At 38.3% G+C, this 57,671-nt stretch carries 51 protein-coding genes, 1 pseudogene, 1 riboswitch and 2 other annotated features (1 of these 55 running past the window's edge); of the genes and pseudogenes, 16 read left to right on the top strand and 36 right to left on the bottom strand.

Going from position 1 to position 57,671, the window contains the following annotated elements; genetic code table 11:
- Positions 1-108: 108 nt before the first annotated feature.
- Positions 109-297: a hypothetical protein gene (locus LIZ98_RS01470; RefSeq protein WP_227202912.1), complete on the top strand. Its 189-nt coding sequence runs from the start codon at positions 109-111 to the stop codon at positions 295-297.
- A 187-nt stretch (positions 298-484) separates the two neighbouring features.
- On the opposite strand, the gene cydC is transcribed toward LIZ98_RS01470, so the two are convergent.
- The 5 genes from cydC to LIZ98_RS01495 all read right to left on the bottom strand — a co-directional run bounded on the left by cydC (position 485) and on the right by LIZ98_RS01495 (position 7,796).
- Positions 485-2,212 (bottom strand): thiol reductant ABC exporter subunit CydC, encoded by a 1,728-nt coding sequence (cydC, locus tag LIZ98_RS01475; RefSeq protein WP_227138822.1) that lies wholly within the window; start codon positions 2,210-2,212, stop codon positions 485-487.
- A complete protein-coding gene (gene cydD, locus LIZ98_RS01480) occupies positions 2,213-3,934 on the bottom strand; it encodes a thiol reductant ABC exporter subunit CydD (RefSeq protein ID WP_227138823.1) in 1,722 nt (573 codons plus the stop codon).
- Entirely contained in the window at positions 3,934-4,950 is a 1,017-nt protein-coding gene (gene cydB / locus LIZ98_RS01485; protein WP_108897685.1) for a cytochrome d ubiquinol oxidase subunit II, read from the bottom strand. Before cydB ends, cydD begins: the two co-directional genes overlap by 1 nt.
- A complete protein-coding gene (locus tag LIZ98_RS01490; protein WP_227138824.1) occupies positions 4,941-6,347 on the bottom strand; it encodes a cytochrome ubiquinol oxidase subunit I in 1,407 nt (468 codons plus the stop codon). Before LIZ98_RS01490 ends, cydB begins: the two co-directional genes overlap by 10 nt.
- Before the next feature lie 513 nt (positions 6,348-6,860).
- A complete protein-coding gene (locus LIZ98_RS01495; RefSeq protein WP_227138825.1) occupies positions 6,861-7,796 on the bottom strand; it encodes an MBL fold metallo-hydrolase in 936 nt (311 codons plus the stop codon).
- Positions 7,797-8,096: 300 nt separating this feature from the next.
- Between LIZ98_RS01495 and LIZ98_RS01500 the strand changes: the two genes are divergently transcribed.
- The 4 genes from LIZ98_RS01500 (at position 8,097) to LIZ98_RS01510 (ending at position 11,436) form a co-directional block, all read left to right on the top strand.
- Positions 8,097-9,446 carry a cytochrome ubiquinol oxidase subunit I gene (locus LIZ98_RS01500; protein ID WP_227138826.1) on the top strand — a complete coding sequence of 450 codons (1,350 nt, stop codon included), beginning with the start codon at positions 8,097-8,099 and terminating at the stop codon, positions 9,444-9,446.
- Entirely contained in the window at positions 9,443-10,453 is a 1,011-nt protein-coding gene (locus tag LIZ98_RS01505; protein WP_041845799.1) for a cytochrome d ubiquinol oxidase subunit II, read from the top strand. Before LIZ98_RS01500 ends, LIZ98_RS01505 begins: the two co-directional genes overlap by 4 nt.
- 18 nt (positions 10,454-10,471) lie before the next feature.
- Positions 10,472-10,585, top strand: a complete 114-nt coding sequence (gene cydS / locus LIZ98_RS18160) for a cytochrome bd oxidase small subunit CydS family protein (protein WP_375293555.1) — start codon at positions 10,472-10,474, stop codon at positions 10,583-10,585.
- An 83-nt stretch (positions 10,586-10,668) separates the two neighbouring features.
- The gene (locus LIZ98_RS01510) at positions 10,669-11,436 is read left to right on the top strand and encodes a MerR family transcriptional regulator (RefSeq protein ID WP_227138827.1); all 768 of its coding nucleotides are present in this window, start codon (positions 10,669-10,671) and stop codon (positions 11,434-11,436) included.
- A gap of 169 nt (positions 11,437-11,605) precedes the next feature.
- On the opposite strand, the gene ftsH is transcribed toward LIZ98_RS01510, so the two are convergent.
- Positions 11,606-13,438: an ATP-dependent zinc metalloprotease FtsH gene (ftsH, locus tag LIZ98_RS01515; RefSeq protein ID WP_369009895.1), complete on the bottom strand. Its 1,833-nt coding sequence runs from the start codon at positions 13,436-13,438 to the stop codon at positions 11,606-11,608.
- 27 nt (positions 13,439-13,465) lie between these two features.
- Positions 13,466-13,909, bottom strand: coding sequence for a MarR family winged helix-turn-helix transcriptional regulator (locus tag LIZ98_RS01520; protein WP_227138859.1), 444 nt, complete (start codon positions 13,907-13,909; stop codon positions 13,466-13,468).
- Between the two features lie 317 nt (positions 13,910-14,226).
- On the opposite strand from LIZ98_RS01520, the gene LIZ98_RS01525 reads away from it, so the two are divergent.
- The 4 genes and pseudogenes from LIZ98_RS01525 (at position 14,227) to LIZ98_RS18165 (ending at position 17,068) form a co-directional block, all read left to right on the top strand.
- The gene (locus LIZ98_RS01525; RefSeq protein WP_227138829.1) at positions 14,227-15,159 is read left to right on the top strand and encodes an aldo/keto reductase; all 933 of its coding nucleotides are present in this window, start codon (positions 14,227-14,229) and stop codon (positions 15,157-15,159) included.
- Between the two features lie 221 nt (positions 15,160-15,380).
- A complete protein-coding gene (locus LIZ98_RS01530) occupies positions 15,381-15,935 on the top strand; it encodes a hypothetical protein (RefSeq protein ID WP_227138830.1) in 555 nt (184 codons plus the stop codon).
- 382 nt (positions 15,936-16,317) lie between these two features.
- Positions 16,318-16,563, top strand: a pseudogene (locus tag LIZ98_RS01535) (aldo/keto reductase); the annotation flags it as partial.
- A gap of 418 nt (positions 16,564-16,981) precedes the next feature.
- Positions 16,982-17,068: a hypothetical protein gene (locus LIZ98_RS18165; protein ID WP_375293557.1), complete on the top strand. Its 87-nt coding sequence runs from the start codon at positions 16,982-16,984 to the stop codon at positions 17,066-17,068.
- A gap of 78 nt (positions 17,069-17,146) precedes the next feature.
- On the opposite strand, the gene LIZ98_RS01545 is transcribed toward LIZ98_RS18165, so the two are convergent.
- Both LIZ98_RS01545 and LIZ98_RS01550 read right to left on the bottom strand, forming a co-directional pair.
- Positions 17,147-18,724 (bottom strand): ABC transporter permease/substrate-binding protein, encoded by a 1,578-nt coding sequence (locus LIZ98_RS01545; RefSeq protein WP_227138832.1) that lies wholly within the window; start codon positions 18,722-18,724, stop codon positions 17,147-17,149.
- Complete coding sequence (locus LIZ98_RS01550; RefSeq protein WP_227138833.1) at positions 18,724-19,848, bottom strand: ABC transporter ATP-binding protein; 1,125 nt, start codon at positions 19,846-19,848, stop codon at positions 18,724-18,726. The genes LIZ98_RS01545 and LIZ98_RS01550 overlap by 1 nt, the downstream gene beginning before the upstream one ends.
- Positions 19,849-20,131: 283 nt before the next feature.
- On the opposite strand from LIZ98_RS01550, the gene LIZ98_RS01555 reads away from it, so the two are divergent.
- Positions 20,132-20,752, top strand: coding sequence for a GntR family transcriptional regulator (locus LIZ98_RS01555; protein WP_034768620.1), 621 nt, complete (start codon positions 20,132-20,134; stop codon positions 20,750-20,752).
- Positions 20,753-20,893: 141 nt separating this feature from the next.
- Here LIZ98_RS01555 and LIZ98_RS01560 read toward each other — a convergent pair whose 3' ends face one another.
- A complete protein-coding gene (locus LIZ98_RS01560) occupies positions 20,894-22,402 on the bottom strand; it encodes a DHA2 family efflux MFS transporter permease subunit (protein ID WP_227138834.1) in 1,509 nt (502 codons plus the stop codon).
- 181 nt (positions 22,403-22,583) lie between these two features.
- Here LIZ98_RS01560 and LIZ98_RS01565 point away from each other — a divergent pair, with 181 nt between their 5' ends.
- Entirely contained in the window at positions 22,584-23,474 is an 891-nt protein-coding gene (locus tag LIZ98_RS01565) for a TetR/AcrR family transcriptional regulator (protein ID WP_041845792.1), read from the top strand.
- 43 nt (positions 23,475-23,517) lie between these two features.
- Here the strand turns inward: LIZ98_RS01565 and cyoE are convergent, their stop codons facing one another.
- The 7 genes from cyoE to LIZ98_RS01600 all read right to left on the bottom strand — a co-directional run bounded on the left by cyoE (position 23,518) and on the right by LIZ98_RS01600 (position 32,663).
- A complete protein-coding gene (cyoE, locus tag LIZ98_RS01570) occupies positions 23,518-24,426 on the bottom strand; it encodes a heme o synthase (protein WP_227138835.1) in 909 nt (302 codons plus the stop codon).
- 326 nt (positions 24,427-24,752) lie between these two features.
- Entirely contained in the window at positions 24,753-25,721 is a 969-nt protein-coding gene (locus LIZ98_RS01575) for a cation diffusion facilitator family transporter (protein WP_227138836.1), read from the bottom strand.
- A gap of 102 nt (positions 25,722-25,823) precedes the next feature.
- Entirely contained in the window at positions 25,824-26,741 is a 918-nt protein-coding gene (locus LIZ98_RS01580; protein ID WP_309240439.1) for a DMT family transporter, read from the bottom strand.
- A 124-nt stretch (positions 26,742-26,865) separates the two neighbouring features.
- A complete protein-coding gene (locus LIZ98_RS01585) occupies positions 26,866-28,872 on the bottom strand; it encodes an AlwI family type II restriction endonuclease (protein ID WP_227138837.1) in 2,007 nt (668 codons plus the stop codon).
- Between the two features lie 38 nt (positions 28,873-28,910).
- Positions 28,911-29,831, bottom strand: coding sequence for a Dam family site-specific DNA-(adenine-N6)-methyltransferase (locus tag LIZ98_RS01590; RefSeq protein WP_041845788.1), 921 nt, complete (start codon positions 29,829-29,831; stop codon positions 28,911-28,913).
- 5 nt (positions 29,832-29,836) lie between these two features.
- Positions 29,837-31,051: a DNA adenine methylase gene (locus LIZ98_RS01595; RefSeq protein ID WP_227138838.1), complete on the bottom strand. Its 1,215-nt coding sequence runs from the start codon at positions 31,049-31,051 to the stop codon at positions 29,837-29,839.
- Between the two features lie 367 nt (positions 31,052-31,418).
- Positions 31,419-32,663, bottom strand: coding sequence for an MDR family MFS transporter (locus tag LIZ98_RS01600; protein ID WP_227138860.1), 1,245 nt, complete (start codon positions 32,661-32,663; stop codon positions 31,419-31,421).
- Between the two features lie 347 nt (positions 32,664-33,010).
- Between LIZ98_RS01600 and LIZ98_RS01605 the strand changes: the two genes are divergently transcribed.
- Complete coding sequence (locus tag LIZ98_RS01605) at positions 33,011-34,156, top strand: DEAD/DEAH box helicase (protein WP_108897676.1); 1,146 nt, start codon at positions 33,011-33,013, stop codon at positions 34,154-34,156.
- A 22-nt stretch (positions 34,157-34,178) separates the two neighbouring features.
- Here LIZ98_RS01605 and LIZ98_RS01610 read toward each other — a convergent pair whose 3' ends face one another.
- On the bottom strand, positions 34,179-34,421 hold the full coding sequence (locus tag LIZ98_RS01610) for a DUF1292 domain-containing protein (protein WP_082041227.1): 243 nt from the start codon (positions 34,419-34,421) through the stop codon (positions 34,179-34,181).
- A 71-nt stretch (positions 34,422-34,492) separates the two neighbouring features.
- The gene (locus tag LIZ98_RS01615) at positions 34,493-34,663 is read right to left on the bottom strand and encodes a hypothetical protein (RefSeq protein ID WP_375293556.1); all 171 of its coding nucleotides are present in this window, start codon (positions 34,661-34,663) and stop codon (positions 34,493-34,495) included.
- A 228-nt stretch (positions 34,664-34,891) separates the two neighbouring features.
- Between LIZ98_RS01615 and LIZ98_RS01620 the strand changes: the two genes are divergently transcribed.
- Complete coding sequence (locus LIZ98_RS01620; RefSeq protein WP_108897675.1) at positions 34,892-35,458, top strand: nitroreductase family protein; 567 nt, start codon at positions 34,892-34,894, stop codon at positions 35,456-35,458.
- 151 nt (positions 35,459-35,609) lie between these two features.
- Here the strand turns inward: LIZ98_RS01620 and pdxR are convergent, their stop codons facing one another.
- Entirely contained in the window at positions 35,610-37,007 is a 1,398-nt protein-coding gene (pdxR, locus tag LIZ98_RS01625; RefSeq protein WP_227138839.1) for a MocR-like pyridoxine biosynthesis transcription factor PdxR, read from the bottom strand.
- Positions 37,008-37,253: 246 nt separating this feature from the next.
- On the opposite strand from pdxR, the gene pdxS reads away from it, so the two are divergent.
- Both pdxS and pdxT read left to right on the top strand, forming a co-directional pair.
- Positions 37,254-38,141 carry a pyridoxal 5'-phosphate synthase lyase subunit PdxS gene (gene pdxS, locus LIZ98_RS01630; RefSeq protein WP_034768599.1) on the top strand — a complete coding sequence of 296 codons (888 nt, stop codon included), beginning with the start codon at positions 37,254-37,256 and terminating at the stop codon, positions 38,139-38,141.
- Between the two features lie 117 nt (positions 38,142-38,258).
- Entirely contained in the window at positions 38,259-38,861 is a 603-nt protein-coding gene (gene pdxT / locus LIZ98_RS01635) for a pyridoxal 5'-phosphate synthase glutaminase subunit PdxT (RefSeq protein ID WP_227138840.1), read from the top strand.
- A 248-nt stretch (positions 38,862-39,109) separates the two neighbouring features.
- Here the strand turns inward: pdxT and trpA are convergent, their stop codons facing one another.
- The 16 genes from trpA to LIZ98_RS01715 all read right to left on the bottom strand — a co-directional run bounded on the left by trpA (position 39,110) and on the right by LIZ98_RS01715 (position 56,697).
- Entirely contained in the window at positions 39,110-39,901 is a 792-nt protein-coding gene (gene trpA / locus LIZ98_RS01640) for a tryptophan synthase subunit alpha (protein ID WP_227138841.1), read from the bottom strand.
- A complete protein-coding gene (trpB, locus tag LIZ98_RS01645; RefSeq protein ID WP_227138842.1) occupies positions 39,902-41,098 on the bottom strand; it encodes a tryptophan synthase subunit beta in 1,197 nt (398 codons plus the stop codon). It abuts the gene before it with no gap.
- Complete coding sequence (locus LIZ98_RS01650; protein ID WP_041845781.1) at positions 41,073-41,714, bottom strand: phosphoribosylanthranilate isomerase; 642 nt, start codon at positions 41,712-41,714, stop codon at positions 41,073-41,075. The genes trpB and LIZ98_RS01650 overlap by 26 nt, the downstream gene beginning before the upstream one ends.
- A gap of 87 nt (positions 41,715-41,801) precedes the next feature.
- Positions 41,802-42,584 carry an indole-3-glycerol phosphate synthase TrpC gene (gene trpC / locus LIZ98_RS01655; protein ID WP_227138843.1) on the bottom strand — a complete coding sequence of 261 codons (783 nt, stop codon included), beginning with the start codon at positions 42,582-42,584 and terminating at the stop codon, positions 41,802-41,804.
- A gap of 1 nt (position 42,585) precedes the next feature.
- On the bottom strand, positions 42,586-43,608 hold the full coding sequence (trpD, locus tag LIZ98_RS01660; protein ID WP_034768587.1) for an anthranilate phosphoribosyltransferase: 1,023 nt from the start codon (positions 43,606-43,608) through the stop codon (positions 42,586-42,588).
- Positions 43,605-44,192 (bottom strand): anthranilate synthase component II, encoded by a 588-nt coding sequence (locus LIZ98_RS01665; protein ID WP_041847637.1) that lies wholly within the window; start codon positions 44,190-44,192, stop codon positions 43,605-43,607. The genes trpD and LIZ98_RS01665 overlap by 4 nt, the downstream gene beginning before the upstream one ends.
- Positions 44,176-45,573 (bottom strand): anthranilate synthase component I, encoded by a 1,398-nt coding sequence (gene trpE / locus LIZ98_RS01670; RefSeq protein ID WP_227138861.1) that lies wholly within the window; start codon positions 45,571-45,573, stop codon positions 44,176-44,178. Before trpE ends, LIZ98_RS01665 begins: the two co-directional genes overlap by 17 nt.
- A 63-nt stretch (positions 45,574-45,636) precedes the next feature.
- Positions 45,637-45,949, bottom strand: a binding site (T-box leader).
- A 45-nt stretch (positions 45,950-45,994) separates the two neighbouring features.
- Positions 45,995-46,236, bottom strand: a binding site (T-box leader).
- Between the two features lie 128 nt (positions 46,237-46,364).
- On the bottom strand, positions 46,365-46,976 hold the full coding sequence (cysC, locus tag LIZ98_RS01675; protein ID WP_034768585.1) for an adenylyl-sulfate kinase: 612 nt from the start codon (positions 46,974-46,976) through the stop codon (positions 46,365-46,367).
- A 185-nt stretch (positions 46,977-47,161) separates the two neighbouring features.
- Positions 47,162-48,340 (bottom strand): sulfate adenylyltransferase, encoded by a 1,179-nt coding sequence (sat, locus tag LIZ98_RS01680; RefSeq protein ID WP_052514533.1) that lies wholly within the window; start codon positions 48,338-48,340, stop codon positions 47,162-47,164.
- Between the two features lie 79 nt (positions 48,341-48,419).
- A complete protein-coding gene (locus LIZ98_RS01685; RefSeq protein WP_227138844.1) occupies positions 48,420-49,172 on the bottom strand; it encodes a sirohydrochlorin chelatase in 753 nt (250 codons plus the stop codon).
- A gap of 14 nt (positions 49,173-49,186) precedes the next feature.
- Positions 49,187-49,963: a uroporphyrinogen-III C-methyltransferase gene (gene cobA / locus LIZ98_RS01690; protein ID WP_227138845.1), complete on the bottom strand. Its 777-nt coding sequence runs from the start codon at positions 49,961-49,963 to the stop codon at positions 49,187-49,189.
- A 156-nt stretch (positions 49,964-50,119) separates the two neighbouring features.
- Positions 50,120-51,841 (bottom strand): assimilatory sulfite reductase (NADPH) hemoprotein subunit, encoded by a 1,722-nt coding sequence (gene cysI / locus LIZ98_RS01695; RefSeq protein ID WP_227138846.1) that lies wholly within the window; start codon positions 51,839-51,841, stop codon positions 50,120-50,122.
- A 20-nt stretch (positions 51,842-51,861) separates the two neighbouring features.
- Entirely contained in the window at positions 51,862-53,700 is a 1,839-nt protein-coding gene (locus LIZ98_RS01700) for an assimilatory sulfite reductase (NADPH) flavoprotein subunit (protein WP_227138847.1), read from the bottom strand.
- Between the two features lie 269 nt (positions 53,701-53,969).
- Complete coding sequence (locus tag LIZ98_RS01705; protein ID WP_227138848.1) at positions 53,970-54,695, bottom strand: phosphoadenylyl-sulfate reductase; 726 nt, start codon at positions 54,693-54,695, stop codon at positions 53,970-53,972.
- A gap of 68 nt (positions 54,696-54,763) precedes the next feature.
- Positions 54,764-54,864, bottom strand: a riboswitch (SAM riboswitch).
- Between the two features lie 83 nt (positions 54,865-54,947).
- Positions 54,948-55,808, bottom strand: coding sequence for an ATP-grasp domain-containing protein (locus LIZ98_RS01710; protein ID WP_227138849.1), 861 nt, complete (start codon positions 55,806-55,808; stop codon positions 54,948-54,950).
- Complete coding sequence (locus LIZ98_RS01715) at positions 55,801-56,697, bottom strand: ATP-grasp domain-containing protein (RefSeq protein ID WP_227091695.1); 897 nt, start codon at positions 56,695-56,697, stop codon at positions 55,801-55,803. Before LIZ98_RS01715 ends, LIZ98_RS01710 begins: the two co-directional genes overlap by 8 nt.
- Before the next feature lie 226 nt (positions 56,698-56,923).
- On the opposite strand from LIZ98_RS01715, the gene hisC reads away from it, so the two are divergent.
- Positions 56,924-57,671, top strand: partial view of a histidinol-phosphate transaminase gene (gene hisC / locus LIZ98_RS01720; RefSeq protein WP_227091696.1) — the 5' portion only. Its footprint extends 326 nt past the window's final position; the window shows 748 of its 1,074 coding nt (coding positions 1-748); it begins with the start codon at positions 56,924-56,926; its stop codon lies beyond the right edge, outside the window.

The raw sequence follows: 57,671 nt of genomic DNA on the forward strand, positions 1-57,671 counted from the left end.
GAGAACGAGGCTCGTCGCCAAAAATTGGTGTTTTCCGCCTTAAAACGGTGACGAGAACAAGTCTCGTCGCCAAAAAATAGTGTTTCTCGCCCCAAAATGGTGACGAGTTTGATTCTCGTCGTCAAAATAGAGCATTTTTCACTTCAAAACGGCGACGAGAACGAGGCTCGTCGCCAAAAATTGGTGTTTTCCGCCTTAAAACGGCGACGAGAACGAGGCTCGTCGTCAAAAATTAGTCTTTTCCGCCTCAAAACGGTGACGAGAACGAGGCTCGTCGCCATCAAAAATAGTAATTAGAGAAAGTGATCGAGTTAAAAAAGCCATCTGCACATACCAGATAGCTTTTGGGGCGTCCAATATTTCATAATTATTAATCCGGGATATCGTTTATTTTTTCTACCCAGAAACAGTTCATCGTCCTATATTCTCCTAAATTGCCAATCAGGAACAACGTTTATTTTCTACCCAAACACAATTCATCATCCTATATTTCTCCTAAGTCCAAACGATATAATTTCCGGTAGCGTTTGTTTTCCTCAAGCAGAGACCGGTGATTCCCTTGCATTGAAATCGACCCATTGTCCAAAAATACAATTTGGTCCATTTTTTCCATCCCCATTAGATGATGGGTAATGAGAATTACCGTTTTTCCGGCCAAAGTTTTATAAATGGTGTCCAGTAAATCCCGCTCTGTTAATGGATCAAGACCGACAGTCGGTTCATCCAACACAACAATTGGCGTATTCTTCAATAAAATTCTTGCCAGTGCGATACGTTGTCTCTCCCCACCGGAAAAACGTTGCCCGGATTCTTCCATTTGGGTATCCAGTCCTTTTGGCAAAGAATGAATATATTGATCCAATTTCACTTGCCGGATGACGTCCTCAACCTCTTCCCTCGTTGCCTCCTGATTCCCCAAACGAATATTGTTTTCCACCGTCGTTGCAAATAAATAAGGTTTTTGGTTCAATACACTGATAACTTCATAAATCTGTTCACCATATCTGCTTGCCGACAAGTCACCAATCTTAACCGTACCATTATCCGGTTTCATTGCCCCGATTAACAGCTGTAATAAAGTAGATTTACCGGCACCGCTCTTACCTAGCAAAGCTACCTTCTCTCCGGGGCGAATTGTCAGATTGATATTTTTTAAGGCCGGTTCTTTATTCGACCCATACGTATAATCAACATGTTCAAAATAAATGACAGGATTCGTTAAAATTTCAAACGATCCAACCATATCTTGAGTTCCATTATATTGATCGATATTTTCCAGCCGCTCTAATGACTCTTGATAAGCAGGAATTTTTTCAATCGCATTCGAAACCGGAATTAAACCTTCTAAAATCGGCAAAGTCACCAGCGTGAAAGAAGCAATGTACGCCGGCAGTATTTCTCCCTCAAGCGCTTCAAAACCTGCCCAAATACCGACAAATATCAAAATAAGTCCGGATATCACTTGCAATTGAAATGTGCGGGCATGATTCCAATCCGCTAACTTTTTCTCAATCTTATTCGTCTCTCTGCTTTCCTTCATAAATTGGCCGATAAATCGATCCTTGTTTCCGCTAATCATCCAATCGCTAATGCCAAGTACTGCGTCGGTAAACATTTGGTACAGTCGATTCCGATTTTCTTTCACTTGAATTTGTCGCTTTTTCAAAAAATACAAGGATAAAAGTGGATAAACGACGATGATTACGGCAAGACATACGGCAATCCAAAGAGCAAAAAACGGATCAAATACCGCTAAGCTTGTAACCGAAAAAACAAATAAGAATAACGCAACAATAGTTGGGAAAATCGTTCGAATATACGCATCCTGCAAATGTTCAATATCATCGGCCAGCGTTCCGACCAAGTCCCCTGTTTGGAATCGCGAACGAATAAACAAAGCTTGCGGCTCCAGTGCATCGTACAACCGCACACGCATATCCGCTAAAATTTTCAATACCGTATTGTGCCCAACCAATCTTTCCATATAACGGACGACCGGACGAGCAATACCAAACGCCCGCACAAGAACAATCGGCACATATAACATTAAAATATTGTAAGGCGCCTCAGCTGCTCGTGTGATTAAAAACCCTGAGGTGAAGGTAAGCATCGAAGCAGTTAAAAAGGTTAAAAACCCGAGAAAAACGGTTGCCAGCATGAACCATTTATACTGTTTTATAAATGGGCGAATATATTTATTAAAGTTGCTCATCTAACTTACCTCCCCTCGATGGACTTTGATTAACTGTGTAAATACGCCATTCTTTCTAAGAAGTTCATCCGGAGTTCCGCTTTCTGCAAGTCGGCCGCCATCCATAACGAGAATATAGTCCATTTCATTCATCCAGTGCAGCCTATGCGTCGCAAAAAATACTAACTTATTATCAAACAATGGAAGCATGATTTCTTTTATATCATGTTCCGTTTCAATATCGAGATGGGCGGTCGGTTCGTCAAAAAACATGATCGGACGATTCGTCAACAGTGCCCGGGCGAGAGCAATCCGCTGTTCCTCGCCGCCGCTTAACGCTCTTCCACCTTGTCCAATTTTTTCATCAAGGCCATTCGGGAATTGGCTGATTAATTCTGAAAGACCGGTTCGTTCCGCTGCCTCTGTTATTTCTTTATCTGTCGCATCCGGTGCATACCACATAATATTTTCCTTGACTGTACCTGAAAAAATATATGGATGTTGCGGAATGTACGTTACTTGATCTTGCCATGCTGCCACTGAAAAATCCGGAATTTCAATCCCATCAACAAAAAATGACCCGCTTGTCGGCTTTGTAAACCCTGATAAAAGATCAATCAATGTAGATTTTCCGGCTCCGGATAATCCGATAATTCCTATTTTTTTAAAACCGCGAATGGTAAAATGAATATCCGCTAATACCGTACGATTTTCCTCTGTAAATGTTTTTGTTAAACCACGAACAACTAATTCTGACTCTTTGTTCCAATCGGGTAAATTGACAGTCATAACCTGCTTCTCACCGTCATCCAAATTAAGTAATCCTTGAATTTTTTCCCCTGATTCCTTTCCGTCCATCGTTGCGTGATAATCATTTCCCAGTTCACGAACAGGCAGGAAATACTCCGGTGCCAAAATTAATATCGTCAACGCTGCCAAAAAATCTATTTGTCCATTAATTAATCGTAATCCAAGTTCAACTGCAACCACCGCAACAGACAAACTGGAAAAGAAATCTAAGGAAAAAGATGAGAGAAACGCTACCCGCAATGTACGTACCGTTGAAATCCGGTATTTATTGCTCACCGAATAAATGGCCTCGCGATGCCCTTTACTCCGCCCTAAAAATTTCAATGTCACCAAACCCCGTAAGGAATCAACAAAATGTCGAGACAATAATTGATAATTTTCCCATTTATTATCTTTCTGCTTTTGGGCAACAAGGCCTAATAGAATCAAGAAGATGATAAGAATTGGCATCACAACAATTAATACAACAGCTGAGGTTACATCCATCGTAAAAACATAAATAACGATACTTGCCGGTATAAGTAAACATGATAAAAATCTTGGGATAAATAATTCAAGATATGTTTTATAGCTTGGAATGCCTTCTAAACATAAAGCAATAATATGACCGGAACCTTGCCTGCTGATTGTTTTCGGACCGATCATAAAAACTTTTTCTACTAAATCATTTTGAAGTTGAGAGGATGTTTGGTCTGCAAAGCGATACGCGATACGTGATTTCAACCATTGGAGAAAATGTCTGAATACATGGGCAAGGAAAAACATAGCAAAAAAGGGAAGGGCACTAAACCCCGCCCCTTCATATACAGTTATAATGGCCTTAGCAAGGAACCCTGCCTGCGCGATAATTGCTAAACTTTGCAATACGGTCAGGATTCCAATCAGCACAAATGTTTTTTTACTATCTTTATAAAGAAACAGATTTTTATCCATCAGTATTCCAAATGCTCCTTATGTGACACACGTTTTCTAAAAATATAGTAGCTCCAAATCGTATATGCCAGTACAATCGGTACCATTGTTAAAGCAACGATCGTCATTACTTTAAGTGAATAGGCTCCCGAAGCTGCTTCATAGATCGTAATATTATTTGCCACATCCGTCGTGCTAATCATGACATTCGGGAATAATGCAATGAAAAACGATGCGGTCACAAGGACTAAGATGAGCCCGGTCAAAGTAAAGCTAAATCCTTCTTTCTTATCTTTAACTGTTTTATATAAAGCCAGATAAAGAAGTACTGCTACAGCATACATCGGAATAATGATTGCTCCACGGTTGGCGTAAGCATCCGTGAATATCCCTGTTAACACAACGAACAAAACAATGACTGCACCGGTTACCCAATAAATTTTTAACGCTTGTTCGCGGGCACGGGCACGCAATTGGCCGTTTGTCTTCATCGTAATAAACATTAAACCGTGCAAATAGGACAATAGAACAAAAGCAATTCCACCAACTAATGTAAATAGATTTACCATATCTCCGAAGAAAGTGGCGTGCATATTCATATTTTCATCAATCGGAAGTCCTTTAATCAATCCTGAAAAGAGTACGCCGACCAAAAACGGCGGGATTAAACTGCCAAGAAAAATCGACCAATCCCATGTAGTTTTCCATTTGGCCGTGTGATGTTTTCCCCGGAATTCAAATGCCACCCCTCTGGCAATCAGCGCAAGCAAAAGCAGCACGAATGGCAAATAATAGCCGCTAAAAAGCGTTGCATACCAATGTGGGAAAGCAGCAAACATCGCACCGCCGGCTGTCAGTAACCAAACTTCATTCGCATCCCAGTGCGGTCCTATCGTATTGATTAATACCCGTTTTTCCGTTTCATTTTTTGCTAAAAATTTCGTACTCATACCAACGCCAAAGTCAAAACCTTCCAAAAAAATAAACCCGACCCATAAAACGCCAATCAATAAAAACCACAATTCACTTAATTCCATTTAACAGCACCCCCTGCATTTGCATCAAAAGGATCTGTTGCGGTTGTGTCGTCTTTCAATTTTTCATGTGGTCCTTGTTTAATCGTTTTGATAAACAAATAAACCATCGCAACAGCGAGCAATGTATAAATTAATGAAAATGCAATTAACGAGAAGAGAATTTGTCCGGAAGAAACACTCGGTGAAACACCGCTTTCCGTTAACATCAATCCGTTTACTACCCAAGGCTGACGACCAATTTCCGACATTATCCAACCGGCAGAGTTAGCAATATACGGTAAGAATAAAGCTCCGACTAACCATTTCAAAAAACGTGTACTCGTTTCAAGTTTTTTCCTCCGTAGTAAAATCAAACCTATTAAGCTAAATAAAATCATTAAACCGCCGGCAGCCACCATAATCCGGAAGCTCCAGAATGTTGTTTTTACAGGTGGAATGTAGTTCCCTTCTCCGTACAAGTCTTCATATTGAGCTTGCAGTGCTTTCATTCCTGGAAGATCGCCGGAAAATTCACCATAAGATAAGAAACTTAATAAATATGGAACTTCCACTGACCAATTATTTTTTTGATTTTCCGTATCAATACCGGCAACGACTGTCCATGGAGCCGGGTCTGCTGTATTTTCCCAAATTCCTTCAGCAGCAGCCATCTTCATCGGTTGAGCCTCTACTAAATATTGAGATTGTGCATGCCCGGAAAAAGCAATCCCCAATGTTGATACTAACCCAACAATTAATGAAATGTTCATTGATTTTTTGAAAAACTCAATGTCACGTTTTTTAATCATATTCCAAGCTGAAATACCAATGAGTAAAAATGCTGCCGTACAAAGACTTGCGAAAATTGTATGCGGATACGCTACCAATAATTTTGGATTTGTTAACAAGCCTAAGAAATCATTCATTTCCGCACGACCATTGGCAATTTCATATCCAACCGGATTTTGCATGAATGAGTTAGCAGCCAGTATCCATAGAGCAGATAAGGCCGTCCCAATGGAAACTAACCAAATGCTGGCCAAATGTAGTTTTTTCGGTAACCGTTCCCAACCAAAAATCCATAATCCGATAAAGGTCGATTCCATAAAGAATGCAAGCAGTGCCTCGATTGCAAGCGGTGCCCCGAATACATCCCCAACAAAACGCGAATAATCAGACCAGTTCATTCCAAATTGGAATTCTTGAATAATCCCGGTCACAACACCGACGGCAAAATTAATTAAGAAAAACTTGCCCCAAAACTTGGACATTTTTTTGTACATTTCGTCCTTCTTCACCACATAAAGTGTTTCCATTACAGCAATGATGAACGCCAAACCGATTGACAGTGGAACAAAAATGAAGTGGAACAGAGTTGTTGAAGCAAACTGTATCCGTGCCAGTAACACTTCTTCCATTTCCGCTTTCCCCCCTTGAAATTTTCAGTTCATTTTTACCTAATCTTATTTAAGAATTATAATAACTTACATATTAATCATATAGGTTTTTCCTATCGCAATGGTGGAATTATTGTGGAGTTATTTTGGAAATCCTGTTACAAATTAGACATACCATTTCGTCCAATTTGTGACATTTTTTACAATTCGCGGCAAATAGTTACCTTTTTGTGATTTTTATCATAGAAAAGGTAAATTTCATTAATATAATTGAATGGCAATAATAAGAAAACTCGGCGATGGCAGAGCCGTAGTCAGCGAAAATACATTTTCGCTTGCGAGGTAATGCTACCGAAGCTTCTCTAGTTCACCGAAAAAATATAAATTTTTTCGGCTGCGATGTAATCCCACGAAGCTTTCCTTGTGCACTTATGCGTTAGGAAAGTAGAAATTGAAAAATTTATACTTTCCTGGCTCAAAAAACCCGAACCGGTAAACGGAAACCGATTCGGATCATTAAGCATATAACCTAATTCATTTTTTAACAGCTTTAAATTTAAATACGTTATTTTCCTCTATTCTCTCAATCTCTTTGTTCTTTTCCAAATAAATCAACCGTGTTAAGGAGGCCATAAACGGACTGACCATTTTTTCAAGACTTAATAAACCGTAAACATCCAAACATACTTCCAATGCCGTTTTTGCGTTCGTTTCAACCGATTGATAAACTTGTTGCAATCTTTTTTGATGGCTGTTCTGAATCTCTTCAACTCGACCTTGTAAATCGTAAATCATCTCGCCATGGCCGGGCAGTGCAATATTCGTTGGATAGGCATCCAGTTTTTTTAATGAATCAAAATAATATTTTAATAAATCCATCTCTTCTCCGACCCACAGACCTATCACCGGTGAAACTTGTTTTAATACATGATCACCGAGAATCATAATTTTTTTCTCACGGTTGTAAAAACAATAATGGTCGTATGCGTGACCGGGTGTCCAAATCACTTCATACATATCCATACCTAACTGAATGTGATCCCCTTCATCAAAAAATGCATCTGGTTCAAATTCATAGATAAAACGTGTATCCGGCAGTCGGTCCGGAACAAACGGAACACCGTGGCTCATCACCAGTTTTTTAAACCGTTCATTAAAATTAGGACGACGATATTTTTTTATTTCACCATAACTTAAATTGGCTACAACAATAGGAACCCCTTTTTCCTGCTGAAACCATTTGGCAAGTCCAATATGGTCTTGATGAACATGAGTGAGCACCACTTTTTCAATTTTATAACCGATCTCCAAAATTTCTTCCCATAAACGGATTGCTTGCTTTGAATACATGCCGGTATCAATTACCGTATACCCGTCTTCTCCTTTCAGTAAATAACAATTTGTCGCACCCATTCCGCCTGAATAAGTTACGACAGCAAGTTCAATATTTTCAGTTACTTTTTTTAGCATGGAATCCCCTTCTTAACTAAATCTGATTTTAAAAATTGATTATATTTTATCGAGAATTGCTGGTTTTTGCAAAAAGAGCAACCTGAAAAGCGATTCATTGAAATATTCTGCTTAAAAATGGAGATTTTTGGAATACTATAAGTGAGGTGAAGGGGATGTATAAAAGTCACGAACGAAAGCTGTTTTGGCTTACGTTTACGGTTGCTTTTCTATTACTATTGTCCATTTTAGGTCGTATTTTTGGCGGATAAAATGATATTCTTCCCATAAATTCGCCATAATAGGAGGTTGTGTTACCAATTGATTATCGAGGAATCTGTTTTTTATAGTCGTGTATTAACGGAAACGACCCTAACTTTTCATATTATTTATGCCACCCTTGGCGTAGGCGTTCCACTAATGATTATGATCGCCCAATGGGTAGGCATTAAAAAAAATGATGAACATTATATTTTGCTTGCCCGGCGCTGGACACGCGGCTTTGTTATTACGGTTGCTGTCGGTGTTGTGACGGGGACGGCAATTGGATTACAGCTTTCCCTATTGTGGCCAAATTTTATGGAACTGGCCGGTCATATTATTGCTCTACCGCTTTTTATGGAAACTTTTGCTTTCTTTTTTGAAGCGATTTTTTTAGGAATTTATTTGTACACATGGGATCGCTTTGAAAATCAAAAGAAACATTTATTGTTGCTTGTACCCGTTGCCATCGGGGGCTCTTTCTCGGCTGTCTTTATTACAATTGTGAATTCTTTCATGAACAGCCCGCAAGGCTTTGATTTAGTCGATGGGAAACTGACAAATGTTAACCCGCTCCTTGCGATGTTTAACCCGGCTATGCCGACCAAAGTAACTCATGTCGTGGTAACAGCTTATATGACAGCAGCGTTTGTTCTTGCTTCCATTGCTGCTTTCCGAATGCTATCCGGTTCCAAACATGTTTACCATAAAAAGGCATTGTTTTTCACGATGAAACTGGGACTTATATTTTCCATAGCAACAGCAGTAATCGGTGACTTTTCCGGAAAATTTCTTGCCGAATATCAGCCGGAAAAATTGGCAGCAGCCGAATGGCATTTTGAAACACATGGCGAGGCTCCGTTAATTATGTGGGGCATGCTCGATGAAAATAACGATATTAAATATGCAATTCAAATTCCTTTTGCCTTAAGTATTCTTGCCCATTGGCTCCCCGGGGCAGTCGTTACCGGCTTGGATCAATTCCCAGAAGATGAAATCCCACCGCTTTATATTCATTATTTGTTCGATACAATGGTAACGATTGGTATGGGATTAGTCGTCCTTTCCCTCATCTATTGGATCGGTGTGAAACGGGGCTGGGCTTTTATTCACTCCAAACTTTTCTTAGGATTGAGTGTACTGAGCGGACCGCTTTCGATGCTTGCCATTGAAGCGGGTTGGTGGCTGGCGGAAGTGGGCAGACAACCTTGGATTTTGCGCGGGATTATGCGGACATCTGAGGCGGCAACAACGAATAACCAAGTTGATTTGATGCTTATGCTTTTTTGTGGCTTATATATTATCTTGGGCATTGGCACAATTGTTGTTATGTCTCGCATGTTTAAAAGAAATCCGGTGGAACAAGAATTGAAAGATCGTGAAATGGAAAAAGGCGGTGTACAAAAATGAACCTAGAAATAATCGGAATCTCCGTCTTATGGACATTTTTATTCGGATATATCATGATCGGCTCGATTGATTTTGGCGCCAGTTTTTTCAATGCATACAGCTTAATTGTTGAAAAACAACATATTTTAACAAATATTATTCAACGATATTTATCCCCGGTGTGGGAAGTCACCAATGTTTTTCTTGTCTTCTTTTTTGTTGGCATCATCGGCTTTTTTCCGAAAACAGCTTTTTATTATGGAACAACCTTGCTTGTACCGATAAGTATCGGTGTTATTTTACTTGCCGTCCGCGGGTCATACTATGCCTTTGAAACTTACGGGGCAAGAGGCCATAAAGGGTATGCATTGCTTTACGGTTTATCCGGGCTCCTGCTTCCGGCATCCCTATCCATTGTATTAACGATTTCAGAAGGCGGTTTTATTACAATGGAAAATGGAGCACCGGTTTTAAATTATTGGACATTGTTTACAGAACCGTTAACATGGGCTGTCGTTTTATTAAGTGTAACTGCGGTATTGTATATTTCCGCAACTTTTTTAACATGGTACGCTAATCAAGCCGGTGACACGGAAGCAACGAGATTAATGAGAAAATACGCCTTGCTATGGGCATTCCCACTGATTTTTACAGCCGCCGGGATTATCGTCGAATTACGCGGGCACAACCCGGACCATTACGAAAAATTAATGAGTTTATGGTGGATGTTCGCCCTGTCGTTTATACTCTTTTTGCTTACGGTTTGGTTTCTTTGGAAAAAAAGAAATTACGGAAGTGCATTTATTTTACTTGTCATTCAATTTGCCCTCGCCTTTTTTGGCTATGGCATCAGTCATTATCCCTATTTGCTTTATCCTCATTTAACGTTATATGACAGTTTTACGAATAATGCAATGGCGATTAGTTTAATTGTCGCCTTTATTCTCGGTTTTTGCTTGCTGGTCCCGTCCCTTTATTTACTGCTTAAGTTGTTCTTATTTAATAAACAATATGTTTCGGGAAAATAAGAAAGGTGGTTTTTGTAAATGAAGGAATTTCTTATATTTGTTGCCCCGTTTCTCGTTTTATTTGCAACGATTTTTTTCGCCTTTTGGGCTGCATTACAAGATGGATATAAAAATAAAGGTACGCCCCGCTGAAAAATATTCGCGGGGTTTAATTTTTTCTATTGACCTTTACGTTACGTTAAGGTGTATGGTTATTTTAAAGAGAGGTGTAACAAATGGAATACACGATTCAAAAATTGGCTCAGTTGGCGGGCATTAGTACTCGAACACTGCGATATTATGATGAAATTGATTTATTGAAGCCTGCACGAATAAATTCATCCGGCTATCGAATATATGGACAAAAAGAAGTAGACCGGCTGCAACAAATTATGTTTTACCGGGAATTAGGATTTCCATTGGAGACGATTAAAGAGATAATGGCAAATCCACTGTTTGATGAAAGAAAAGCTTTACAAGATCACCTGGAACATCTTCTTGAAAAAAGAAAGCAAATTGAACTTTTGATAAAAAATGTACACCATACAATAGAAAATTTAGAGGGGAGAAGAAACATGACTGACCAAGAAAAGTTTAGTGGTTTCAAGAAACAATTAATCGAAGAAAATGAAAAGAAATATGGGAAAGAAATTCGAGAAAAATACGGTGATACGACGGTTGACGCATCTAATGCGAAACTGATGAATTTGTCGGAAAAAGAGTATGCCGAAGTTACTGAATTAGCGGAGTCAATAAATAAGCTACTTGCTGAAGCGATGAAAACCCAAGACCCAGCCGGAGAACTTGCCCAAAAGGTAGCCGACATGCACAAACAATGGCTAACCTACTATTGGAATGACTACAGTAAAGAAGCACATCAAGGACTTGCCCAAATGTATGTCGATGATGAACGGTTTAAAGCTAACTATGATAAAATTGCCCCGGGTGCAGCTGAGTTTTTACGGGATGCGATTTTTGTTTATACAGGAAATGGAAAAAGTTGATTGCATGCTTTCTTAATTTTAAAAGGATACCAAATTTAGAAGTGTTGATTTTATAATCGGAAATGTCTGCTGATAAGCAAAGCAAGCTTTCACTGAACAATTTGCCATGAACCTTCATACAAGCAAAGGGGACTTTTTTCCAAAACGGTAGAAGTCCCCTGATTTCTTTTTATGCGGTTGTTTTTCCCGTCAAAATATCCATAAACTCTTCACCGGTAATGGTTTCTTTTTCAAATAAATATTTCGTAATTTCATGGAGCTTATCTTTATTATCTTCTAAAATTTGAATGGCTTTTTCATGACATGATTTAATAATCGACAATACTTCTTCATCGATTTTTGCCGCTGTTTCCGAGGAGACCAGTAACGTGGTATCTCCTCCTAAATACGGATTGTTCACCGTTTCAAGAGCCATCATATCAAATTTTTCACTCATACCGAAGCGAGTAACCATCGCCCGGGCAATTTTAGTCGCTTGTTCAATATCATTGGATGCACCGGATGTGATCGAACTGAAAATAATTTCTTCAGCAGCCCGGCCACCCATGAAGGTTGTTATTTTATCCAGAGCCTGCTCTTTACTCATTAATACTTGCTCATCTTGTTCCACTTGCATTGTATAGCCAAGGGCACCGGACGTCCGGGGGATTATCGTAATCTTATGCACCGGAGCCGTATGTGTTTGTTTGGCTGCAACTAGGGCATGTCCAACTTCATGGTACGCAATTCGTAATTTATCTTTCGTTGACAATACTGCATTTTTCCGTTGATAACCGGCAATAACGACCTCAACCGATTCTTCCAAATCTTCCTGGGCAACGATGTTTCTGCCGAATTTTACCGCACGCAATGCCGCTTCATTAATAATATTGGCCAAATCGGCACCTGATGCCCCGGGTGTCGCACGAGCAATTGCATTCAAGTCGACGTCACCGGCCATTTTTACTTTTTTCGCATGAACTCTTAAAATTGCTTCCCGACCGCGTAAATCCGGTAATTCAACCGGGACTCGCCGGTCAAATCGGCCCGGTCTGAGTAACGCTTTATCTAAAGTTTCCGGTCTGTTTGTTGCCGCCAATATAACGACACCTTTATCCGGATCAAAACCATCCATCTCGGTCAACAATTGGTTTAGCGTCTGCTCCCGTTCATCATTACCACCGTAACCACCGGCATTCCGGCTTTTCCCGATCGTATCAATTTCGTCAATAAACACAATACATGGCGCTTTCTCGGTTGCTTGTTTAAACAAGTCACGAACACGAGCTGCACCCATACCGACAAACATTTCAACAAACTCAGAACCGGAAATAGCAAAGAACGGAACTTTCGATTCACCTGCCACCGCTTTTGCCAGTAACGTCTTCCCTGTTCCCGGCGGTCCGACAAGCAGTGCCCCTTTAGGAATTTTTGCGCCGATATCTTTGTATTTGGACGGATTATGCAAAAAGTCAACAATTTCTTGTAAGGCTTCTTTTGCCTCATCTTGCCCGGCGACATCAGCAAAGGTAATTCCTGTCTGAGCTTCTACATAAATTTTTGCGTTACTTTTCCCGAATGTCATCGGACTCGCTCCACCTGCACCTAATCGGTCACCTAATTTTTTTGAAAGATAACGTCCGATTAAAATAAAAATCAATAAAGGTAAAATCCAAGAAATTAAAAATGTCATTAACGGAGAAAGCTCCCGCGGAACGATTTTTGTAAATTTCACATTTGCATCATGCAGGCGATCGACTAAATCGGGGTCTTCAATTACCCCGGTACGATACATTTTTTTATCATTTGCATCTTTCGGTACAAAGTTAATATAGTTGTTTTCAATTTCCACTTCAGCCACTTGATTATTTTCAACCATATCTAAAAAGGTGCTGTAATCAACATCTTTGACATATCGACCGGATATCGTTGGAAATACAAAGGCATTTAATAAAATAATGACTAATAAAATTATACCGTAATAGTATAAATAAGATTTTTTCGGCGGTTTTACTTCTTTCACTTTCATTCCTCCAAGTTGTTGTTCAATTTATTTATTCCCTATTTCTATCTTTTCAAATAAAATATCTAATAATTTTAGGCCTTTAACAATTGCTTCCAAAGTTTCCTGTTTTTCCCCGGCTAAGATGGATTGAATTTTTTCTTCAAAGATCTGATCGATTTCGCTCATAACGGATAATCCTTTGTCAGTTAAAGATATATTAACGATTCTTTCATCACGTTTATCTCTACTTCTTGTCAAAAATCCTTTTTGCTCTAATTTCTTACACATTGATGAAATATTTGCTCCTGCTACACGAGTATGTTCTGCCAAATTTCCAATCGTTGTCGCCCCATCCTTAAATAATTTCAACAATAACATCACTTGCATCCCGGTTAAACCAAACTCGAGTCCGGTTTTATTTAATGAAGCGGTAAGATGGTCATTTATTTTTCTCGAATAATTTAAAATAGAAAATTTAAATTCATCCACATTCAAACCATTCACCCCTCAATTATTTATACATTATATATATTATATTCTATAATTACAATATAGTAAAACTTCCATCAGTGGGGGGTTCTCCATCCCCACTGATGGTTAGTTGAACCAATCGGGCACTTATCTTCCTCCTTTACATCATTGATTTCCCTTACCCAGAGGAGGAAGATTTAGTGACCGTTTGTGCGGGATAAAGTGAAATCATTATAAATAAAAAGGGATAACCCACAATTTTCCAAAATTAATCTCATTGTGTTATCATAAACGTAATAACAGGGCAGTTTTTTAAAGAAAGGAGAAATGTGGCAATGTCTATTCATGTTAAATTGGGGAAATCTGATTTATATGTTAATCCGATTGGTCTTGGGACGAATGCAGTCGGCGGTCATAATCTGTATCCAAATTTAGATGAAGAAGTTGGAAAAGAAGTTGTTCGAACTGCATTAACGCACGGGATGAATTTTCTGGATACTGCTTTTATTTATGGACCGAAACGTTCCGAAGAATTAATCGGTGAAGTTATTCAAGAAATGGGGAACCGTCAAGAAGCAGTCATAGCAACAAAAGCTGCTCATAAATTTGTCGATAATAAAGTTGTTTTTGATAATTCACCAACGTTTTTAAAACAATCGGTAGAGGATAGTTTGTTGAGACTTAAAACTGATTACATAGACTTATTTTATATTCATTATCCGGATGAACATACACCGAAATATGAAGCAGTCGGTGCTTTAAAAGAATTGAAGGATGAAGGAAAAATTCGTGCCATCGGTGTTTCTAATTTTTCGTTGGAGCAATTAAAAGAAGCAAATAAAGATGGCTATGTTGATGTTTTTCAAGGTGAATATAATTTGCTAAATCGCAGTGCTGAAAAAGAAATATTCCCTTATACAATTGAAAACCAAATTTCCTTTATCCCATATTTTCCTCTCGCATCCGGTTTACTTGCGGGAAAGTATACAAAGGATATGGTATTCCATGATTTACGTGCCAAAAAACCGCATTTCCAAGGTGAAGCATTTATTCGCAATTTGGAGAAAGTTGAACAATTGCGGCCAATTGCCGAAGCAAAAAATGCTGAAGTCGCCCACGTTGTCCTTGCTTGGTACCTAGCCCAAGCCGGAATTGATGCAATCATCCCGGGCGCCAAAAAACCGGAACAAGTCCTATCCAACCTCAAAACATTGGATGTACAATTAACGGAAGATGAAATTGTACGGATTGGTGAGATTTTTCAATGAGCTCTTTACAAAGAGACCGTGGTCAGCTTGACCACGGTCTCTTTGTATGAAGCTTTTTTTCCCCGAAAATTTCGGTTTTGATTTAACCAATGGATCCGCACAAGTAAAGACACACTACTATCTAATTTTGCCGAAAAATTATTACTTTATTCCTATGTTTCAAAATATTTATATGTGTTAATATTAATTTAAATATATGAATAATAGAGGGGGAATATGATATGTTGAGAAAAGTAACCTGTCTCGTTATATCTATTACACTTCTATTTGGCATATTAGGAAGTTCAGTATCAGCGCAAACGATACCCACACGAAATAAAGGTCTAACTCAAGAACAAACGAAGATAGCTGAAATAATAATGCGTCATCTGGAAAATTATACTGATGAAAATGGAAATAAACAACTTAAAATAACAAATAAAAATGAATTAAAACAACAGATAAATAATAGTGGTATAAATCTTATCACTTTCGAACAATTAGAAACAGCTGTATCTAATTTTAATTATTATATGGCCGCCGGTGAAAACGCTGTTACCGAAGCAGCCGATGACATTTCTTCTCAATTAGCCACCCTAAAAAACACCACAAAAACAGAAGTGGGGACAATGAAATTAACCTGTAGCGATATCGTTAGTATAATAGGATTAATACACGCAGGTAATTATGGTCTTGCTGCATTATTATTAGGTGTTACTGGACCAGCAGCTTTCATTGTTCCATTCCTTATTAGTGCAGCATATACAGCCGGATCTGTTCTTGGGTGTAAATTGTAGTATTCACAAATAAGGGGTGATTAAAATTGGCTGTCAGCTCTAAAAATTTTCGATGGTCATACATTTTCTTAGGTAGCAGCATCATACTTTTTTCATTCAGTTTTGTAGATTATACACATCCACTATTGACAACGATTTTATTTTTGTTACTTGTTAATATTACAAGTTTCTCCAATGAATATCTTGTCATTAAGTATTATCAAAAACATAAAGACAAAAACCCAAATAAAGGGTATATACTACTTGTCACAACACAGATGCTTTATACGGTCGGCATATTTATTTTATTTAAATTTCTCTTTGTTTAACTTAAAACATATTTATTCGAAGGATAATCCCCATGCATGAAGGATTGTCCTTTTTTATGAAAACAAGACACCGACTTTTATTATTTCAGGGGGATAAATTCATTCGGGATTTGGAGAAAGTTGAACAATTGCGGCCAATTGCCGAAGCGAAAAATGCTGAAGTCGCCCACGTCGTCCTTGCTTGGTACCTGGCCCAAGCCGGAATTGATGCAATCATCCCGGGCGCCAAAAAACCGGAACAAGTCCTATCCAACCTCAAAACATTGGATGTACAATTAACGGAAGATGAAATTGTACGGATTGGTGAGATTTTTCAATGAGTTATTCAAAATAAAAGACCTTGATCAGGCTATGACCAAGGTCTTTTTGTACCACTTTATTTTTAATGAAAAACTTAACTCATCACCCACCTATCCTTCAAAAACAAAATTCGGATCAGTACCGGTTTGTTCCAATCTGTTTGAGACAATCATTTTTTCATACGAAGAAAAAGCATTCGTTACTAATGTCATCAAAGTAGAAGAATTTTGACTAAATGAGTTTCCAATCAGAGTAATCGTAGCCTTATCCCCGCTTTCAATGCTTGCGGAAAAAGCCGCTATTTCCCCTTACAAGAATACAATTAAAAGGTGAATATTTTGCAAAACATTTGTTACTGGGCACTTAGTTGTTTGTTACATATGGAAACACAACAAAGGTGCCGGACATGAAGGACTTGGGACAAAACTTATCCAAGACATTGTAAAAAAACATGATGGCTTCCTCGATTTTATCCATAAAGATGAAACATTTACAGTAAAAATAAAAATCCCGGCAATCCAATAATTATATAATAAAATGAAAAAGGCATTTCTATCGGAACATCCATGCCTATGTTCTCGATAGAAATACCTGTTTTCCAAATTATTTATTATCAATCAAACCCGCTTCGATTAAAAAGTCTTTGGCTACTTTTTCAGGTGATTCATTTAAACTATCTACCTTATAATTCAGTTCCCGCATTTTTTCATCCGTTAATTTCCCGCTAAGGAGATTAAGAACTTCCTCCAATTCAGGATGCTCTTTTAATGTTTCCTCTTTAATAACTGGAACTGCGTAATATGGCGGGAAAAAGTGTTGGTCATCTTCCAATACAGTTAGCTTGAATTCCTCTAAAAGTCCATCCGTTGAAAATGCATCGATCACATCTGCTCGATTATTATTGATTGCTGTATAGCGCATACCGCCATCGACCGCTTCAACACTTTTAAAGTCCATATTATATTTTTCACTGAGACCTTTTAAACCATCCACACGGTTTGTAAATTCAATCGTTCCGCCCAATACCAACCGGTCACTAACCTTGGCGAGATCAGAAAACGTTTTTAATCCGTATTGTTCCGCCGTTTCCGGTTTTACCGCCAATGTATAAGTGTTATTGAAACCGAGCGGCTGTAAAATTTTCAAATCATATTTCTCGTTAAAATTCTTTTGAACAATTTTGTACACCTCATCAGGATCATTCACCAGTTCCTTTTTCAAAAGATTAATCAATCCTGTCCCAGTGTATTCAACATACATATCAATTTCCCCGCTATTAATCGCATTAAAGACAACTTGGGTTCCACCGAGATTTAATTTTCTTTCCACGTCCAAATCCGTTTTTTCCTCAATTAAATCGGCCAACATATTACCTAAAATCATTTGCTCACTAAAATTTTTCGAACCGATGACAATCGAATCTTTTTTATTCATCATGGAATAACCAACGCCGGCACTTAATAAAAGGACAAAAACAATCGCAGTTACTATTAAGCCTTTCTTTTTAGATTTCTTTTCTGTCCTCTTTGCGGCAGTTTTGTTGTTTCCAATATTATTTGTATAAGATATCCCATTTTCAATTTTTCCGATTAGATAATCAATAATTAAAGCTAAAATACAGGCAGGGATTGCACCGGCCAAAATCATATTATTGTCAACTGATGAGACACCGGAAAAAACGAGATAACCTAAACCACCGGCACCAACGAAAGCTGCAATCGTCATTAATCCGACCGCCGTCACAGCCGAAATACGGATACCGGCCATAATTACCGGCATTGCTAATGGTAACTGAATTTTTGTCATTGTTTGCCTGCTTGTTAGCCCGATTCCTTTCGCTGCTTCCAGTATATCCTTATCAATATTGGCCAGACCTGTATAAGTGTTTTTTATGATGGGAAGTAATGAGTATAAGACAACCATCACAATTGCCGGCGTACTTCCAATACCGATAAACGGAATAAGAAAACCAAGTAAAGCAAGACTTGGTATCGCCTGCATCACATTAGCAAACCCAATAATTGGTTTTGCTAAATTTTTATTTTTAGAGATAAATATACCCAAAGGTACACCAATTACCGTTGCAACAAATACGGAAAAGATTGTTAAATAGATATGCTCCCATAATAAACTTAAAACTTGACCGCTATTATTTCCTACATATTGGAAAAACTCACTCATTAAAATGCCACCTCCAAATCAAGCAATTGACCGCTTAATACGGACAAGATCGAGCTTCTTGTAATTAATCCCGTTAGCTTGTTTTTTTCACTGACCACTGGCAGGTAGCCGATTTTATTTTCATTCATAATTTGTAATACAGTAATCAAATTTTCATCTTCCGTTACGGATAAAATATTTTTCTCCATTATTTCTCCAACCGTTGTTGCACGGCTTTGTAATTGGATTGATTTTAACGTAACCAAGCCAATTAAAGATTGTTGTTTATCTGTCACCAACAAACTGTCCACTTTATTTTCTTTCATGATCTCAATGGCTTGAAAGACGTTCCTTCGCGGTGAAACTTTAACCGGGTCTGAAATCATAATGTCTTTTGCCTTTAAAACTTCAGGATTATTCCAAACCCGCCTTTTTCCGATAAATTCTTCAACATATTCTGATGCCGGATTTTTCAATATTTGATCTGGGGTATCATATTGGATGATATGACCTTCATTCAAGAGGCATATTTTATCAGCAATCTTAATTGCTTCATCCATATCGTGGGTAACAAAGACAATGGTTTTATTTAATTCCTTCTGCATGGAAAATAATTCGTCTTGTAAGGAGTTTCTTGTGACGGGGTCCAATGCACTGAACGGCTCATCCATAAGAATAATATCTGAATCTGTTGAAAAAGCTCTGGCTACACCGATCCGCTGCTTTTGCCCACCACTTAACTCACTTGGATATCGGTATAAATATTCATCTGGTGCCAGACCAACCAGTTCAAGAAGATCATTCGTTTTCCGTTTAATTGAATCGGAATCTTCCCCCTTCAATTTCGGAATCAACTCTAAATTTTCCTTAATAGTCATATGCGGAAAAAGTCCCGTACTTTGAATCACGTAGCCGATATTTCTTCTTAACTCAATTGGGTCTTGTTTCGAAATATCTTTTTCATTGACATAAATTTTTCCGCTCGTCGGTTCTAAAAGACGGTTTATCATCTTTAATAGAGTCGTTTTCCCGCATCCGCTTGGCCCGATAAAGACGACAAGCTGTCCTTCCTCAATATCAAGATTGAAATCACGTATAACTGTTTTTTGATTATATTGTTTCGTAATGTTTTCAAATCGAATCATTAAATTCCCCCCTAACGAAAAAGTAACAATCCAATTATAACAGATAGATTGTTACTTGTCTAAGGAAAATACTTTTTTTCCATGATTTGGAAGGATCTGTCCCTTGCTGCAATAACATTTGAATTCCGACAAAGCGAGCTTCTTTATAAAATTTTTCCCAGCATTTGATACATGTGGCTACTGTCGGAAAAAACCTTTGAGTAAGGATGAAAAGAATGGAAGGTTCATTTTATGGTAAGATAAGGGTAAATAGGCAAAAAGATTTTTGTAAAGGATGAAAGACATGCAAATACGAACTCAAATGCCGGCTTATCAGAGAATTGCGCTTGATATTGCAAACCGGATTTACAATGACGAATTAAAAGTTGGAGATAAAATATTCGGACGTTCAACACTGGCTAGTGAATATCATGTCTCCCCGGAAACCATTAGAAAAGCAATTAAAATATTGGAAGATGTCGAAATTGTAAAATCAACAAAAGGAAGCGGTGTTGTTATCACTTCAAAAGAAAATGCATATAAGTTCATCCACCGCTTTTCAAATATGGAAAGCTTAAAGGATTTAGAGAAAAAGACAAAGGAATATTTACGAGATAGAGAAACACTTGATAAGAAAATATTTGAAACAATTGAAAAGATCATTGATTATTCCGGGAAGTTGCGGAATACAAATCCTTTAATTCCAATAGAAGTAGAGATTCCGGAAACTTGTCGGCATATTGGTAAAACCGTAGGGGAAGTGAAGTTTTGGCAAAATACAGGCGGAACTGTTGTGGGAATGAAAAGAAACGGGCAATTAATTATTTCTCCGGGGCCTTTTGCGACATTCCAACCGGGAGATATTCTCCTAATCATTGGTAGTGAACAAGTTTTACAGCGGGTCACCCATTTTTTTAATGAATAAGATGCATATCTGTATAGATTGCTGCAAAACCTAAAAAAACCGTCCGTTTCCTCTTGACATAGTTATTAAAAACACAAAACAAGCACTAAAAAAAGACCGTTCTTGACATCCCATAAAGGTATCAAGAATGGTCTCATTTTTTTAATGCTCGGCAACTGCCTCACGAAAAGATTGATTGTTCTTTTTTCTGTCTATTTCTTCAATAGGTCTGGCACGTTTAATGAAAAAGGCCAGTACTAATGCAATAACGATAATAAATGTTGAAACTAAGAATGTATGATTAATCCCTTCCAACAAAGCTTCCATTTGAATATGACCGATTTGTTCAGGGGTTAATGTCCCGTGTGCTTTTGTCATGGCCGCTTTCATCAATTCTTCAGCACGGCTTTCTTGTCGATTAGACATGACGGTAATTAAAAATGCCGTACCAATAGCAGCTGATACTTGGTTAAAAGTATTGTTCATCGCTGTTCCGTGCGGGTACAGGCGCGGCGGTAATTGGTTCAATCCATTGGTTGATGTCGGCATCATAACCATCGACATACCGAACATCCGAAAAATATGCAATATGGCTACATGCGTAAATGTTGTATCAAATGTTAATTTACTAAAGAAGTATGTGGTAATTGTTAAAATGGATAATCCCGTTACAGCTAGTATTCGTCCTCCTAATTTATCAAACAACCGCCCGGTAACAGGGGACATCAAACCGTTGATAATGGCTCCCGGAAGTAACATCAATCCGGACTGCATAGGGGTCAGTCCAATGACCGACTGAGCAAAAATTGGTATAAGCATAAATCCGGAGAATAAGGCCATGTTTACAACCATTGTAATAACAGCAGCCAATGAAAACATCGGGTACTGAAATACACGGAAGTTAAGCATCGGTTGTTCGAGCTTCGATTGACGCAAAATAAAAATGAATAAGGAAACGACACCCACAGTTAGAGTTGCATAAACCTGTACATGATTCCAACCGGAATTACCGGCCGTACTGAAGCCGTAAAGCAGCCCGCCAAAGCCGAACGTCGATAATACGAGAGAAAGAAAATCCAAGTGAATATCAACTTTTTCCTTTTTATCTCTTAACATCATAAAACCAAAAATCCAAACAGCCCCTGCAATAGGCGCAATTAAATAAAATAATGCACGCCAGTTAAAATGTTCGACAATCCAACCGGATAATGTCGGTCCAATTGCCGGAGCAAAAGTTAAGATTAATCCAAGTGTTCCCATTGCAGCACCCCGTCTTGAAACAGGGAAGCTAACCAATAATACGTTCATTAATAATGGCATAAGAATGGCTGAACCGGATGCTTGGGTCATCCGTGCCAATAATAAAATTGAAAAGGTAGGTGCAATTGCCCCAACGATTGTCCCTGCCGTAAACAACCCTACTGCTGTTAAAAATAAACGGCGGACAGAGTATTTTTGGATTAGAAAAGCAGTTGTCGGGATCATAATTCCGTTTACTAACATAAATCCCGTTGTCAGCCATTGTACAGTTGACATTTTTACGTCCAAATCCTTCATAATTGAAGGAAGTGCGACATTCATAAATGTATTATTTAAAAACGAAATAAATGCTCCGACCATTAATATCGCAATGATCCCATAAGGTGGTTTTTTCGTAATGGAATCGTCCATAAACCTTCCTCCTTTTATACTAGCAGTTCATATTTTTATACCTTTATTTCACATAATGATTATCATATACCATCAATTTGATTTTTGCAATAAAAAAACTTTACCTATTTTTATTTGTAATCATAAAGAGTTTCCTATAGAATTTTGTATAGGTAAACTAACTAATGACTAGGTGATTTGGATGCATGAGCGGAAAAAACAAGTAATAAAAATGGCTCATCAATTATTTATTGATAAAGGATTTCATGCTACTTCCATTAATGACATCATCGAATATAGCGGTATATCGAAAGGCACATTTTATAATTACTTTTCCTCAAAAAACGAATTAATAATAGAACTTTTTAAAACCAATTATAAACAATTGGAAAAAGATCGTAACGATTTATTAATCGGACAAGATCCGGCTAACTTTGAAATTTTTATTAAACAAGTTGAAATACAAATATATATGAACCAGAAAAATAAATTGATTTCTATTTTTGAGGAGATTATCGTTTCCCGAGACGAGGAATTAATGCGATTTTTTAAAAGAGGGCAACTTCGAATTTTAAAATGGTATTACAATCGGTTTATTGATCTTTTTGGTGAAGATAAAAAACCGTATCTTTTAGACTGTGCGATTATGTTTATCGGTATTTTACACAATAATTTGAAGTATTATGCGATGGCCTATGAAGGAAGAGATGAACTGCGTATACAAGACGTCATTCGTTACAGTTTAAATCGGATTATCCGTGTCGTCGATGAGGTGGAAAAGGCAAAGGAAAGTTTATTTTCCCCCGAGCTGCTCGATCAATGGCTTCCCGAGTCGAACATTAATAGCATGGACGACCAACAAATCTTATATCGGACGATTTTATCCTTAAAAAAACCGCTCGTCCATAGAAAAGAAGCGGCAAACTATATAGAACTGTTAGATTTTATTTATGATGAATTACTAAATAAAGAAGAGCCGAGACAATTCTTAATTTCTCTTGCCATTCGCTCATTAAAAGAAAGTAAAGAGCTCTTTGATCAAGCTCAACTGGAAAAATTGGAAAAAATTGTAGTGAATTTTAATAAGAAGTGAAAATGCAAAAGACCGGGTATCCTTCTCCCGGTCATTTTCATCTTTATACGGTAAGTAAAATCATGGTGAAAGAAAGCCAAACTAAATAGTTTAATGAATAGATTAAATTCATCTGTGCCCATTTTTCCAAGTTTTTTGTACTGAATCCTTTGGCGGCTAAAAAAATCCAGCCGACCGTTAATAAAGACGAAACAATCACAAGTATCGGACCGAATAAATGGTATAAGACAAATGGGATCGGTAGTAAACAAATAATATATAATAAATTTTGTCTTATTGCCGTATCCATTCCAGCGACTACAGGTAACATCGGCACACTTGCCGCTTGATAATCATCAAATCTTTTTATAGCGACGGCCATCGTATGCGGTACTTGCCAAATAAATAATATGGCAAACAGGACAATCGGAACAATATGATCAGCAGGCTGAACGGCTGCCCAACCGATGAGTGGAGTAAAGGCGCCGGAGATACTCCCAATCACGGTATTTAGTGTATATTTTCGTTTTGACCAAAATGTGTAGAGAACAACATAGACGAACCAGCCCAACAACGAATAAACGGTTGCCTCCAACGTAGTAGCCAACATAGTGACCAGCCCTAAGATTGTTGTCAAAATTCCGGCCCACAATACTGCTCTCAAGGAAAAATGACCGGTAACAGTTGGTCGTTTTTGTGTGCGTACCATTTTTCGATCAAGGTCAACTTCATACCAATTGTTAATAATAAGAGCACCGGAGATAACCAGCGTACTCCCGATCATTGTTAACAGAAATAGCGATATATGGTCACGAAAACGTTCTCCTGCAAAATATAAAGACAGCCAATATGCTGTAAAAACCGGTAAAACATTAGCAACAAGTACTTTTCCCTTTAATAGATACTTAACATCTGTCAGGAATTGAAGGATGTTACCCACTCCTTTGTTAGAAAGAACTACTCTTTCCTCCATAAAATATATCATCCTTTTATAAATTTATTCTTTGTTATAAAGTAAGAAAGCATAGCTACTTTACTATCATAACATGGAATATTAAACTTTGTGAATGCTTTTGATTTGCCTAGAATGATAAGGAAAACTTACCTGGATGTGTCTGGACGAGAGCTTTTCCCTATTTAAACTGAGATAAAGCAGATTCCCTGGGAAATTTTATCCCGCCTTAACAGGTAATAAGATAACTACTTCAAGTTTTTCGAGTGATAGGTGGGGGTGATGTCCGATTGGTTCAACTAACCATCAGTGAAGGATGAAGACCCCCCACTGATGGAAGTTTCACTTTACTGAGGTGATCGAAAATCCTTTTTTAATAAATCCGGATTTTCGTCGATATCTTTTATCGGGTCAATGTGAATCACGATTTCAATTCCTAATTCCTGTTCAATTTTTTGTTCCAGTCCATGAATGATAAAATGGGCATCTGCCACGGTCATTTCCGGCGGTACAACGACATGCATGGAGGCCATTAATCTTCCCGGGCCATAGTCATGAATTTTTAAATCATGAACATAATTGATGGTTTGATTTTGATCAATGAGATATTGAATTTTGTCAAGTAATTCCGGATCCGGGGAAGTGCCTAACAGAACATTGACCGAGTCTCTTGCGGTTGTAAACCCCGTATAAATAATTAAAATAGAAATAATAACCCCTAATATTCCGTCAACCGGAAATTCAAGTACAGCTCCAATAGCCGTACCTGCAATTACGCCTGTTGTTGCAATCGCATCATTTAAACTGTCTTTAGCCGTTGCTTTATTCATACTTGAATTGATTAATATACCAATATAGCGATTATACGAGTACATCCACAATTTAATTAAAATCGACAGGGATAGAATGATTATTGAAAACAAATTGATTTGAATGACTTCCGGATGAATAATTTTATTAATCGAATTCCGCAATAGTTCAATACCCACTCCGAAAATGATAAAAGAAACAATTAATGAGGCGACATACTCAAATCTTCCATGACCATATGGATGTTCCTTATCCGGCGGCTTACTGCTAAAATTTGCCCCTAAAATCGTAATGAAGGAAGAACCGGAATCCGTCAAATTATTAAAAGCATCCGAAATAATTGCAATGCTATTCATCAAAATCCCTGTCACAAATTTTATAGAGAATAAAATCAGGTTGCAAATAATTCCCAGTACCCCGGAAAGAATACCGTAGTTTTTACGTACATTATTATCTTTTATATTTTCATAGTCGGAAATAAATTTTTTGATAATGAGCTTTATCATGTAAAGTCCCCTAACTAAAACAATTAAACAACAACTTTATTATGGCACGAAATCAGTTATTTTTAAACAAAAACAATGAATTTTTGCAATTTAAACTATGACTCATTTTTTGCTGTTTGCCGGAAAGGAAATAGTTTTTCTTTCGCTTAAATAGGTCGAACCTAAAATCAATATTCCACCAATCATTTGGACAAAGCTCATCCCTTCTCCTAAGAAAATGGCGGCCATAATGACTGCGGAAATCGGATCAATATAGCTGAAAATGGCGATTGTGTGACCATTTAATTCTTTCAATGCTGAAAAATAGAGAACATAGGCCAATCCCGTATGAATAATCCCAACAATAATCATGAATAAAATTGATTTTCCATCCAGTGAACCGATATTAACCGTTTCATTCAGGAAAACATAGGGCAACAAAACAAGAGAAGCGAGGGACAATTGAGCAACCGTCGTCTCATAATCGGGTAAACCTTTAATAAATTTATTCATTACTATCACACTTGCATAAAAGGCAGCCGCCAGTAAACCATACATAATCCCTGTTACATGATCATATCCTTCTCCGGCACCGCTATCCGTCCCGACGATAAGAAATAATCCAACCATGGCACTTATGATACTCGTTACCTTCATCCATGTTAATTTCTCTTTTAAAATTAACGGAGCTAGTATCATGACAAAGATTGGCGCGAAATAATAACTTAAGGTTGCATTGGATATCGTTGTGTAACGATAAGCTTCAAACAAAAAAATCCAATTAAAACCGATTGCCCCACCGGACAAAATAAGGAGTGCGATATTCTTTTTTGATGTACGAAAACGGATTTTTTTCCTTAAGACGAAACTGGCAACTAGTAAAAATATACTCCCGATGATCCCCCGAAACAATGCAATTTCACTGGAGGAAAGATGAATATTTTTTACAAATAAACCGATGCTGCCGAAAATCAACATAGCGGTAATCATCTTTAGTTTCCCCGGCATATACACTTCCTCCAACCAATGATCTATATTCATCCACCACCTATCTTCTTTGTAAACTCGAAAATCTAAAGGTGAGGACTTCCTACCCGTTAAGGTAGGATAAATTATTCGACTTTTAAACATAATTCTCATATTTTTGGCTGATATTTATTCAAAGTCAATTTAACAATTTTTCCAACACATCTTCTCTCCAACCGGTTTTTACAAAAGATGGTTTTATCGAAAAGTGTTCTCTGATTCCTTTTACTATTTTCTGATATTCAATTTTCCTTTCCAATAAATGAATTATTTCTTCTATTGATAATGAGAAAATATTCACCCCATCTGTCTGTTGACCTTTTTGCTGAGTTGATTCTAGCTGTACAATTGATGCTGCCCGAAATAAATTTACAACATTTTGATCGAGTTCATCAGCTATGAAAATCGTCAGGACCTCTTTATCTGATTCTTTGACAGTCAAATTTGTCGCATGTCGTATGACTGGTTCTAGTTCTCCACGCTTTTGCGCGTTCCGGTCCATTAAGGTTACTTCTAACATTAAAATAAAATCCGAATATTTAATAATAATATCACCATCACCGCCCGCAGCATGGGTAAGCGGGAGAAAATTACCATCTAAAGACAAGTTTACACTTTTCCGTATGGAAAAATTTTTTTCTGACAAATAGTACCATGCAATCGCAATAATGTATTCAAATATCGTCGGCACTGTTGCAGCATCGGAAACAAGCTTTTGAATTTTTTTGTCATTTTCAGGACTTCGGTTTTTAAAAAGCTTTAACAGTAAAATAACCTTACTTTCAACAAATATAGATTCGATAAAGGAGCGAAATTTCTGTTCACTCATCTCATCAAATGCTTCCACTATGGATACCTTATCAGGAATACCATGCTCTTTTCTAATTTCTGCTTCAATTCTTTCCAATTCAGTATCGCTTATAAGTAAAATTTCCATCAAAGATTGATCTTTATAAAATAAGCTATTTATATCTTCTTCATAAGATTCGTAGTCTTCTTCACCAGTAAGAAATATACGGTCTCTGTAGGTAGCTGTAATTTTCCTGAATAACCATGGTTGTGTCAAATTGACAAGTTTATTTGAAAAGCTAAATATACCTGTTAAATTAAAGATTCGTTTTGTCATATCCGAATATTCTTTAATTAAGTCTGACCGCTTGGAACTCATAAATTGATTGAAAAATAAAATTGAATTTTCCGAGAGTAAAAGATTGTCAAAATTCAACTCTAGAAACTCTTCAACACTAATGGATTTTTTCCTTGTTAATTTGAAGGGATTCATTCCATAACCAAATGCCTTTTTTATTGAACTATTTCGACTAATTTCAATTAATGTTTTCAAATTTTGATCAGATGGATTATTTTTAAAAGCAGTAATAGCTTGATAAAATTTATAATATAATTTTTGAGCATTTGTAGATTTTCTATTGTAGAATACTTCATAGAATTCCTGTTCATCCACTTCACTTTTTGAAAAAAGGTTTTCTACTTTAATTAATAATTCCGGTGTTATGCTTTTACCGGCAGATAAATTTTCTTCATAGAACTCCTCAAAACTTTGAAAATTATTAGCAACTTTATGATAATTATATATAATTTCACGAATCTTATCATCATCCATTTTCGGCTCAATTGAATGGATAATATTAAAAAAATGAAATTCAGGGATATCCTCATACGAAATTAGTAATTCAATTGCAATTCGAAAAGGATAAAAATAATTGGTCTTATTAGTATCATAAACTCGTAACTTAAAGCATTGTCTTAAGAAAACAATATTATCTATTTTTAATGTTAGCCACTGCTCAAGTTTATCCGGTCTTTTTACCTTGTTATTTATCCAATTTAATGCAACTTCACTTAACTGGCGATTAGCATTAATTAAACCAGGTTTAACTAGGGCATTGGTAAGTGTTCTTGCTCGTTTTGCCGGTTCATCGTTTTCATCTCGGTCAAATAAATAGGTTTGATTTATGATAGAATGATAAAAGATAGCTTGTCCCTCATTATTTTCCCCCCATCTATCAACCTTTTCCATGTGATTTTTTAAAATTGGAAGAATAACTTTATAATCATCGAGTAAAGTTTTCCTTCTAAAACTTGTGTCCCCTAAATTAAATACCGAATTTGTATTTTCTAATTTCATGCCATCCCCTCTTTTTTCTAGTTTGGAAATTTTTATCACTAATAATTTGTAATCAAAACTTCTTGTGTCTGATTCATCCGGGCATTCGATTGGTAATTTGAATTGTTATAATCGTAATCAAGATAATGGCAATGGTATTTTTTTGACCAATCAATCAAAATTGTATTCTCTTTCCCTTTATGAATCGTTACATTCGAGAGGGCAAATTTCACATTTCTGCGATCCAAATCATCGAGAAAATTCAATAAATCACGTTCATCTTGCTCCGTCCAACCTCCCTGTTCATTGTATGAGGCAGTGGAAATTAAATATGGTGGATCAGCGTAAAGAAAATCTCCATCAGTGAGTTGGTAATCAATATTCCGGAAATCGGAGCAAATAAAATTCACATTTTTTTCCTTAATCCTTCTCATAAACTGTAAAAGGTTCTGTTCAATTTTTTCATTGAAATCTCTTTTGCCGACAGGGATATTGAATTTCATGTTTTTGTTAAAACGAATTTGGTTGTTAAAACCATATACTGTTAATAAGTAAAAGATTGTATCATAATAACAATTGTTTTCCGTTCGACTATTATATGTATCTCTTAATTTTAAGAATGGCAGCTTATTATAGGCCCCCACCCCTGAGGAGGAATCACAACCGTAATAGGAATAACCAAACTTTCTTGTTTCCGATAATTGAAATTCACTAATAATAGAATAAATCAAGTCAAGAATTTCTCTTTCACTATACGTTTTAAGTGTTTCATATAATCGGATTACTTCTTTTTGATTGTCAATTCCAGTCATGGTACCGGTTGCTTCCATATTTATTAAAACATTTGCCCCTCCACAAAATAAATCGACAAAGTTATGAATATTTTCCGGGAATAATGAGAATAATTGGTTCAATAACTTATACTTACCGCCTGTATAATTTAAACATGATTTCACGTATGGGGTTTTAGTTATTGGCACTTAGATCACCTTCTAATTTCACAGAGATACAAGATTTCCTTATGATCTTCAATCATTGACTTTCCCGTCGTAAAGGGGTGGAATTCTGTTTCAAATATTTGAACCGGTCCTCTCGTTTCCAAAATTCCAATGATTTCTTCAGCTGAAATTTTTGCATTTGAACGACCGACACCTTTTTTCGCCATATTATTATAGGAAACTAATATATATTTTCCATCAATATGGGAAACCAGATCGGCAAAGACTTGGGGGGCCTTCATAGTGCAATAGTCACTTTTAATATGGGAGCGATTGACCATTTTTCTTGCTACACCCGTCACTTCAGGTTTCTTCCACTCTGAAATATTTTCTAACAAATGATAGGCATCCCCATATTGTCTTGAATTATATGGTGTGTCAATATAAAACAAATCCGCCCGTATTTGTTTGACTAACTCATTCGCATCCTCCTTATATATCTGATTTCCTTCATTCCATTCATCATTTAAATCTGGTACTAACAAGGTAAGCTTATTGAAAGAATCTAGTTTTCTCCGATATGCATCATAATGACCGACTGTATTTGCCACCTTATCCATAGCATAAAGCAGAGAAGTAATAAGAATCGCTTTTTCACGAAAGGTCAGACTTTCCGATAAAAGCTCTATTTGTTCTCTTATATATCCGATTTTCTTGGCATTATATTGGGTAAAATATGTACCGCCGAAATTTTTTGAAACATAGTTATCCTCTTCCGGTTCCGCATGATTTAGTTCATGAATAATCGAGCTTATTTTATCTTCGTTTATCGGGTCATTTCGAAACCACGTCCAATAAGACATATAATTAGAATATAAAATATCATTAACAATAATATTTTTACCTTCTCTGTTAAAGAGATCCGCAACAACACCTGTTCCACCAAAAATATCAGCCACCGTTTCAATTCCTTGACAATTTTCGACTACGATCTTACGAATAAAATCCAACAATTTATATTTACTTCCTAAATACCTTCTATTATTTATTTGGAGTTTTTTATCATTTAAGTTTGGCAGAGACAGCTGTTCTTCTTTAAACCTAATTGTTTTCTTGATTTCTTCTACATGTTGTTCGGTCCACATTCTCCAGCCTCTCCAATCCTTCTTCGGTTTTGAGATGGTCCCCTCTTTTACCCAATTATATAATGTCTGTCTTGACAGATTAAATTCTTCCATTATTTCTTTTGTTCGAATTTCCATGAATTTAACCTCCAATTATTCGCAACAATGCAACTTCCTATTTTTACTATTTAAAGTATAGCATAGTCTATTAAGTTAATTTTTTATTTTTTAAATTGCGTTATATGTAAAAATCGAGGACTTGCCCTAAATGATTATATTTCTTATTATACAAACATACGTTTTAAAAATAAAGAGGAATGATTTTATGTATATAGTACGTGGCACAGGTGAGGTTTCAAGAGCATAGGCTATGAGTTGAAAAAACAGTGGCTTTTTCAACGTAAAGTTTGTTCTGCCTTGAATTCTCAACATTACCGGAAATTTATACAATCCATGTAAAATACTAGACCCAAGACAAATTGTCCCAAGTCTAGTATGAGCTAATTTAGGCAGCGGATTTATTTACACGTTGATCGAGTGCCGATCCGATTTTCATGAAAATAAACACACCAAAAAATCCGATAGCGGCAATAAAAACAGTTGTAGCCAAATTATTTAAATATGCACTTATCATAACTGTGATGGAACAGATCAATTGGGCCAAATTATATCCCATCCCGCTGACAGCTAAATAGGAACTTCTGGCGTGAACCGGCGGGAGACTTGCTTGATAGTTTTGTTCAACCGGAACACGGACAACCTCGGCAACAGAGGCTAAGAGCATTGCGATAAATAAAAATGGAATATTGTTCGAGTAGGATATATAAGCATACCCAGCGACAAAAACGAACGATCCGAGAATAATCACATGACGATCTTTGAAGCGTGAAACCATTTTTGCAGCAAATAAAGCCATTAATACGACTAGTACGGTATTTTCCGTCCGCAAAAGACCGGTCATCTCAATGCCATCAAGTTCCCACCAAAGAAATCGTTGCACCGGCATTTCGCTTTCTAATCGAATTCCGACATAATTACTCAATTGAAACTCTAATGACATAACGAAAACAATGGCCATACAATACAGAATGAACAGATGATCACGGAAAACTTCCCGATAATTGCGCAACATTTGACATATATGCTGAAAAACTTTCTCATCTGCAACTTGTTCCGGAACATAGCTCTCATCAATAAAAAAGACAATAAGTATAACAGTAATAAGTGCAGTTATTGACAAGGCAATTAACAATTCAAAAAGGTAATCTTTAAAAAGAAATCCGCCGAGTGACCCTCCAATTGCAATCGATAAATTATTCGCCCAATACATAATGGAAAACATATATTTTCGCTCATCGGGTTTACTGACATCAATCAACATTGCTTGATTTGCCGGACCACCCAATGACCAGCAAATTGTGTTAATCGTCATCATGAAATAGGTAATTAGCGGTGACGTAAACCAAGGGGAATTACAAATCATCATAACTGTAAAAGCGAATAACCGTAACATTTCCGCAAAAACGATTAATTTCTTCCGGCCAAAACGGTCAGAAACATAACCGCCAAAAAACGATAAAGCAATGCCGATAAAAACATTGACAAGAAGAAGAATTCCGGTAATTTTTACGCCAAAGTGATTCGACAAGTAGATGGCCATGAACGGGAAAATCATATTACTAATTGCCGTACTTAAGAAAGATTCAATAATTCGAATTTTAATCGTTCGGTGAAATTGAAAAAATATTATTTAAACTCCCCCCTCAAAAAGGCTATCTCTACTAATTTTACGGTAGATGATAAATTGTTAAAATCCCTGAAAATGGTATCTTCAAGGTTAGTAACGATATGTGGAACTGATATGCCAATTACCTGATCCGGCGACCGGCTTTCAATTGGCGGCACAAAATATTTTTTCCATATAATAATAGAATAACCAATATATAATAATTGTAAGTTTAAGTATAATTTGATTTCGCCTTTAAAACAATAGCCAATTTTCCTTAAGATGAACAATTTAATGCAAATTTTGTACTTTCCTTATAAATCCTATACAATAGAAGACACTGAAAAGAAACATGAAAAAGGATGATTATCATGGCAAACTGGACTGCCTTGCAACAAATGAAACCATTTTTACAGGAAAATTGGGAGAAATCGGGTTTTACCGAAGCAACATTAATCCAAAAGCAGACTGTTCCACTTATTTTAGCCGGAAAAGATGTAATTGCAGAATCACCGACCGGAACCGGGAAAACATTAGCCTACATAATTCCGATACTGGAGCGATTAAATGAGGACAAAAAAGACATCCAAGCGGTCATTCTTGTCCCGTCCCGTGAACTGGCGATGCAAATTTTGGACGAGGTTCGAAAATTTACGAAAGGAACCGAAATCGTAAGTTATTCTTTCATTGGCGGGGCAAATCTAAAGAAACAAGTAGAAAAGCTAAAAAGCCGACCACAAATTGTTATCGGTACAACCGGTCGGATGTACGAATTAATTAAAATGAAAAAAATGAAAATGCATGAAGTGAGAACCGTGGTTGTTGATGAGGCGGACAGACTTCTTTCCCGGGAGCATTTAGCTGAAGTAAAAAATATCATTCATTCTACTTTGAGAGACCGACAACTGCTCGTTTTTTCAGCAACCATTACGAAAGAAACAGAAGAAATCGCCCGTGAGCTCATGAATCATCCGGAAATGATTCGGATTCAAACACAACCTGAAAATGCAACTAATCAGCATCTGTATTTAACATGTGAGCAGCGGGAAAAGATCGATTTGCTCCGAAAAATCATGCATACAAATCCGGGACGCACCATTGCTTTTTTCAAGAATACCGTTAAAGTCGAGGAAGCCGCTGAAAAACTTACCTATCATGGATTAAAGCTTGCGGTTTTAACGAGTGAAGGAAATAAAATGGAACGAAAAACGGCACTGACCCAATTCCGCTCCGGTGCTACCCCTCTCCTCCTAACAACCGATGTAGCGGCAAGAGGTCTCGATATTCCTGATATTGCTACTGTCATCCATGTTGATTTTCCAAGTACAGAGGGGCAATATTTGCACAGATCCGGACGCACCGGGCGAATGGGTAAAACAGGAACGGTTATTTCGCTCGTTAATGCACGAGAAGAAAGTTTTTTAAAAAAGATGAGCAAGGAATTGAATGTGAAAATTAGTAGGAAAGAATTGTATAAAGGGAAAATGGTGGATGTGAAAAAAAATCCTCATAAATAGCATAAAGAAGACGGAGAAAATGTTATTCTCCGCCTTCTTCCTCTTCCATAATCTGGTCAAATGCTTGTGAAACTTTATCGAATTCTTCGGAACCGATTGCCGCTAAATCTCCCTCTTCGTCTACTTTCAAGAAAAAGATGTCGATACCCTCATCGGTTCCTTCCTGTAAGTCCTCAGTAAAACTAACCGCTACATATTCAACTCCATCAACAGGAAATGCAACTAAAACCTCAACCTCGTTTTCTTCTCCTGCTTCATCACTAATTGTAAAAACTCGCCTACTTCAACTTTTTCCACAAAATCCACCTCATTTTTTCGATTTAACAGTTGTTCAAACTAGATGTTAATATTCCCCTCTTTTTGCTGTTTATTCCTATTTTTTCGCATGTCATCAATATTTCGTAATCCCATTTTTAACTTCATTAAGCCAATCGATTGAGAAGCAACTAATTCATGAAGTTCCATTGTTTCATGCCATGCAAGTGTTTGTCGGGACATACCATCCATTTTCCTTTCCCCTTTCAATTTTTCTCAATCGCATTATATGGCTCATTTCATTATTAGGTACATGTTCTGAAACAGAATGGGCGGAATGAATCAGTTTTTAGTAAATACAGATTTAACAATCGTTTTGACTAAATGTACTGCAAAAATTTTTAAAATCACATAAATTGAATGAAATCCTTGAGAATCATATACTTAAAGAGTAATGGAATATACAGGGAGGAATCACAAATGGAATTAGTTGAATTAATTAAATCGCGCCGTTCCATTGGTGCACTTGATGAAAAAGATGTTCCGGATGAAGTGGTTAAAGAATTACTCGATATTGCCGTCTGGGCACCGAATCATAAAAAAACAGAACCATGGAAATTCCGGGTCATTAAAGGGGAAGGCCGGGTTAAACTCGGTGAAGAAATGGCACGTATTACCAAGGAAAAATCAACAGGTTTAAGCGAAGAAGAAGCCAAACAAAAAATTGAAAAAGCGGCAAAAGGTCCGCTGCGTGCACCGGTTATTATTGCATTGGCAGTTAGTCCATCAGGAAAAGTTCCGGAAATTGAAGAAATTGCCGCTTGTGGTTGTGTCCTGCAAAACTTCCTCTTGGCTGCGACGGAAAAAGGATTAGCCACGATTGTCAGAACCGGCGACATCGCCCATGAACCGGAATTGAAGCCTTACTTGAAGTTGGAGGAAAATGATAAAATAATCGGACTCATTTATCTCGGCTATCCGAAAAAGGATTTCGAAATTAAAGCTGTTCGGACACCGGCAGCAGAAAAAACAATTTGGTTTGACTAACGAAAGAAAAGCGGACTCTTGCTTATGAGTCTGCTTTTCTTATTACCATTTAATATCAGTTTTTAAATCGCTCCATAGCTGAAAATCACCCGTATTTTATGAATTTTCCTTAATATTTTTGTTACCGGACAAAATTGCTTAAATCATTCTCTTAAAATATCTTCCAACTTTTTAGCAACAACTTAATAGCCGTACCTAATTCTTTTTCAGGAATTCCGGCAAATCCAAGAACAATTTTTGGCAGGGTTTCCTCCCTTTTAATAATGGAATATGCCGAAACAGGATACACTTTAAGGCCGGCCTGAAGCGCGCGATCGACAAGTTCTTTTTCCTTTAACCCGTTATTCACTTCTAAAACGAGATGAAATCCGGAATGGGCACCGGACACCGTTAATTCTTGATACGGTTTAAGTAAATCAAGTACCTTCTCTAATTTTCGCCGGTATATTTTCCGCATTCGATTCAAATGTTTTTCAAAGTCCCCGTTCCGCATAAATTCGGTTAGAATATGCTGATCAATTCTCGAAACGGAACATTGATAAAAGGTGAGTTCTTTTTTATATTTTTGCAATAAAGAATCAGGCAGGACCATATAACTGATCCGAATAGATGGCATTAATGATTTTGAAAAAGTTCCCAAATAAATCACTTTCCCGTTTTGATCCATGCTTTGCAGTGACGGAATGGACTTTCCACTATAGCGAAATTCACTATCATAGTCATCCTCAATAATTAAACGATTTGGTCTTGCTGCAGCCCAGTTCAACAGCTTTGTACGCCGGTTTACGGAAAGAATCGACCCGTATGGGAAATGGTGGGACGGTGTAACATAAATGACATCAATATTCTTTTCTTCAATTTCTCCTACATTCACTCCTTCCTCATCAACCTCAAGCGGCAGAACATGATACTCATATTTTTTCAAGAGATGAGAAATGACATGATAACCCGGATCTTCCACACCATAGACGGTTCGTTTATCAAGCAATAGTATTAATTGTTGCAATAAAATTTCTAAACCGGCACCGATGACAATTTGTTCGGGATTGCAATGAACACCCCTTGCTTGAAATAAATATTGACAAATTTCTTTCCTCAGCTCATATTCTCCCTGTTGATTTCCTGCTAACAATAAATGCCGGTTTTCTTTTTCCATTGTTTGCTTTGCATATTTGCGCCATTTTTCAAAGGGGAAATGTTCGGTATCGACCCAGCCCGGATGAAAGTGATACTTCATTTGTATAATGGGTTGTTGTTCACGGGATGTATTCGTCATTTCCTTTTGAACATACTCTAAATCTTCATAGGCTTGGACAAAATAACCTTTTCTCGGAACACTTTCCACATACCCTTCTGCCACCAACTGTTCATAAGCGGTTTCCACCGTATTTTGGCTAATTTTTAGAAACTCGGCCAATTTACGTTTGGAAGGTAATTTTTCACCAAAAGTTATTTTTCCAGAAGCAATTTCTTTTTTTATATAAATGTATAACTGCTCGTAAATGGGGGTATCACTAGTACGTTCAATGTGAATGGATAACATATCCATTTGAAACACCTCACTGGCATGGTCAATTTTATAAAAACTGACACTTTTAATGGTATCAGATACTTTCTATAATATAGTAAACTTCTAAAAATGCAATATATTAAAACATTGTATTGGTTCAAACCAATCGGGCATTTTACGGGCGCTTATCATCTACCTTTGCTTCTTTGATTTTCCTAAGCCTTATGGGGAAGATTTAGTGACCGTTAATGCAAAAGAAAACTTAAAAGAAATGGAGTGGAGAAAATGGAGAAATTAGTTGGTACAGATAAAGTAAAAAGAGGGATGGCGCAAATGCAAAAAGGCGGCGTCATTATGGACGTGGTCAATGCGGAACAAGCAAAAATCGCTGAAGCTGCCGGAGCGGTTGCCGTAATGGCTTTAGAGCGGGTTCCATCGGATATTCGTGCAGCAGGTGGTGTAGCGAGAATGGCAAATCCCAGGGTTATTGAGGAAGTAATGAATGCCGTATCAATCCCGGTTATGGCTAAAGCTCGAATCGGTCATATTGTTGAAGCACGAGTTTTGGAAGCTATGGGCGTTGATTACATTGATGAAAGTGAAGTACTGACTCCGGCTGACGATGAGTTTCATATTTTAAAAAGTGAGTTTACCGTTCCGTTTGTTTGCGGCTGCCGTGATCTGGGGGAAGCAGCCCGCCGGATTGGTGAAGGGGCTGCCATGCTTCGGACAAAAGGTGAACCCGGAACCGGTAACATTGTTGAAGCCGTTCGTCATATTCGCAAAGTTAATGCACAGGTTCGTAAAGTAGTAAATATGAACGACGATGAACTAATGACTGAGGCAAAAAATCTCGGTGCCCCATTTGAAGTGTTAAAACAAATTAAAGAGGCCGGTCGACTTCCGGTTGTTAATTTTGCAGCAGGGGGCGTGGCAACACCGGCTGATGCAGCATTGATGATGGAATTAGGTGCTGACGGTGTATTTGTCGGTTCCGGTATTTTTAAATCGGAAACACCGGAGAAATTTGCCAGTGCCATTGTTCAGGCTACGACTTATTATCAAGACTATGATTTAATTGCCAAACTGTCTAAAGATCTTGGCACACCTATGAAAGGAATTGAAATTTCAACATTGGCTGCCGAAGAAAGAATGCAAGAACGCGGTTGGTAAGGTTACTTAAAGGTGCCAAATGATCCCTTTCATAACGAATTTTACTCAACTGGAAAATCTCCGGTTATGATTTTTAAACAAACTGAATTATAGCCTAATGTAAAGGAAGTGAGATAAATGAGTGATTTAACAATTGGTGTTTTAGGGTTACAAGGAGCCGTTGAAGAACATGTGAAACAAGTCGAATCATTAGGAATTCACGCAATCATTGTGAAGCGGCCTTCTCAACTAAATGAAATTGACGGGCTTATTTTCCCCGGCGGAGAAAGTACCACCATGCGAAAATTAATTGACCAATACGGATTTTTTGAGCCGTTGATACAATTTTCCAAAGAGCAGAAACCGATATTCGGTACTTGTGCCGGGATGGTTCTTTTAGCAAAAGAGCTTGAAGGGTCGGAAGTTGTCCATCTTGGCCTCATGGATATTGTTGTTAAAAGAAATGCCTTTGGTCGTCAGCGGGAAAGTTTTGAAGCCGACCTTGAAGTTGCCGGATTTGATTCCCCTTTCCATGCTGTTTTTATTCGTGCACCGTATATTAAAAAAGTTGGCGGTGGAGTAGAAGTATTGGCAGAGGTAGATGGTCATATTGTTGCTGCCAGACAAGGCCATTTATTAACGACGGCCTTTCATCCGGAATTGACAGAGGATTCCCGCTTTCTTGAGCTTTTTGTGGAAATGGTTAATGAAAGCAAAACAAAAACATTCCAAAAGGCTTAGATTTGCGAAACGCTTCCGGAACTTCGGAAAACAAATACATCACAAAAAGCTTAGCCAAACAAAACTTAACCCTTCTAAAAGTTGGCAAACAACTTTTAGAAGGGTTATTTTTTGTATGAGGTTGGTGCCCTTAACTTAACGACCTGCGAAAGATATGGATGTAGTGCCATGTTACTTATTACTAAGCTTTCGACGCAGCAACTGCAGCGATGGTTGGATTTATGGCAACCGTGCCTTGTTTCTTATTGCTAAGCTTTCGACCGGGTCATCAAACTGTCTTTAATCAATTCTTGAATCTCCTTTATTTTTCCTTCATTGAATAAATCAACAATTTTACTGCCAACGATAACCCCGTCACAATATTCGCCTAGGTCACGGGCTTGTTCCCCTTTGGAAACCCCGAATCCTGCCAAAACCGGGACAGGACTTACTTCTTTTAATGTTTGCAAATACTCTTTTACATGTTCATCATGATGTTGTCTCACACCGGTTGTCCCCATAACCGAAACTGCATACAGGAACCCTTCTGAACGGCGAGCAATTTCAACAACTCTCTCTTTTGGACTCGTTAATGCAACAAGTCGGATAAACGCAATCCCGTGTTGATGCAAAAACCCAGCAATCAGATCTTCCTCTTCTAATGGAACATCCGGAATAATCACACCATCAACACCGGCCCGCACACAAGCTTTGGCAAATCTTTCCAAACCGTAATGAAATATCGGATTTATATACGTCATAAGGATGACGGGAACTTCTCTTCTTGTTTTAAAACTTTCAAGTATTTCCAAAACACTCGCTAAAGTCGTACCATTTTTTAATGCTCTAACCCCGGCCTTTTGAATCGTTGGTCCATCGGCGGTCGGGTCAGAAAATGGGATTCCAAGTTCAATCGCCGCAACCCCGCATTCAGCTAAAAAGCGGATCCGTTCCTCCAACACATTAAGGCCACCGTCTCCCGCCATAATGTAAGGAATAAATAATTTTTCACCACTCGCAAGTTTTTCGGCAAATTTTTGCTCAATCCGTTCCTTACCCATTTATCTTTCCTCCAATCGGCTTTTTACTTGTTCCACATCTTTATCGCCCCGACCGGATAAACAAATAACCATGGTCTCATCCGGCGACATCACTTTTGCCAGTTTCATCGCATAAGCAACTGCATGGGCACTTTCCAACGCCGGAATAATCCCTTCCGTTTTTGTTAAAAATTGAAAGGCGTCCAGTGCTTCTTCATCAGTTACAGCTTCATATGTGACTCGCTTCGTTTCATGTAAATGACTATGTTCCGGACCGACTCCCGGATAATCCAGGCCTGCCGATATTGAGAAGGCTTCTGTTACTTGCCCATGTTCATCTTGTAAAAGTTTTGACAAGGTTCCGTGCAAAATTCCGACATCCCCTTTTGTTAGTGTAGCCGCATGCAAATCGGTATCCACACCTTTTCCTGCCGCTTCAACCCCATATAGTTTAACGGACTCGTCTTCAATAAACGGATAAAACATACCGATTGAATTGCTTCCCCCACCGACACAAGCGACGACAGCATCCGGTAACTTTCCTGTCTGTTCAACGATTTGCCGTTTTGTTTCTTTACCGATCACTGACTGAAAATCACGAACGATCAGCGGAAACGGGTGCGGACCAACTGCAGAACCTAGTATATAGTGGGTATCGGTCACATGAGCCGCCCAGTAGCGTAACGCTTCATTGGTGGCATCCTTCAATGTCCCGCTGCCACTGGATACGCCTCTTACTTCAGCCCCTAACATTTCCATGCGAAAGACATTTAATTTTTGCCGTTCAATATCCTCAACACCCATAAACACGATACATTCTAAGCCAAATAGGGCACAGACCGTTGCAGTAGCTACCCCGTGTTGTCCCGCACCTGTTTCAGCAACCACTTTTTTCTTGCCCATCCTCAGTGTCAACAGCGCCTGACCAATTGTATTATTAATTTTATGGGCACCGGTATGATTTAAATCTTCCCGTTTTAAATAAATTTTCGGTCCGCCGAGCTTTTTCGTCAATTGCTCGGCAAAATAAAGCGGTGTTTCCCTCCCGACATATTGTTTTAAATAATATTCCACTTGTTGTAAAAATGCAGGATCATTTTTTGCTGTTTCATAGACTTCCTCCAGTTCCAATAATGCCGGCATTAATAATTCCGGTACAAATCTCCCGCCAAAATTTCCGTATCGCCCTGTTTTATCTGGCATTGTATAAGTTGTCAATGGACTCATCCTTTCCCGTCGATTTTGCTTGTTTAATAAATTCACGAATTTTTTCCGTATCTTTTTTCCCATCTGTCTCTACACCACTGGAAACGTCAACCCCAACCGGACCAACAACCGTAATTGCCTCCCGGACATTATCCGGTGTCAAACCTCCCGCCAAAATAAGTTTGCGACGGTCCAACTCGAAATCCTTTGCAATCTTCCAATCAAATGTTTTCCCGGTACCACCGTGATATTTTCCTTTTGGACTATCAATCAAGTAATAGTCACAAGGGTAGGACCTTATTTCAGAATGATTGATTAAATCGGCTGAATATGCTTTGATCACCGGTAATGGTAGTTTTTCGGCTACACTTGCCGGCTCATTGCCATGAAGTTGCAAAAAATCCAAGCCCACCATATTCGCAATCTCTGTCATTTTTTCAACCGTTTCATTAACAAATACACCTACCTTCTTTACTTGTTTCGGCAATGCGTTCGCAATTTCCCGGGCCGTTTCAGGGGTGATTTTTCTCCGGCTGTCAGCAAAAACGAATCCGATAAAATCAGCGCCCCCTTGAACAGCTGTCCGGGCTGCTTCCAAAGTTTGAATACCGCATATTTTCACAAGCATGTATGGCTCACTTCCTTTCCTGTAAAATCTTTGTTTTCATAAAGTGACACTTCCATCAATGGGGGTCTTCCTGTCGGTTAATGCTTTTCAGTTTATATTTTGAAATAATGAAACCTGGAACGATTTAAAAGTTTCTTCCAAATTCTCCGCCCGCATAAACGTTTCACCGACTAAAACGGCATTCGCCCCGGCATTCCGAACACGTATAACATCTTCTTGTTGCTTCATACCACTTTCACTGATTAAAATCGTCTTCATGCCGCGAACCATCGAAGCAAGCCTTTCCGTTGTTGCCAAGTTTACCTCAAACGTTTTTAAATTGCGGTTATTGATGCCGATTATTTCCGGTTCCAGTCGCAATGCCCGTTCCATTTCTTCCTCATCATGCACTTCCACAAGCACTTCCAAGTCGTTTCCAACTGCATATTGGTACAATTCAGCCAGTTGGGCATCCGATAGGGCAGCGACGATTAATAAAATAATGTTTGCCCCTGCTGCTTTTGCCCGATCTATTTGCACCGGATCAATCATAAAATCTTTACATAAAATCGGTAGCCGGACGGTTTTCCGCACCTGAATCAAATCTTCTATTGAACCGTTAAAAAAAGCTTGGTCCGTTAAAACAGAGATTGCTTTTGCTCCAAGTGCTTCATACCTTTTCGCTTGATCGGCAGGATCAACAGTTGTGTTTATCGCTCCTCTTGATGGTGATGACCGTTTAATTTCAGCAATAATATTCATTTGTGAAGAAGCAGCTACTAAACTTTGAAAAGTCGGGACTGGTTCATAGGCAACCGGTTGAAAGGTTTGACCGGTTAATGTCTTTATCTCGTCTTTTTTCTTTGCAATAATTTCATCTAATATGGTCAACTTAAGACACCCCGCTCGGAACTTTTTTACTGTAATCAATTAAGTATTCCAATCGTTTCAATGCGGCACCCGACTCGATGCTTTCCCTTGCCTTCTCAATTCCATCCTGAATTGAGTTAACTTTTCCGCTCGCAAAAATTCCCAGTCCGGCATTCAGCAAAACCGTATCATAATAAGCACTCTTTTTCCCCTTTAGTACGCTCAATAAAATGTCTGCATTCTCCTGTGCAGTTCCCCCACGAATCTCTTCCTTTGCATAGGTTGGCAAATTGACATCGTCCGGTGACAACGTAAAGGAAGTGATTTCTCCATTGTTTAAAAAAACAAGATGATTATCACCGGCAAGGGTTGCTTCATCGAGATTGCCGGCCCCATTAATCACGACCGCTCTCTTTCTGCCTAATCGATTCAATGCTGTTGCCAACATTTTCAAAAATGTTTTGTCATAAACACCAAGTAATTGAGCGTTCAAATGAACCGGGTTTGTTAAAGGTCCGATAATATTGAAAACCGTGCGGATACCAAGTTCCCTTCTTACTTTTGTAAATGGTTTTAATGACGAATGAACATTGGGTGCAAATAAGAAAGCAATGTTATTTTCCTGCAATAATTCTTCAACATGTTCTTTTGAAAGGGTTAAGGAAACTCCTAAGGCTTCCAGCACATCGGCACTGCCTGATTTACTTGTGATGCTGCGGTTTCCGTGTTTGGCAACCTTGATCCCGGCTCCGGCAATGACAAATGCCGACGTGGTACTAATATTGAAACTGAAAGATTTATCGCCACCTGTACCACAATTATCGATTGCGTCGGTAATGACAGGTATTTTAAAAGTAGACTTTGCTAAAATGACATCAACGATTCCGGCAATTTCCTCAGCCGTCTCTCCTTTTGCCTGCATGGCGGTCAGTAAGGCAGCTATTTCCGAATCGGTCGCTTTTTCCAGACAGTATTCCGTTACTTCTTTCATTTCTTCAAAAGTTAAATCTTCACCGCTGATCAACTTCTCCAAATAAGCTTTCATCTTATAATCTCCTCTCTTGTTTTTTGTAAAAAGTTACGAATCATTTGTTTGCCCACTTCTGTACCAATCGATTCCGGATGAAACTGGATTCCGTAAGTTGGAAAATGTCGATGTTGAACAGCCATGATTTCATGATCATCAATGGATTTGGCAACAATCTCCAGTGAGTCCGGGATAACTTGTTCATCAATGACAAGAGAATGGTAGCGCATGACTTCCACCGGCTCCGGCAAATCCGTAAATACCCCTTGACCATTATGAGATATAAAAGAAGTTTTTCCATGCTTAATTTCCTTGGCCTGCCTTAATTTGCCCCCTAATGCCACGGCAATTGTTTGGTGTCCTAAACAAACACCTAAAATCGGGACAGATTGGTAAAAACGTTGCACTGTTTCGATACAAATTCCCGCTTCTTCAGGCGTACCGGGTCCGGGAGAAATAATAATCGCTTCCGGTTTCAATGCAGCTATTTCCTCCATTGAAATTTGATCATTACGAACTACTTTTATATTCACTTTTTGCTCGGAAAAATATTGATATAAGTTATATGTGAAAGAATCATAGTTATCAATCAATAAGTACATTTCCAGCCACCTCCATTAATGATTTGGCTTTATTCATCGTTTCCCTATATTCCGTTTCCGGGTCCGAGTCATAAACAATACCCGCTCCGGCTTGTAAATGCGCCTTCCCATCCTTGACAACGAGCGAACGAATGGCCAGGGCAATATTCATATCGAAATTAAAATTGATAAACCCAATCCCGCCGGCATATACGCCTCGTTTTTTGTTCTCGAGCTCATTAATAATTTGCATGGCTCTGATTTTCGGTGCCCCGGAAACCGTTCCTGCCGGCAGACACGAAATTAAAGCGTCAATACTGGTAAATTCTTCTCTTAGCTTACCTTTTACTTCTGAAACAATATGCATCACATGTTGATATTTTTCAATTTTCATATAGGTTGGCAATTCAATCGTACCTATTTCGGAAACACGCCCCAGATCATTCCTGCTTAAATCGACCAGCATTCGATGTTCGGCCAGTTCTTTTTCATCTGTCAACAGTTCTTGGACAAGCCGGCCATCATCTTCTTCGGTATTTCCGCGTGGACGTGTTCCGGCAATCGGATTGGTAATAATGGTCCTCCCTTTTGTCTGTACTAAGCTTTCCGGAGACGCACCAAGAACAATATAATCTTCAAAATCGATAAAAAACATATACGGGGACGGATTGGCTTCTCTCAATCTTTGATACAAGTGAAACGGGTTTTGTCTCAACTCGGCGGTAAACCTATGTGACAAAACGATCTGAAAAATATCACCTTTACGTATATACTCCTTGGCTATTTCTACATTTCTCTTAAACTGTTCCGCTGTTGTATCAGGGGAAAATTGGATTGGCTCCATTACCGGAACCTTCTCCTGGAACGGATTCACTAAAACGGCTTGGAGTTGCTGTAATCGTTCATTTAATCGCTCTTCCGGTTCATTATCCGGGTTCATCACGATTAAATAAATCACTTGATTTCTATGATCAACGACAATCGTATTTTTAAAAACCATCAGATGAATATCCGGCATTTCAATATCATCCGGTAGATCTTCTCCAATATTCTCATACTGCCGAATGGTATCATAACTAATGAAACCAATTGCCCCTCCGTAATAAGGAAGCGGGAGATTTACATCGATTTTCGGTAATTGTTTTTTGATGACCGTTAGGGTATTTTCTGTTAATTTTTCTGAACGACCGGTCTCATGATTCATCATAGTTGTTTCATTTCCTGTACCGATAAATTCCAAATATGGATCTTCCCCAAGAAACGAATATTTGCCTTTTTCTTCGTGCTGAAAGGTGCTTTCCAAGAGAAACTTTTTCTTCCCGGTCAAACGGAGATAGATATCCGTTGGCGTAAATGTTGAATTTTTTATTCGTTTAAATTTATAAAGCGGTGTTTCTCCCATCATTTTTTCTCCCTTCTTTTTCAAAAATAAAAAGCCCCCTGCAAACACAAACGACTTGTGTCTGCAGAGGGCGATTAATTACCGCGGTGCCACCTCTGTTGAAAAGCATTGAATACTTTTCATCTTTTTCGGATACGGGATGAAAATACATGCAATATATTCATCTGATATCCTATCCGTGTAACGCCGGAAAAACGGGTTTACCTACTTAACATCAGGGAAAATTCGATCTAACTTGCGAATCCACATCCCGTCTTTGTTGTTCAGCCCACCTCTCGTAAGGCCATTCAGCAACTATCCACGTACCGGAATCCCACCAACACCGGCTCTCTTCAACGCTTCAAAACCGCCTACTCTTCTTACTCATCGATTTATTCATGTTCTGTTTTTTCTTTACAAAATGCAAAAAGTCCCTCAATCCGTAAAGGACGAGGGACCGCGGTACCACCTTTATTAGCTGTAACAGCTCACTTTAGCGTTTAAGTAATATACTTAAACTGTCTCAGATAACGACGAGACAATGTCGCCAAAGCCTACTGCGAAATTTTGGTTCGGTTTGGATGCTCAGAAGCCCATTCTTCTATCCGATCACACCGGTTCGCACCATCCACCGGCTCTCTTTTTGTGTCAAAATAGAATACTCTTCTTCTTCATCGCCTAAAAATTTTCGATTTATTGAAATTAATAATAAAACAATTCAAATCATATGTCAACAACAAATTTTCTTATTCATTTGTTTGTTGAAAAAACGCCAAGCGCATCCTGTTTTGTTCATTGTAAAATGGATTTCATTAATTTGTTTTTGGAATAAAACCTTTTTCAAGTAAATAGTGAATCACGGTTTGAACAGACTCGGCCAATGACAGTTTTTCTGTATCGATGATTAATTCCGGGTTTACCGGTTCTTCATACGGTGCATCAATGCCCGTAAATTCCTTAATTTCACCGGCACGGGCTTTTTTATACAGCCCTTTTGGATCGCGATTTTCACAAGTTTCCAAGCTGCATTTTACATAAACTTCGATAAATTCCGCTTCACCAATAATCTCTCTTGCTTTGTCCCGATCTTTTTGGTAAGGAGATATAAAGGCTGTCAATGTAATTAATCCGGCATCAACCATTAATTTTGCTACTTCTCCAATCCGGCGAATATTCTCTGCCCGATCCTCGGGACTAAAACCTAAATCTTTGTTTAAGCCAAACCGAATATTATCTCCATCTAAGCGATAAGTGTGGACGCCCAGTTGGTGAAGTTCCTTTTCCACGGCAACGGTAAGTGTGGACTTTCCTGAACCGGATAAACCGGTAAACCAAACAGCGGCACTTTTATGTTTTTTTAATATTTGGCGGTCTTCCTTCGTCACTTTTGAATCATGCCAAACAATATTCGTTGCATTTCCCATTCCATTTCCCCCAAATTCTAATTGTTACCGTTGACTTATTTGAGTAAAAGAAGCAAATCTGTTCTCCTGCGGGGCACTTGGTCCACAGGATGAAGGTAGACATGAGTAGTAACAGGACGACTTTAGTTTTAGCCGGCCGGTTTAAACATCGCAAATAGGTTTGCCATGCGCTTTTTTTCCTTCAATCAGTTTGTTGCATATCCTTTTCTTAATACTTCAGCAACTTCCGGACGCGAAAATTCCTTAGGCAAGTCTTCCCCATTGCGAAGTTTTTCCCGCACCTTTGTGCCACTCAAATGAACATGTGCGGACCTGTCATGAGGGCAAGTTTTTGCTGTCGCCATATTCCCGCATTTTGTGCAATAAAAAGCATGCTCGAATTTTAAAATTTGGATTTCTAATTCATCCTCATATTTGGAAATTAATTCTTGCGCCTCATATGTTCCATAATAGTCACCGACACCGGCATGATCACGTCCGACAATAAAATGCGTGCACCCGTAATTTTTCCGGACAATTGCATGCAAAATGGCTTCTTTCGGTCCGGCGTAACGCATAGCGGCAGGATAAATCACGAGCCTGGCTCGATCTTTAGGAAAATAGTTTTTCAAAATAACTTGATAACTTTCCATTCTTATATCAGCCGGAACATCATCGGATTTTGTTTCACCGATGAGCGGGTTGAGTAACAAACCATCGACAGATTCCAAGGCACATTTTTGAATATATTCATGGGCCCGGTGAACGGGATTTCTCGTTTGAAAACCGACGATTGTTTTCCAGCCCAAGTCGGCAAATAATTTTCTTGTTTCAGCCGGTTCGAAATAGAAATCTTCAAATTGGCCGTGGTCGATCCGGTTTAATAAATAGACCGGGCCGGCAAAATAAACATCACCTCTTTCAAATAATTTTTTCACACCCGGGTGGTTTAGGTCGGTCGTCCCGTAAACAAGTTGTGCTTCTTTTTCTTTATCAGGATAATATTTTTCCTCCAACCGTAGAATTCCATAGACAATACCATCTTCCCCTTTAAGGGCTATCTCTTTACCAATATCATATAGATCCGCATCATCGTTGGACACGGGGAGAGTAATGGGAATACTCCAAAGCGTACCATCACTAAGGCGCATTTCCTCTATCACCCGTAAATAATCCTTTTCCCCCATGAAACCGGTAAGCGGGCTAAAACCGCCAATCGCGATCAATTCTAAATCTGATAAACTCCAACGATCCAATTTTAATGATTTTAACGATTTTACTATATTTAAATAAAACTCTCTTTCCTGACCCGACAAAACTCGCTGAACCAGTTTTCCACCATGGGCCGGAATTCCTTTTTGTTCTTCCTTCATTGTAACAGCCATTAATACCCCTCCCGTAAAATCAACAAAAACCTTTTATAACTGGATTTTTGCTCCATGTAAGGCACTTCTTGGCACAACGTCATCCCCGAATAAAGGATAATGATTGAACGGTTTCGTAAACACGATCCTTTAATGCTTCCTTTATGTTTGGATGGCTTCCAAGTTGCTTTGTTAATATAATTTGCTTTTTTACATCTTTATGCGTAACGATGGTCTTTTGCAAGTCGTTCATTAAAAATCCGGTAAACCATAAATAAGGAACAACCCATACTTGTGAATAGTTACCTTTTAATGACAATGCAAATTCCTCTGCAAAAGACGGTTTACAAGCTGCCAAAAAACAATAGTTTACATTGTTAAAATGGATTTTTTCGCTCAATATTTTTGCTAGCCTTTCAATATCTACTTTCGTTTCCGGATAAGTACTGCCTCTTCCAACCAACAGGATTTTTGCCTGATGATTGATTGGTACACCTGTTTCGTTAATCCGGTCTACTAAAATATCAATTAACCGATCTTGGACACCAAGGGGTTTCCCGTATGCAAAAGATATATTCGGATATTGTTCTTTGTTTGCTTCGAGCTTTTTAGGTATATCAATATAGTAATGGCCGGCACTTAATAGCAACACAGGAATGACAGCGATTTTCGTTACACCTTTTTCAATGAGTTTGGCAATCCCTTGGTCAATATCAGGCTGAGCCAATTCTAAAAAACAACATTCCTGAAACGAAACATCGACCTCATTCATCACCGAAGCAATAAAATCCTGAACTTCCGCTATTGCAGCTAAATCACGACTCCCGTGACAAACATATAAAATTCCCAGCATACACTTTCTCCTCACTAACCGAGTGCCGCCTGAATTGGAAATGCTTGTTGAACCGCATTCCATTCAAACCACTGAATGGTTTCCCTTAACCGGACCACTTCACCAATGACAATCATTGCCGGATTTTGAATATGTTTTGCCTTCTCGATTATATTTTCCAGCGTTCCTGTTACGGTTTCTTGTTTTGTCGTTGTTCCGCAATGGATGATGGCGATTGGTGTGGATGGATTTTTTCCATAGCGAATTAGTCGTTCACAAATACTCGGTAATTGTTTCACACCCATATAGACACAAATTGTGTCCGTTCCCTGTGCCAAATATCGCCAATATTGTTCCGTATCGGCCCCTTCTTTTCTGACACCGGAAATAAAAGTAACCGAGGAACTGTAATCTCGATGGGTTAAGGGAATTCCTGCATAGGCGGGGACAGCAGAACCGGCAGTAATCCCCGGAACAATTTCAAATGGGATCCCGCATTTCCTTAACGCTTCTGCTTCTTCGGCTCCGCGTCCAAAAATAAAAGGATCTCCACCTTTTAATCTCGCAACAACTTTTCCTTGAGCAGCAAACTTACATAATAAGCTATTTATTTTTTCCTGTGATAACGTATGCTGGTTCGGGCTTTTCCCGCAATAAATTAATTTGGCATCTTTTTTAGCATATGCAAGTAATTCTTGGTTAGCTAAACGATCATAAAGGATTACATCTGAATGTTGGATAATTTTTAAACCCTTAACAGTAATTAATTCAGGATCACCCGGTCCCGCTCCGACTAAATAAACTTTCCCCATCGTTCCACCTCATTCTTTCTTTGTTGGCATCCGCTAACTTTTTATAGACCTTTTAAGGCTGATAAAAATTGTCGTATTCGCTGATTTTCAAGTGATGAAATATCCACTTATCAATGAAGAAATTAACAATATATTTTTTCGTTTAGTGCATGTGTTTTATATGTTTTTGACCGTTTTCGAACCATGAAAATCTAATCCGGAATGAACTTCTTCCACATAACCGGTTCGAATGACAAAATCACCAAACCGCTCTCCTTCTTTTCGTTCTTTTGCATAGTGCAGGAAAATTGGATATAAAGCTTCTAAAATTTCCTTTTCCCCAATATTTTCTTTGTATAATTTATTTAAACGATTGCCGGCAAAACCGCCACCCAGATACAAGTTGTATTTTCCGGGTGCTTTCCCGATAAATCCGATTTCTGCCAAAGCCGGTCTTGAGCAGCCGTTTGGACAGCCTGACATTCGAATGACTATTTCATTCTGTTTGAGCCCGACTTCTTTTGTAATGGCTTCAATCTTTTTGAGCAGAGTCGGAAAATACCGTTCAGACTCGGCCATCGCCAATCCGCAAGTTGGGAAACCGACGCAACTCATGGAATTTTGCCATAAAGGAGATGCATATGTTCCGCCAGCTAAATGATATTGTTCTACCAGTTTCTCAATTTCTTTTTTCTTTTTTGCTGTTATATTAGCAATAATGACATTTTGATTCGGGGTTAATCGAAATTCACCGGTATGGATTTTGGCAATTTCTCTTAATCCGGTGAGAAATTGGGTCTCTTCATCGTCTTTTACCCGGCCACTTGGAATAAATAACGTTAAATGCCATTTCTTATTTCCTTTTACCCAGCCAAATTGATCTCCAGTATGGGTAAAATGGAATGGTCTTGCCTCTTCTAATTCCCAACCTAACCGATTTTGTAACTCGGTTTTAAACCATTCAATGCCTCTGGAATCAATCGTATATTTGAGACGGGCATTTTTCCGGTTGGAACGATTTCCATAATCACGTTGAACCAAAACAACTTTTTCGGCTACATCGACCACTTTATCCGTTGGGCAGAAACCGATCACACGGGCAATTTGCGGATACGTACGATAATCGCCGTGGGTCATCCCCATCCCGCCACCAACCGCAACATTGAATCCTTTTAGTTCACCATCTTCTTCAATCGCAATAAAGCCTAAATCTTGGGAGTAAATGTCTACATCATTGGAAGGCGGAACCGCAATCCCAATTTTAAATTTTCGCGGTAAATACGTAGGTCCATAAATCGGTTCAATTTCTTGACCAACGCTTGTGTCGATTACTTTTTCTCCGTCCAACCAAATTTCATGATAGGCAGGTGTTTGCGGCAGTAGATGGTCACTTATTTTTTTTGCCGCTTCATAAACCTCGTAATGAACATCCGATAAATTTGGATTCGGAGTACACATAACATTCCGATTTACATCACCACATGCGGCAAGTGTTGTAAAAAGTGCCTCATTGATTTCTTTCATTGTTTGTTTTAAGTTCCATTTCAAGACACCATGCAATTGGAACGTTTGTCTTGTCGTCAGTTTCAAAGTTCCATTCGCATAAGTAGTTGCAAGTCGATCCATTTCCAACCATTGCTTTGGGGTTGCCAGTCCCCCGGGCATCCGCACACGAATCATGAACTGATAGTCCGGTTCCAATTTTTTTCGGCGGCGTTCATCTCTCACATCGCGGTCGTCTTGTTGATAGCTTCCATGAAATTTTAATAATTGATTATCATCGGGCGAAATGGCTCCGGTGATCGGGTCCTTTAATCCTTCCGCAATTGTCCCTCGCAAATAATTACTCTCCCGTTTAATCCGCTCATTATCACTAAGTTTTGTTTTATTTTGTTCCATGCTATGTCGCCTCCCCTGTTTTAGTAAACATCTCGCTGGTAACGCTTTTGTTTTCGCATTTGATCGAGATAAACAGCGGCTTGTTCACTAGTCAAACCACCCTCTTTTTCTAAAATCGTCAGGATCGTTTGATGAACATCGCGAGCCATATGCTTTTCATCTCCACACACATAAACAACAGCCCCCTCTTCCAGCCATTGATAAAATTCTTTCCTTTTTTCAAGCATTCGGTGTTGGACATAAACTTTTTCCGCCTGATCCCGCGAAAAAGCAACATCCATTTTCGTTAACACCCCATTTTTTAACCATTTTTGCCATTCAACTTGATATAAGAAGTCTGAGGAGAAATGTTGATCACCAAAAAATAACCAACTTTTCCCTGTAATTCCTTCTGCTTCACGCTCTTGCAAAAATGCCCGAAATGGTGCCACACCTGTTCCCGGCCCGATCATAATAATTGGTGTATCCGGGTTACTTGGCAGTTTAAAGTTTGGATTTTGATCCACATAGATTGGCAACATATCGCCAGGTTGAATCCGCTCGGCAATTTGAGAGGAACATACACCTTTTCGATTGCGACCATGGGCTTGGAAACGGACGGTACTGATGGTGAGATGTACTTCATCCGGAGTTGCTTTTAAGCTGCTGGCAATGGAATACTGGCGCGCCGGCAATTTTCTTAGAATATGAATAAAATCAACGGGTTTAAGTTGTACCGGTCGAAAATCCCGGACAAAATCAAGTAAATCCCGACCATCTAAATAAGCTTTTACTTTTTCTTCATTGCCCGGTGCTGCAAGTTTCTTTAACTCTTCATTATGAAACAGTTCAGCTGCCGCCTGAATAAATGATTTCGTTAGTCTAGTAATCTCAAATTTGGAGAGCAAGGCTTTTCGCAATGAATAAATATCACCTTCCTCGTTAATTTGCACCGATTCTTCCGGGTTCCATCCGAGTTCATTGATTAAACTGTCAACAAGTTCCGGATCATTTTCCGGTAAGATGGCTAAACTGTCTCCCGGCTCAAAAGTCAGACCGGAATCTTCCAACGATAACACAAGGTGGCGGGTTTCTTTATTCGAACCACGACCATTTAAACTAATATTTTCAAGTACTTCAGCCGGATAAGGATTCTTTTTCGAATAAACCGACTGTTTTTCCTCCAACAGAGTAGCCGCCGCTTGCTTTTCCGAAACAGATATGGCCGATGCATTTGCATTGCTTGTTTCATGTAAGACGGCAACTACTCCGCTCATCCATTGTTCTGCCGGATCCTCAAAATCAACATCACAATCAACCCTTGGATAGAGCCGTTCTCCTCCTAATTCTTCCAAACGTTTGTCAAAGTCCTTCCCGGTTTGACAGAAAAATTCGTATGACTCGTCACCTAATGCAAGCACAGAAAATCGGACATTTTCTAATTTTGGTGCCCGCTTACTATGTAAAAATTCATAAAAAGACCGGGCATTTTCCGGGGGCTCCCCTTCCCCATGGGTACTCGTGATGATTAATAAATCTTGAACTTTCTTCAAATTTTGCGGTTTAAAGTCGTCCATCGAAAATGATTGCACCGGTAATTGTTTTGCTTGTAATTTTTCAACAATCGTACTTGCCAACGATTGCCCATTGCCCGTTTCAGAACCAAACAGTACGGTTACTTCACGAGTTTGAATGGATTGTTCCATTTTCGGGGCAGCTGTTTGATCAACTTGCACGCTTTGTTCATGCCCGGCAATGAACGGGAAGGACAGGAACCCGCACAACCATATTTTTTGTGCTTCGGTTAATGTCGGGATTAACCTGTTCAAATATTCTCGTTGTTCTTCATTAAATGGGCTGTTATTCACGTTAAATTGCAAAACGTTTCACCTCATCATTTCTTATGTTACAATCTATAAAACAGTATTCATATTAAAATAGTATGTTTTTAAATTATGATTATCCAACTTTGCGACAAATGAACCGGGTCTTTATTTGGATTTTTCAATTTTGCAACAAATCCAATCGGTCCTCCATTCGGTTCCCCATTTTGTTTCAAAGAACCGGATCTTTAATTCTGGTTTCCCAATTTTCCAACAAATTAATTTAGTCCCAATTTGATTCCCATTTTGTTTCAATGAACCGGTCCTCAATTCGCCGGGGTATGTAGACCGCATTCTATTTTATTAAAACCGGCCCATCTTCCGGCACGTTGATTATTTGGATCTGTAACCGGCAATGTGCACGGCTCACAACCAATGCTCGGGTATCCTTGATCATGTAAAATATTATATGGCAACTCATTTTGACGGATATATGACCAAACATCTTCCCAAGTCCAGTATATTAATGGACAAATTTTAATAGATTTAAATCTTTCGTCCTTATTGACAAAATCTGTATTCTTTCTGCTTGGAGACTGTTCCCTGCGAAGTCCGGAAATCCAAGCCGGGACTCCATACAAAACTTCTTCCAACGGCCTTATTTTTCGCAAAAAACAACATAAATCAGGCTCTGTTTTCCACAACTCCTGTCCGTACTTTTTTGCTTGTTCCTCCAAAGTCAGCTTCGGTTTTTTTAGTTGAATATTTAAACTCGGGTATTTGATTTTTACTTTTTCAATCAATTCATATGTTTCCTTAAAATGAACGCCGGTATCGAGAAAAACAATCGTTGCTTCCGGTTGAACTTTTGCAATCAGATCCACTAAGACAATTCCCTCTGCCCCAAAGCTACAGGCGTAAACAACGGAATTTCCATATGTCTCATATGCCCATTGTAAAACAGGCAACGCCCCTTTTGTTTCATCTGTAAACCGTTGATTCTTGAAAGGATCATCTGTAAAGTTATCATATAAAATCCGCTGTTCAATCATCATTTCACCCCTAAAAAAATCCCTTCTTCATTTTGATAAATAAGAAGGGATAGATTTAATCATATTCCTTCTTATCTTCCAGACATTTGTCTGCAGGAGTTGGCACAGTGTTTTTAAACCTGTTGCCGAGGTTTCTTCGGGCCGGTCCCTCCACCTCTCTTGATAAGAATATCATCTTTTCCTATAATTTTAGTATGAATTAAGTTTAAACTGTGTTATTTTAAAAGTCAATAAGTTTTTTGAAAATATGACCTATTTCCCTTTTTGACTCTTTTCTATATAGGCTAAGTACTTGCCGACAACGTCCATATCATAACATTTATACAAAACTCTTGAACCGACCACATCTTCTATTTCATTAAATAAAAAACGTCCCTCTTCATCTAAAATAAAATCAATCCCGACAAAATCAAACTGTGCAAGTTGTGCGATTTTCTTAACCAATCTCTTTTCATCGTCACTCAGTGAATACGGTTCAACCTTCCCACCTAAAGAAAAATTTGCTTTAAAGCTTTTTTCGGAATATCTTTTGACAGCTGCCAAAATTTCGTTTCCCATAACAAACACACGAATGTCAACGCCGGGATTTGTACAAACTTCCTGCAAAATAAACTCGTCACCGGAAAATGCGGCTAGTTTTTCTGTCAATTCCTTTTCGTTAGCAATGAAAAATACTTCTCTTCCTCCGTGTCCGGCAACTGATTTTAAAATGAGCGGAAAATCACCGTCAAACTGCTCAACACAAAAATCATGCCGGTTTCCAATCCAAGTTTTCACAGATTTAATGCCATGTGAGTTGATAAATTGATGGGTTTTCCCTTTATGATTACAAATTTCTGTTATAAAAGCCGAATTAAACACTCGGCACCCCATCTTTTCAAAATGCGTTGCAATGATACTATTCCGGCTCCGATTAATAACAAAATCCGGTGTCGCTAATCGCTTTCTTCTAGCTGCTGCGTAAAATTGTTCATCAATTCCAAGGAAAAGTTCATCCGTCAAAACAAGGTCAATCGTTAACCCCTGTTCCTGTGCCCTTGCGACGAATTGATCCGCAAACCATTGATTTTTCTTATAATCTTCCCGTCCGTAAATCAGTAAACCACTATGCATAACCAATTCTCTCCAATATGTAATCAAAAATATATTCCGACACGTCGATACCGGTGCAATCAAACACATTTTTTATATGGGCATTGGAATTCACTTCACAGATTATCGGTTCATCATTATCACCAAATAAAAGATCAACACCGGAAAAATCCGCTCCCACCGCTTGTGATGCCTTTATGGCCAACTCCTTAAAAGCTTGCGGGGGATCGAACTTTTGCATCATCCCGCCATTTGTTACATTCGCACGAAAATCTTTTTCATTTAGTCTGAGCATGGAAGCTACAACTTGATCCCCAACCACATACAACCGGGCATCTTTTCCGGTACTGGATGAAATAAATTGTTGGTAAAGGTGAGGCCGGTATAGCAGCTGGTGCCTTTTGACGACCAATTCTTCCCGGTTTTTCACTAAATAAACTTGATCCCCAAACGAACCGTATGCTTCCTTTATAACAATCGGATAATCAAATTCCTTTTCCACTCGATCAATAAATTGGTCATTTGGATCTATCGTACCGGGAAACATCATTGGTGAAAATAACGTTTTCGGCATTCGTATTCGTTTATTTGCCAATGTTTGAAATGTAGCGATTTTATCATCACATATTTCAATGGCATTTGCATTATTAAAAAGTTGATAACCTAATCCTTCCAATTGTTTGGCCAGTCGGATATCTTTATCTAAAAATAGGATAAAATCAGGCTGAAACAAACCATCCTTTTTTACATGCAAAGAATTATCCAGGACAAAACTATATATCTCGTTGTTTTTAACCGGTTGTAATTCGATTCCTTTTTTTGCTGCTGCGGATATATACATGTGGTTGATTTCCAAAAATTTTTTAGAAATTAAACCACCGTTGTATATTAACCAACCTTTTTTATTCATAAATACATCACCTTATCTGTTCAAGCCATCTGAAATCATTATATAGAAAAAATACCACAAAGTAATCCGCAAATTTTTACTTGATCGGATGAGCGGATATTTTTTAAAAATATTGACATATATAAATTCAAAACCTATAATCATAAATAACCTGTAACTAATCCTCTGCTGTTGGATCAGTGGAGGTTTATTTTTTAAACGGAATGAAGAGTGAGGGAGAGAATCAGTGAAAAAAAGAATATTGGATTTGCAACCTTATAAGCCGGGGAAATCACCCGAAGATATAAAACGAGAATATAATATTGATAAAGTCATTAAATTGGCTTCAAATGAAAATCCATATGGTTGCTCGCCTCATGTGGAAACTACTGTTTTAAGTTCACTTCATGATACAGCCACCTATCCGGACGGTTATGCAACAGAGCTTAGGAAAAAGGTTTCCGATCATTTACATGTTGATGAAAATCAGTTGTTATTTGGAAGCGGGCTTGATGAAGTTATTCAAATCATCAGCCGTGTTCTTTTATGTGAAGGGGACAATATAATAACAGCCAATGAAACCTTTCCCCAGTACAAACATCATGCGATCATTGAAGGTGCGCAAGTTCGGGAAATCCCACTAGATAACGGTTCTTTCGATTTGGACGGAATGTTTCAAGCGATTGATGATCGTACAAAAATCGTATGGATTTGCAACCCGAATAACCCGAGCGGAACTTATTTAAATGAAGAAACACTGGTGGGGTTTCTGGAAAAAGTTCCCCCGGAAATTGTGGTCGTCCTTGATGAAGCATACTATGAATATGTAACAGCCGATGATTATCCAAATTCTATCCCTTTATTAGCGCATTTTAATCATTTAATCGTTTTACGGACATTTTCGAAAGCTTACGGTCTGGCCGCCTTCCGAATTGGCTATGCAGTCGGCAATGCTCAATTAATTGAAAAAATCAATATTGCCCGGCTCCCGTTCA

Origin of the sequence: Caldibacillus sp. 210928-DFI.2.18, assembly GCF_020554505.1 — a bacterium.
In the GTDB taxonomy this organism is placed as follows: domain Bacteria; phylum Bacillota; class Bacilli; order Bacillales; family Caldibacillaceae; genus Caldifermentibacillus; species Caldifermentibacillus hisashii.

What these genes read in the sequence shown, in the direction of transcription:
- cysI (WP_227138846.1), bottom strand. Translation starts at nt 51,841, where the DNA reads ATGGAACAAAATAAAACAAAACTTAGTGATAATGAGCGGATTAAACGG.
- LIZ98_RS01560 (WP_227138834.1), bottom strand. Translation starts at nt 22,402, where the DNA reads ATGGACGATTCCATTACGAAAAAACCACCTTATGGGATCATTGCGATA.
- LIZ98_RS01505 (WP_041845799.1), top strand. Translation starts at nt 9,443, where the DNA reads ATGAACCTAGAAATAATCGGAATCTCCGTCTTATGGACATTTTTATTC.
- cydD (WP_227138823.1), bottom strand. Translation starts at nt 3,934, where the DNA reads ATGGATAAAAATCTGTTTCTTTATAAAGATAGTAAAAAAACATTTGTG.
- LIZ98_RS01650 (WP_041845781.1), bottom strand. Translation starts at nt 41,714, where the DNA reads ATGCTTGTGAAAATATGCGGTATTCAAACTTTGGAAGCAGCCCGGACA.
- LIZ98_RS01665 (WP_041847637.1), bottom strand. Translation starts at nt 44,192, where the DNA reads ATGTACTTATTGATTGATAACTATGATTCTTTCACATATAACTTATAT.
- LIZ98_RS01510 (WP_227138827.1), top strand. Translation starts at nt 10,669, where the DNA reads ATGGAATACACGATTCAAAAATTGGCTCAGTTGGCGGGCATTAGTACT.
- LIZ98_RS01545 (WP_227138832.1), bottom strand. Translation starts at nt 18,724, where the DNA reads ATGAGTGAGTTTTTCCAATATGTAGGAAATAATAGCGGTCAAGTTTTA.
- cydS (WP_375293555.1), top strand. Translation starts at nt 10,472, where the DNA reads ATGAAGGAATTTCTTATATTTGTTGCCCCGTTTCTCGTTTTATTTGCA.
- LIZ98_RS01620 (WP_108897675.1), top strand. Translation starts at nt 34,892, where the DNA reads ATGGAATTAGTTGAATTAATTAAATCGCGCCGTTCCATTGGTGCACTT.
- cysC (WP_034768585.1), bottom strand. Translation starts at nt 46,976, where the DNA reads ATGGGAAATGCAACGAATATTGTTTGGCATGATTCAAAAGTGACGAAG.
- LIZ98_RS01705 (WP_227138848.1), bottom strand. Translation starts at nt 54,695, where the DNA reads ATGATTGAACAGCGGATTTTATATGATAACTTTACAGATGATCCTTTC.
- LIZ98_RS01715 (WP_227091695.1), bottom strand. Translation starts at nt 56,697, where the DNA reads ATGAATAAAAAAGGTTGGTTAATATACAACGGTGGTTTAATTTCTAAA.
- trpE (WP_227138861.1), bottom strand. Translation starts at nt 45,573, where the DNA reads ATGGGAGAAACACCGCTTTATAAATTTAAACGAATAAAAAATTCAACA.
- LIZ98_RS01605 (WP_108897676.1), top strand. Translation starts at nt 33,011, where the DNA reads ATGGCAAACTGGACTGCCTTGCAACAAATGAAACCATTTTTACAGGAA.
- trpA (WP_227138841.1), bottom strand. Translation starts at nt 39,901, where the DNA reads ATGGGTAAGGAACGGATTGAGCAAAAATTTGCCGAAAAACTTGCGAGT.
- trpD (WP_034768587.1), bottom strand. Translation starts at nt 43,608, where the DNA reads ATGAAAGCTTATTTGGAGAAGTTGATCAGCGGTGAAGATTTAACTTTT.
- sat (WP_052514533.1), bottom strand. Translation starts at nt 48,340, where the DNA reads ATGGCTGTTACAATGAAGGAAGAACAAAAAGGAATTCCGGCCCATGGT.
- pdxT (WP_227138840.1), top strand. Translation starts at nt 38,259, where the DNA reads ATGAGTGATTTAACAATTGGTGTTTTAGGGTTACAAGGAGCCGTTGAA.
- LIZ98_RS01575 (WP_227138836.1), bottom strand. Translation starts at nt 25,721, where the DNA reads ATGATAAAGCTCATTATCAAAAAATTTATTTCCGACTATGAAAATATA.
- LIZ98_RS01530 (WP_227138830.1), top strand. Translation starts at nt 15,381, where the DNA reads ATGTTGAGAAAAGTAACCTGTCTCGTTATATCTATTACACTTCTATTT.
- LIZ98_RS01555 (WP_034768620.1), top strand. Translation starts at nt 20,132, where the DNA reads ATGCAAATACGAACTCAAATGCCGGCTTATCAGAGAATTGCGCTTGAT.
- cyoE (WP_227138835.1), bottom strand. Translation starts at nt 24,426, where the DNA reads ATGGAGGAAAGAGTAGTTCTTTCTAACAAAGGAGTGGGTAACATCCTT.
- cobA (WP_227138845.1), bottom strand. Translation starts at nt 49,963, where the DNA reads ATGGGGAAAGTTTATTTAGTCGGAGCGGGACCGGGTGATCCTGAATTA.
- LIZ98_RS01565 (WP_041845792.1), top strand. Translation starts at nt 22,584, where the DNA reads ATGCATGAGCGGAAAAAACAAGTAATAAAAATGGCTCATCAATTATTT.
- LIZ98_RS01490 (WP_227138824.1), bottom strand. Translation starts at nt 6,347, where the DNA reads ATGGAAGAAGTGTTACTGGCACGGATACAGTTTGCTTCAACAACTCTG.
- cydC (WP_227138822.1), bottom strand. Translation starts at nt 2,212, where the DNA reads ATGAGCAACTTTAATAAATATATTCGCCCATTTATAAAACAGTATAAA.
- LIZ98_RS01585 (WP_227138837.1), bottom strand. Translation starts at nt 28,872, where the DNA reads ATGAAATTAGAAAATACAAATTCGGTATTTAATTTAGGGGACACAAGT.
- LIZ98_RS01595 (WP_227138838.1), bottom strand. Translation starts at nt 31,051, where the DNA reads ATGGAAATTCGAACAAAAGAAATAATGGAAGAATTTAATCTGTCAAGA.
- pdxS (WP_034768599.1), top strand. Translation starts at nt 37,254, where the DNA reads ATGGAGAAATTAGTTGGTACAGATAAAGTAAAAAGAGGGATGGCGCAA.
- cydB (WP_108897685.1), bottom strand. Translation starts at nt 4,950, where the DNA reads ATGGAATTAAGTGAATTGTGGTTTTTATTGATTGGCGTTTTATGGGTC.
- pdxR (WP_227138839.1), bottom strand. Translation starts at nt 37,007, where the DNA reads ATGGATATGTTATCCATTCACATTGAACGTACTAGTGATACCCCCATT.
- LIZ98_RS01580 (WP_309240439.1), bottom strand. Translation starts at nt 26,741, where the DNA reads ATGAATATAGATCATTGGTTGGAGGAAGTGTATATGCCGGGGAAACTA.
- LIZ98_RS01710 (WP_227138849.1), bottom strand. Translation starts at nt 55,808, where the DNA reads ATGCATAGTGGTTTACTGATTTACGGACGGGAAGATTATAAGAAAAAT.
- LIZ98_RS01615 (WP_375293556.1), bottom strand. Translation starts at nt 34,663, where the DNA reads ATGGATGGTATGTCCCGACAAACACTTGCATGGCATGAAACAATGGAA.
- LIZ98_RS01685 (WP_227138844.1), bottom strand. Translation starts at nt 49,172, where the DNA reads ATGCTGGGAATTTTATATGTTTGTCACGGGAGTCGTGATTTAGCTGCA.
- LIZ98_RS01550 (WP_227138833.1), bottom strand. Translation starts at nt 19,848, where the DNA reads ATGATTCGATTTGAAAACATTACGAAACAATATAATCAAAAAACAGTT.
- LIZ98_RS01495 (WP_227138825.1), bottom strand. Translation starts at nt 7,796, where the DNA reads ATGCTAAAAAAAGTAACTGAAAATATTGAACTTGCTGTCGTAACTTAT.
- LIZ98_RS01525 (WP_227138829.1), top strand. Translation starts at nt 14,227, where the DNA reads ATGTCTATTCATGTTAAATTGGGGAAATCTGATTTATATGTTAATCCG.